This is a genomic window from Paenibacillus terricola (assembly GCF_014779765.1).
Classification (GTDB): domain Bacteria; phylum Bacillota; class Bacilli; order Paenibacillales; family Paenibacillaceae; genus Paenibacillus_T; species Paenibacillus_T terricola.
Genome location: NZ_JACXZA010000007.1, coordinates 114,964 through 172,223, shown reverse-complemented (window position 1 = coordinate 172,223; position 57,260 = coordinate 114,964). Strand labels below are relative to the sequence as shown.

Genomic DNA, 57,260 nt, shown 5'->3' with positions numbered 1-57,260 from the left:
GCGGTGCCGACATCGGAATAGGTGGGGCTCTTGTCTGCCTGCTGATCAGGGTATAGCTCGCGGACCAGGAAAGCGGCAGCTTGCGCTCGGGTTACGCGGCCTTCTGGTTTGAACTGTCCATTCCCGTAACCGGCGACCGTACCGCGGTTCGCCATATAAGTGATGCTGTCTTCAGCCCACTGTGCATGTTTCAGATCGGTGAAACGCTGCTCGGCTGAGGCTGGTCCAGCCCATAGGAGGGCAGCGCCGGCAATGGCGCCGGCGATAGCGAAAGATTTATATTGGATTGGTTTCAACTGGTTCACCTCGTTGATTATGCGTATGCGTGTAAGTATAAGGGTATAGACGCCGATAAGAGGTGATTTGTTTCTTGGATAAGTTTGGGCAAATCGTGGTGATCGCTAAACATCCATCGTTATCGAACGCAAATAAATAGCCAGTGATCGATAGATATTCGATGACTGGCTGTTCAATATGAAAGATGATTTGATTGCCGTCAGTATTAGAAGCTTGCGAGCGCGATGACCTCGTACTCAAATTGTGGAATGCTTCGCGGCTATTGCGCAGCGGCTCGGAAGTAGCGATAAATCCGGTCGAGCTTCTTCGTCTGCTTGCCTTCTCGTTTCTCCATGCCGCCAAACTCGAAGAACTTCACCTTCTTGATGCCAACATAGCTGAAGAGCGCTCTCCGCATGAGAGTTTTGTGGGCATTGTTAAGCCAGAGCAACGGATAGAAGGTCGGACCCTTCATCGTCGAGATGCAGATGACTGACTTGCCTTTGAGCAATCCTTCCGGAAGTAAACCGCCCTTCTCGCGATAGGCGAAATTCGAAGCGAACATGCGGTCAATGTAGCCAAGCAGCATCGCAGGAGGGCGGCCCCACCAGATCGGATAAATCAGGATAATCCGTTCCGCCCACAGCAGCTGATTCCGGTACTTCTCCAGTGAAGGCTCGACGTGCATATCTCTTCTTCGTTTCTGTTCGTTGAACACGAGAATCGGGTCGAAGCCTTCGCCATACAGGTCGAGCACTTGAATATCTTGCTCTTGTATATGCGGGTTTTCATGCAGGCCTTGGAGCGTCCGCTGCAGAAAGGCATGGCTTAGGCTGTGGTGATTCGGATGCGTGTAGATAATGAGGGTTTTCATAACACACCTTCTTTGTTATCATTTGATAATAAGTTATCATGCCGAAATTTTATTGTCAAATGATAATTATATTTTGATAACAAAATGAGTAACGTGACTCTGTGCGAGGAGATGTTTCATGATGGTGTCGAAGGAAGCTTTGTTCGAGCAGTTGGCATCGCTGATTGCGTCCGCTCATCAATTGCATTATGAGATGACGAAGGATTTGCCGATGGACGATATTACCCCTCTTCAATATGAAATTCTTGAGTTTCTGTCGGTGAAGCAGCCGATTACGCTGAGCCAGCTGAGCGAATGCAAAGGCATCTCGATGCCGAATACAAGCCGAGAGATTAAGAAGCTGACCGACAAAGGGCTGTGCGAGAAAATAGACGATGCAGGGGACCGGAGAAAACAGTACGTTCGATTGTCTGCGAGCGGCGAGGCGCGTATGGCCGAGAGTTTTACCCATATGAAGCAGTTGTTCCTGCAGCGGGTAGAAGGGGTGCAGGATGCGGAGCTCACCCAGATGTCGGAGGCAATTGGCGTGCTGAGGGCGACGGTGCTTCGAGATTAGTCGGGAACCGTTATGACGGATATGCGGATGTGGGATGTGCAATTGTACAATGCAAAGGACAGCAGCTCCGATCTGAGCAGCTGTCCTTTTGCATAGTGGGCGCTCGATTGTTGTTGACGGTTATATAGCATGTGCGGAGGACGTGCCTGAGCATTATTTCATAAACTACTAGTAATCTCGGTAGATTGGTAGTTAACTACGATCCATCGAATCAATGGCGGGCATAGGATAGGTGATTGAGCTGACATTTCCACTGTATATTGTTGCAGGTACAAGCGGCTCTGGTAAATCAACGACTTCGTCTGAAGTAGGAGTTATGTTAGGCACTGGCTACAACGTGTACGACATGGATATCATCGTAATTGGTCAGGACTTCCAATCAGCGTGCAATAACTGGATTCGAATTGCTTATTATAATGCGTTAAACGGGAATACGACGATTTTGTTTGGCGCAGTGCCTTACCCGTATAACATCTTCGTATGCGATTTCATCCACCACTTCGATCAACCACGCTTCTTACTCCTTCATTGCGACAGAGATACGCGCAGACAACGCTTAGAGAATCGTAAAAGCTGGTCGCCCAATGGTATCAATCAGACGATAGCCTATGCGGAGAAGCAGCACGCTGAGTTTGATAAGGCGAGGCTCCCGATTATCAATACCTCCAATATCCCTGTGACTCAAGTGGCGCAACAAATTAAAGAATGGGTCTTGGGGCAGCTTTGACCAGGTGTTTGCTGCTAATTCTTATTGGCTGCTGCGACATTATTTTCTAACTGGGCTGAAACCCATATGGCCATTTATTTCTTTTTATCAATCCCCTGTATCTCTCGATTCATGCTATCCGTTATGATAGTGAATAAGAGATTTAAGGGGATTGTTTCATTTTATCATTCATAAAAGTGGTGACATTCTATGATCGACGTTATTTTATGGGATTTGGATGGGACGATTCAGGATAGTGAATCGCTTGCGAAGGCTAGCACACGCTATGGTTTCGAGAAGGTGTTGGGCAGAGAGCCGACGGAGGATGAATATGAGCAGCTGCTCGGACGACCGTTACCAGTTGTCTATCGTGAATGGTTCAGTGAAGAACTGGTTGAACGGATTTTAATGATGATGTCCGAATATTACCTTGATCGCAAAGACCAGCTTGTTTGCTACAAGGGTGTTCCGGAACTGCTCGCTGCGCTGAAACTTCGGGGGTACCGCATGGGGATTGTAACCTCCAAACGAAGGGTTAATGCAATAGATGAACTAAAGGCTAAAGGTCTAGACAGCTGGTTCGAGGTCATTATCGCTCAGGAGGACACGGATCTGCACAAGCCTAGTCCAGATCCTTTGCTGGCAGCGGCATTGCAGTTAAATGCGGCCCCGGAGCGTTGTGTTTATATCGGCGATCAGCCGACGGATATTCGAGCCGCTCACGCGGCGCAAATGCTAAGTATTGCCGCACTCTGGGGAGAAGGAAGCTTGGACCGGGTGGAGTCCGTTTATCCGACAAGGCTGGTTTACAAGCCTAACGATATTTTGAATGCACTGGCCGAAATTTCAAGCAACCGCGATTCGTTTGATCACTCTTATCCGTCTATGAAGTAGATACGATGACTTAATAAGAGGGAGCCGTCTTAAGATGCAGGAGCAGGGGAATGGCTTGGAGCAACTGGAGCCGCTGACACGAGAGCTGCAGCGCAGATATAACGAGGTGATTGAACCTTATCGTTAAGAGCTGTGGCGATATTGTATGGCACTAACGAAATCGCCATGGGATGCAGAGGATCTCATGCAGGAGGCGGTAATGAAGGCTTATGCGATTCTGCCGCAGCTGCATCAACCACTTCAGCCCAAGGCCTACTTATTCCGGATAGCAAGCAACACCTGGATCGATCAGTGCAGGCGCAGCAAGCATGACCTGTTAGCCTTCCGCGTGTATGGGCGTGCGCAGATGGAGCGGTCGTGCTTGGCAGATTGGGAGAAGGTGCGCGAGCCGCTGCACGCAGAGCTTCGTTCCTTATGGGGGCGGACGGCAGTCGTCGTAACCAGTCTGGATGCCGAAGGAGCACCGTCTCTGAGCAGCGTAATCGAATTACAGATTGAGGACGGGACCATAGTAAAGTGGCGCGACTACTACTTTTCGCAGGAGTTTCTGGCGCAGGCGTCCGTCGAGTTGGGTTTTAGCGTAGACGTCGCGAAGGAGATGTATGGGAACTAATCATTCATTAATTAAGGGAGTCCATTGCTGAACTAGCGATGGACTTTTTAAATTTCTCGGTGGATTGGGACTTGGGGTGGCTCCGACCGGATGATAGTCGTCTAGGACAAGCATGCACGAATGCAGGGAGCGGAACATAGAATGTAGAAGGTCCATCCCTGCGATTTCACTCGTAGGATGATGAGAGGTCAGCCGAAATGCTGGCATGGGTGGTTTCTTCCTCGTATTATAGGCTTTGGTTCAACTGCGAAACTACAGTCGTTTGTGAAACTTTGAACGTTTCCGATACGCTGCGGATACAAGATTCAGGATGATGGGAGGCTGCCGCCCGACCTGCTACTAAGAGAGGTGGGGAGGAGCATGCATTGGATTACAATTGTGGTCATTGGAATTGCTGCGAATATTGATAATCTTGGGGTTGGCATTACGTTTGGTGCTCGTTCAACACGAGTACCTTTAGTATCCAATCTGTTCATTGCCGTATTATCCGCAGGTGCAGCGTTTGTGACGATGACGGTAGGGGCGTTGTTGTCACAGCTTTTTCCGGTTGTATGGGGAAATATCATAGGCGGTTTAATTCTTGTTGCCCTGGGAGGATGGGGAATTCGGACACAACTGGTCAATCAGACAGTTGGACAAGCCGAGACGCGGGAGCATGGGGCGGGGGCAGCCCCTGACAACAGCACCGGCACGGAGGCCGAACAGTCAGATCAAGAGGAACACATCGTATCACGCGCAGAATCGTTGTCGATCGGTCTTGCTTTATCGATCAACTCGATGGCGAGCAGCTTTGGTGCAGGCGTTAGCGGCGTTTCTCCGCTGCTCTGCTCCATATCGATTGGACTGTTCTCCCTTCTTACAGTTGAAGCCGGCGTCCGTATCGGGTTTAAATTCGCCCATTCGCCGCTTGGCAAATATGCAGGCATCATAGGGTGTGTGCTGCTCATTCTCATTGGCTGTTATGAGATCATATTCTAAAAACGTGTCATAATTTGGCTGGACAAGTCGATTGGATTCCAATATGATAGGAACAAAGCAAGCTTCTCGTTGATCGCGGCAGCGGACGACACGTAAAGAAGCTTCACGATAATGGCAAACCTGTCGATAAGGCAGGGACGCAAAACTACAGGGCCTAAGGGTGAGCATTCACTTATGGCAGCCAGTTGCCGAACGAAGCGTGTCTATAGTGACGCAGCGATCACTACACCACTCTTTTATTGTGTGAATCCAGCACAGTTCGGTAACCATCGGACTGTGCTTTTTATTTTCCACGATAGGCGAGGGGGGTAGCAGAATGAGAAGGTTCATCACGATTCTAACGTTGGCATTCATCTGCTGCACCATCTTCCCGGTCGCCGCTCAAGCGAAGCAGAAGATTACCTATCCGGATCAAACGAATATTACGACTTGGCTCTGGGACGCTGCCAAGATTGCGACGCAGCCGGAGAAGGTTATTCGTAACTTGACGGATCGCAAAGTAGATACGCTGCTGCTTCAAGTAGATGCAGCTGTTAATAAGCAAGCCTACCGCAAGTTCATTGGCCTGGCGCATGCCAGCGGCATTCAAGTACATGCACTCGACGGCGCTCCGCAGTGGGTGGACGCAGGGGGCGAAGCGCTTCAGGATGCATTCCTGAACTGGCTGACGGCCTACCAGTCGACTGCAATGGTTACCGAGAAATTCGACGGCATTCACTTGGATGTTGAACCTTATGAGCTGGGTAATTACGAGAGTGAGCAGAATCAGATTCTGACCGCGTATCAATCGATGATGGTGCTATTCGAGAATCAAAGTGCACAATTAGGCCTGATTTTGGGTATTGATATTCCGTTCTGGTTCTATGGCGTGACCTATGACAATCAATACGGCAAAGGCAATATGGCAGAGTGGCTGTGCCAGCACGTGAAGAACATAGCAATCATGGCTTACCGCGATACGGCGGAGGGAACCGACGGCATCATCAACATCGCAGCCAAAGAGATGAAGCTGTTCCAAACCTACGGCGTAAGAGGGACCATTGCGGTGGAGACGGGACGTCTCTCGCAGGCGAACGATTTTGTAACCTTCTATGAGGAAGGCAAAGCATACATGGACAGCCAACTGCAGACGGTGCATCAACAGTATCAGAGCCATCCGGCCTATGCTGGCATTGCGATTCACTATTACGATAGTTGGATTCAAATGAAATAGATTAGGTTGATAGTCTCGCAATTCAAACTTTGCCCAATGGGCAAAGTTTATTTGCATTATTTGGTATATTTTTTGCACTTTTAAACTACTGCCTAAAATGCAATCGGTTTACAGCGGCAACTTTCATTGACAGTAGGCCGATGTGCCTATAATATGAGGTCTTATTAGGAGGTTATCTCGGAATATGTCGAAGAGTAAAACGATTCTGCTTGTAATCTTGTCGGTTGTCGTCGTTGGCGGAGCCTGTTTCTTCGGTTTCAACCAGTTATTCCCGAACAAAGAAACGAATGAACAAGCAGACGCTCCCAAGTTGAACGGAGTCCAATATATTAGCAAAACAGATGCTCAGTCGTTCTATGTTATGGAAGGGAATGAATGGAAGCGGATGTTCGTGAAAGGCGTGAACATCGGAGCCGGCAAGCCAGGCGCTTTTCCAGGAGAAGTTGCGATTACATACGAAGAGTATTACAGATGGTTCGGTTATATCTCCGAGATGAACGCCAACACGATTCGGGTTTATACGACGCAGCGGCCGCAGTTCTATAACGCGCTGTACGACTTCAATCAGGCAGCAGAGAAAGCGGGCAAGCCGCCTATTTATGTTATCCACGGTGTATGGGTGAACGAAGAAGACATTCTCACCATCGACGATGCTTACGGCAGCGATGACAAGATTCTGAATGATGTCGTTAAGAGCGGCGAAGAAATCGTCGATATTATCCATGGCAATGCCTACTTACCTGTACATAAAGGTTATGCGGACGGTACATATACAACCGATATTTCGAAATACGTAACGGGTTGGATACTCGGCATCGAATGGGATCCTTCCTTCGTGATCGGTACGAACGAGAATAACCCCAAGCGCAATCACTATGAGGGACAATACTTATATACCGAGGGCGCTTCTCCATTCGAAACGTTTCTAGCGGAGCTCGGAGATCGGATTATCGAGTACGAGACGAAGAACTACAACATGCAGCGACCTGTCGCCTTTTCCAACTGGGTCACCACCGACCCGCTCACTCATCCTAATGAACCCTACAAGAACGAAGACATGGTAGAAGTGAACGTCGAGCACGTCAAGTCGCATGACGCATTCAAGCCAGGCATGTTCGCATCCTATCACGTTTATCCTTACTATCCAGACTCCTTCAGCTATCAGACCGATTATATTACGTATAAAGATGAAGAGGGTAAACCTAACCCATATCGGGCCTACCTAGAAGACATCAAGAAAGTGCACACGATGCCGATTGTCATCTCGGAGTTCGGGATTCCTTCATCCCGCGGCAAGACGCATGAAAACAAGGTTACAGGCTTTAACCAAGGCTATATCGACGAGAAAACGCAGGGCGACATGATCGTGCACATGATGAACGATATTCACGACGCCAACCTTGCTGGCGGTTTAGTGTTCACGTGGCAGGACGAATGGTTCAAGCGAACATGGAACAACAGCGATTTGGATTTGTCAGATTCAAGGCCCCTTTGGTCTAACACGCAAACGAGCGAGCAGCACTTTGGTCTGTTGGCGTTCGATCCAGGAACGGATAAGACAATACGCACCGTAGATGGCAACGTAGATGACTGGAAAGGCGATAAACCGATTTACTCGCAAGACGGACTCGATTTGTATGTCGCAAGCGATGAAGCTTACGTTTATCTGCGTGTCGATGCCGCGAATTTCGACTTTAATCAAGATACCTTGCTGATTCCATTCGATACGATTGACGGGCAAGGCAATAATGCTTTGAAGCAATATGGCACAACGTTCAGCAGACCGGCCGATTTTGTTCTGAAAGTGCACGGACAGACGGATTCTCATCTGCTGGTCGATGCGTATTACGACAACTATTATTTCCGATACGGCATTCTGACGAAGTTGATCGAGAAGAACGAGGCGTTCCAGCAGAAGAACTCGGGCATTTTCAATCCGATCCGACTCGCGCTGAATAAAAGTGCGATTCAAATCCCGGGCACAGACGAGCACATGCTGTTCGATGACTATGAGACAGGCTTGCTCACGTACGGCAATGCGAATCCGGACAGCAAAGACTATTATTCGCTGAGCGACTTTTACTATGATCAGGGCCACCTGGAGATTCGTCTTCCTTGGCAATTGTTCAACGTGATGGATCCTGCCAAGCGACTCGTTATCGACGATATGTATGCACGCGGCAAAATATCGGCCACGAAGGTGGATGCCTTCCATATCGGCGCCGAACTAGTGAAGAACGGGGAAGTACAAGGACAGCACAATGTATCGATGGAACCTTACAGCTGGGACGAATGGGAGATGCCAACCTTCCATGAACGTTTGAAACCGTCCTATTACATCGTGAAGCAGGGATTCCTGGGCGTAGAAGCTAGAAAATGAGGACGATATCATGCGTATACGTAAACTGAAAATTCGTTATGTAGTGGCCGCTCTGGTGCTCGCAGCCATAGCCGCCCCCTTCGTTATATGGAAGCTGGGGGTGGGGCGGGAGATGGACATCGTTATACTGAACAAGACGTTTCCTGCCGAGACGGACGCATCGGGCAATATTAAGAAGCTCGATTATGGCAAGCAAAGCGGACTTTTCTGGGTGATGAAGAATCTCGGACTCACCAATCCTACTACGAACAAAACGTACAATGAGCACACCGATTATTACGGCAATTTCTTATCGAACGGGAAATTGGTCAACAAGCCGCTCGGCAAGCTGACGACGGTGCCAGACGTTATTTTCTTATCGGATATGTACGGAACGGGCAATTCGAGAGCGCACGGCGTAGAAGATCCGGGCATCTCGGGCATGACGAAGGAAGAGGTTGGCGTTGTAACGACGAGCTACGAGCGCGGAACAACCGTCATCGGAGAGTACAACATTGCCGGGGATCCGACCAAGGCGAGCGTGGCGAAGGAACTGGAAGCGATCTTCGGCGTAAGCTTCACCGGGATGGCGGGCAAGTTTTTCTCCGACCTGACATCGACAGCTGATGTGCCGAATTGGATTCGGGCCACCTATGAGAAGCAGTACGGCAAGAAGTGGGGTCTGACGGGGGCAGGCATCGTCATTGCAGGCAATGATCGCATCGTTGTCCTGCAGCGAAACGTCGGTTATACCGGGTCGACGCTGCGCATCGAGATGGATGACGCGAACGCGAAGAATTATCATACGAAGCCGGTTGATTACTACAACTGGTTCGAGCTAGTAACGCCGACAGACGAGAAATCCGTCATCGCGTGGTACGATCTGGACTTAACGGACGAGGGCGCGAATCAGCTGAAGCCATTCGGTCTGGAGCATCGTTTCCCTGCCATTATCGCTAGCAATCAAGACGGCAAGCATTCCTATTACTTTGCGGGAGATTTTACGGACTACCGGGCTCCGAGCAAAATCAGTCAATTTGTCGGTGCCTCTACGCTTTATCGCTACTTCAGCGTGAAGAGTGAAGGAGATCTGTCGTACTTCTACTGGCATTTCTATGTGCCGTTCATGTCGAAAGTATTGAAAGACGTGGATGTGCCGGACAAACCAATTGCTTTTGAGGCGGAGACTTCTGCAGCAAGCGACGGTACGAAGCTGGTATCGAAGATTTCGGACAACCAATTCGCTATTTTCTATAATGATGCGTGGAACAAAACATATCTAAAAGGCGTCAATATAGGTGCAACGATTCCTGGCAGCTCGACAGCCGATCTGCCGGACGATCCGAGCTTCTACCGCGACTGGCTGGAGAAGATTGCGGCCATGAACGCGAATACGATTCGCGTGTACACGTTGATGCCATCGGCGTTCTACCGTGCACTCGACGGTTATAACAACAGCCACCCGGATAAGAAGCTGTATCTGCTTCAAAATATCGGGCTGCAGCAGGCACCGCCGGATGGCGACTACACGAATGCGGAGTACACAGCTTCCTTGCAAAAGTCGCTCGAAACGACCATCAACGCGGTTCACGGCAACGCCGTTGTCGCGAAGGAAGGAGCATCCGATTCTGACGCCTACATGAATGATGTCTCAGGCTTCGTCATTAGCTATCTGTTTGATTCAGATCTTACGCCTGCATCCGTTATGGCAACGAATGCAAGCAAGGGATCAATCAGCAAGGAAGGCAAGTACGTTCAGGCTAGCAGCGGTGCATCGCGCACGGAGGAGTGGCTGGCGGCGAATGCGGATCAGATCATTCGTTATGAGCAGACGAGCTATAACATGATTCATCCCGTTGGTATTGTGAGCGGTCCGCAGGTAGACAGTCGTTATTATGCGATGTTCGGTCCTGCAGGCTCGAAGGATGCGAAGGGTGTTATCCAGTACGAGCATATTGCAGGAGAGTCGGAAGCGGGCGGCGTGTTCGGCGCATTGAATCTATTCCCGAACGAAGAAGGCTTTACCGATCATAATCAGTATGATAAGACTTATGCAGATTTCCAGACTTACTTGAACGCTTATGTGCAGGAGCATAACAACTATCCGGTATTGATTACGGAATTCGGCCTTCCGACAGGTGCAAGCAGCACGGAGGCTGCGCAAGGGGAAGGCATCGTATCCATGCTGAATACGATCAAGGAAAGCGGCGCAATGGGCGGTTTGATCTATGAGTGGGCTGACGAGTGGGGACGCAGCAGCGCGCGTGCATCGATGATGATTCCTTACAGCAGGGGCACCGTGTGGCACGATATAACGGAACCTGCCCAGAACTATGGCATTCTTGCAATGGAGTCGAAACAGTCGTCGGACTACGCGATGACGCTGCGTGGCGCGAAGCCATTGGATACGTTAGCGCTTAATGCCGATGAGACTTACTTGTACATCAAGGCAGATTTCAGCAGCCTGCCGGATTTGAATAAGAAGAGTCTTCATATCTTCCTGGATACGTTCGATCGGAAGAACGGCGGATATAGGTTGTCGTCTGACGGAAGCGAGAACTGGTCGGGAGCGGAGTTCGATCTGAACGTTCAAGGCGCGGACAAGGCAGAGCTGCTCGTAATTCCAAGCTACAATGCAAGCAGAGGCTCTTATTATACCTCGCTCTACCTGACAGGAATTTATGAGCGCATGACAACGGAGATTGCTCCGGCCTTTAAGACCGAATTGGGTACAGCGATCGCTGCGCGATATGAGGATGCATCGACCCTGCGGTCTGGGCCGTTCACGAGCAGCACGAACAACTTTAACATTACGGGCAATACGGTCAATATTCGCATCCCTTGGACTAGATTGAACTTCACCGATCCTTCCAGCATGCTCGTGCTTAATGACGACCAGCACAAGGCTGTTGCACCGGATCAGAAGGACGCACTCACCGTGCGGATGACGGATGGAATCATCGCATCGCTCATTATTAAAGATAAGCAAACGGACACGGTCGAGTATCACTTTCCAGAGAACGCAACGTCCATCGGATACAAAACCTTTGCATGGAATACGTGGGATGTTCCTCAATATGAGCAGCGCGCTAAGTCGAGCTATGACTTGATCCAGGCAGCTTTTGCGGAATAACCAGTATAGGAGGGTAATCACACATGACGAATACAGCGATGCTATTGCTATGGATTTCGTTGGGACTGTCGGTTGTTTTCTTCCTCGCGATTGTCGGTACATGGATCTACTCGTACTACTTTAAGCGAACGACGGAGAAAACAAACGAAGCGCTGGAAGAGATGCTCGGCGCAGTCTTTGCCCTTGAAGGGCATGAACAAAATATTGTTATTTCGCGCAAGCTGCTTGGCTATGTACGGAACAGTTGGCTGAGAAGGGAACTTCTCATGAAGGCGCTGGTCGAATTCGCGGGAAGGCTGCCTGCAGAGAAGCAGGAGCGCGTCAATCAGATCGTTGAAGAAACGGAGATTAGCGCTTATTTGGCCCGCCTGTTGTCTTCGAACAGCTCATCCAATCATTCGATCGCCTGCCGGTATATCGGGGACCTGAGGGTCTCCTCGCTCCGGGAGGAGATGTTGAAGCTTAAGGACAGCCGCAACAACGATGTTCTGTACAACATGCTGCTGGCACTCGCGAAGCTTGGTGACGTGGAGGGACTGTCCGCGATTCTGAGCGCTAACTCCAGTCACATTAACTTATCCTTCCGAGCTGTCGTTGAGGTTGTGACAGCGTTCAAGGGCTCCATGGAAGAGTTGATTGGGCAGACCATCGATCACTGCGACGACTATATGAAGGGCATTCTGATCAAAGCGGCAGCTGATGAAGGTCATTCGGGTCTAACCCCAATCTATGTGAAATACTTGAGCAGCGATAACAAGAACCTGCGAATCGCTTGCATCAGAGCCATTGCAGAAACGAAGGACACCGGGAATGAATCGCATCTAATCGGCATGCTTGAGGATTCGGAGTGGGAAGTTCGAGCAGCCGCGGCGAAGGGCTTGGAGCAGATCGGTACGGATAAGAGCATTCCTTCTCTAGGGGAAGCCGTTAAGGATAAGGAATGGTGGGTCAGACAGAATGCAGCCAGCTCGCTAGTTGCATTGCCAGGAGGAAGAAAGTACGCGGAATCGATTATTAAAGGCGAAGATCGATTCGCGAGCGAAGCAATCGTTGGTGTCCTGGAGATGTCGTCCTAGTCGGCTTCACCACAACCTGGAGGGTAGGTAGCGGATATGTTTATATTTTGGAAATTCATCTTGTATTTCAGCGGTTTTTGCATGATATACACCATTGCGATTAATCTGTTCTATAACGGCCAAATGCTCGTATCGGTCTTCGACTTGTTCTCATACTTAAGAAAAATGAAATCTTCGGACTACAAACGATACATCGGCTCGAAGAACATGATACCGATCTCGATCATCGTCCCTGCTTATAACGAAGAGAAAACGATTGTCGATAATATTAAGTCACTGCTGGCGCTGGACTATTACGAATACGAGATTATTGTGGTCAATGACGGCTCCAAGGACAGCACGCGGGATCGGATTATCGAAGAGTTCGGGCTGACGCTGGTGAATCAGCCGGTGAAGAAGAGCTTGCAGACGAAAGACATTCGAGGCATTTATCGCAGTCCGCAGTTCGAACGGATCATCCTCGTCGACAAAGAGAACGGCGGCAAGGCGGATGCATTAAATGCAGGGATCAACGTTTCTTCGTACCCGATTTTCGCGAGTATTGACGCGGACTCCATTCTTGAGAATGAAGCGCTTATTAAGCTCACAATGATTTTCGTAGAGCACCCAGAGACGGTTGCGGTCGGCGGTATCGTAAGGCTTGCGAACGGTTCGATCATCAAGGACGGCAAGCTAGTCGATATGCGCATTCCGAAGAGCCGGATTGCCTCGTTCCAGATCGTTGAATATTTGCGGGCGTTCCTGACCGGTCGGACGAGCCTCAGCCGCTTGAACTCGATCCTTATTATCTCGGGCGCATTCGGGGCATTCAACAAGAGTGCCGTCATCGAGGTTGGCGGTTACAAGGCGAATACGATCGGCGAAGACATGGATATCATCATTAAGCTGCATGAGAAAATGAAGCGCGAGAAGCGTAAGTATAAAATCAAGTTCCTCGCCGATCCGATCTGCTGGACGCAGGCGCCAGAGTCGCTTAATGACCTGCGCGTGCAGCGTAGACGTTGGCAGATCGGCCTCTTCGACAACCTGCTCGCTTACCGCGGCATGTTGTTCCGGAAGAAGTATGGCGCTGTCGGCATGCTGACGCTGCCTTATTATTGGCTGTTTGAATTGATTGGTCCCGTGGTCGAGTTTCTGGGCTACATTTTCATCCCGATGGCGTATTTGTTCGGATTGCTGGATTTCCACAACTTCCTCATCTACTTCATCGTCGCCTTCCTGCTCGGTACGTCCTTGTCGATGGGCAGTATTCTGCTGGAGCAGATTTCGTTCCGCAAGTACACGTCGTTCAAGGATATTATGCGACTGGTGCTGTTCGCGCTGCTGGAGAACCTCGGCTACCGCCAGTTGACGATTCTGTTCCGTATTGAAGGCATTCTGAAGTTCAGAAAGGGCCGTCATTCGTGGGGCAGCATCAAACGGAAGCAGTTTGTGCCTACAGAATCAAAATAACGGTATACGCTTTATTCATATAAGCAGCGATCACTTCCCTCTGGTTAGGAGGGAGGTGATCGCTTTTTCTTTTACAGCTGCCGGGCTATTCATCGATCGATGATTGGGGGCATGCCGAACGGGAAGGCGTAGGCTTCATCCTGCAGCAGGCAGCTAAGCCTGAGCATGTGCGACCGAATGCGAAGCCTTCGCCGAAGCATGATCCAGCAGATTGGCCTGGGTCGCCGACTAGCTGGGACACATACGCCTACTCCGATTTCAATGGCGTACAATCGATGTGCGAGGAGTTCAAGGACAAAGGGGCCATCATTGCGTATGACCCCATCGTCGAGGATATGGGCAGCATGCAGTGGCGAGAGTTTGCTGTGCGGGATTTGGACGACTACGTTATTGTGTTCGGCGGCGGCAGCTAGCCGTATTGAAAAGCTGTTGTCTACCGTTTGCGCTCTAGAACGGAACGCGTAATGCGAGTGACGAAGCGGCGCGGGAACAGTCTAGGTGCTTGCGTCAGCAGCCAATTCTGCATGCCGGGAACGACAACCGCCTGACCGCGCATAAGCGCCTTGTAGCCGATTTGTGCAACCTTGTCAGGCGACATGAGTGCTTTCGGATCGGCGACCTTTTGCTCATCCATATTAGCGGATTGGAAGAATGAGGTTCCCGTCCCGCCGGGGCATAGCGCTGTGATGCTGACGCCTGTGCCTTGCAGCTCGCTAGCAACCGCCTCTGTAAGCGAGAGTACGAATGCCTTGGAGGCGGAATAATTCGCGCTCAACGGACAAGGATAGAAGGAGGTCGTGGAGCCGACATTCAGAATGCGTCCGCTGCCCCTTCGCACCATATCCGGCAGGACCAACATGAGCAGGTGAGACAGGGACATAACGTTCAACTGCAGCATCTGCTGCTCTGACCGGGCATCCAGCTCATGCAGGAAGCCGAACGAGCCGCAGCCCGCGTTGTTGATGAAGATGTCGATCTGCTCTTCATGTAGACGTTCATACAACAACAGCGCACCATCGGCTTGAGCTAAATCAACGGCTACTGTTAGGGTAGTCACACTATAACGCTGCTGAAGATCCGTCGCGAGATGGTTTAGTTTTCCTTCGTCCCGCGAGGCTAGAATGATCCGATACCGCAGCTTGGCGAACAACTCCGTGAATGCTGCGCCAATTCCGCTTGAAGCGCCAGTAATAAGGACAGTTGGCATGAGGAGGCCTCCTTCATAGTCCATCTTATTTATAATAACTAAATAACCAAACATCTAGTTATATAGTTATTTACGAGGGGCAAAAGGGGATTATTCATCCCCGGTTGGTGTTTTTATAGTTAGAATTTGTTCGGTTGTTGCAAGGAATGCTTTCAGCAATGCGACGGGGTGTTCAATGTCGAGGCTGTAGTAGATTTCGGTTGCCTTCTTGGTGGAAGTAAGCAGACTCGCTTGCTTGAGTATCTTCAAGTGATGTGAAATGGCGGAGCGAGACATAGGAGAGCGTTCGACGATCTGAGCGACATTAAGTGATTCATGCTTCGTGAGCATCATGATGATGTCCTGTCGGACCGGGTCAGCAAGAGCAAGAAAAATCGGGCTGCACGCTCGCAGTTGCTGATGCACGGTTGTTTCCAGTTGTGTGGTGTCGAGGTATTCCATCGGACTATCTTCTCCATAATCAACCAAATAATTAGTTACTTGGTTATATGGTATCCCGCCTGGATGTTGCTGTCAATAGCGGCAAGCCGAGACTCGTTAAATCCGCGCACGAGAAGGATAACGGCAAGCGTCATTTCGTTCGCAGCGACAGGCAGTGACAACAGTCCGCCCCATGTGGATACTTGCTCGAATACGCCGAACATTTCGAACAACGCTGCAGCGAGAACGAGTGCGCCGCCGGTCATCCCGAGAATGGACAGGAAGCGAGGCACTAGGCCGCTGCGGTAGAAAATATAGCTGTACATCATCGTGTTAATGCCAAGCATGAAGTTAGGGCCGAGCAGGAAGGTCCAGTCGTGGATTGCGATTAATAGCGTACCTGCTGCGTGGTAAGAGGTGGGGTCTGTAGGTGCTATCGCCGTAAATTCACGACTTAATGTCAAGAGGGATAAGACGCTAATAATACCGACTGTAATAATGGCCGCTTCAAGAAAACGAAAGCATAGATGCCCGAGCGCAATTCTTTCGCTGACACGACGCAATACAGGAAACATCGTAACGGCCGTTCCAACCGCCGATACGACAAGCACAAGCTCCATAAGCGCGCCCAAGATGATCTGATTATCATGCTTGGCACCCTCGATCAAATAATCGGTACCGTTCAGGATTGGATCGTATAGAACGAGTCCGATAATGGATGAAATAGCGGCAAGAATAAACAAAATCCCCGTAAGTTTAGCTGCTCTACGCGTAGTATGCATGGTTCTCCTCCTTCTCATTTCCGCAAGAAAATCTGTCGAAGTCAAGGATGTGCGCGGGTCTACTTCTTGTGATCTTCCTCGTAGTAAAAGATGCTCTCAATCGGTAAGTTGAACGCCCGAGCGATGCGGAATGCCAGCTCTAGCGACGGCGAGTAATTGCCTTTCTCGAGCGCCACGATTGTTTGTCTGGTTACGCCTACCTTGTCAGCCAGCTGTTGCTGGGTCATTTCGTCGTGGTCGAATCGTAGTTTGCGGATATGGTTGCCGACAAGATTGTTACCCATATTAGAAGCCTCTCCTATAGTGATAAAGTTTCGTAACGGAGCTGCTGACATCGGCCAGGAAGCCGGCAGCAATCAGAAAGTCGAACATGACATACAGCGGCTTCTCCATGACGAGCGATCCCATCGCGCACAGGAAGCCAACGATGAACAACAAGAATGAGATCCGGTGGGCTCTCAGCTCAATGATGCGATCCAGCTCATCCGTGAAACCAGGTTCCTTCTCGCCTGTCGTCATTCGGTAGACGATGTTGAACACAATGCTGATAATAATATGCGCAATGATGGATACCAGCATCAGAATGAGGACGAAGGCACCCCAATATCTTAGTACCTCCGTTAGTTCAGCGCCTTGCTCGGGATAGCGCGGGTACATGTACAAGCAATAGATCGCAAATATAAGGATCGTACTGATAAGCGTGACGATGCTTTTCTTCTCTTGGTAAGTCAAATCAAACACCTCCTTTGGGTTTGAATGAATGTAAACCACTGTATACATAATGTATGGTAAAGTATTCACCATGTCAAGTCTACTTTACATTATGAATTGAAATTGGGCTGGGCATTGAAACGAGGTTTGTCTAAAAGATGGGCCTCAAATAAACCAGATCGAATCGAAGGTTGTCTTTAGAGGAGGAAATATATTGTCGAAAAAGAATTTATTGCATGATGAATGTATTTCAGAACAACAACCCGTCTTTATTAATAGAGGAGGTGAATGGCTTCGTTGAGTCATCAATCGGAAGCGGAGCTGGTTAGAAGATCTCTGTATGGGGATCAGGATGCATTCACGGAGCTAGTCCGTCAATACTCCAATGCGGTGTATGGGGCAGCCTACAGCGCGGTGAATGATTTTCACTTGGCGCAGGATATTGCGCAGGAGGCTTTCGTCAAAGCATGGCGTAACCTCGGGCAGCTGCAGGATGGGGAGCGATTCGGTGGCTGGGTGATCCGCATAGCGAGCAACCTGTGCAAGGATTATTTTCGCAAGAAACAGCTCATTGTACGGTCACTCGAGGAGGCTGCGAATACGGCGGATACGGTATCGTTGGACGAACAAGTTGAGCGAAATTCCGATGGACAGGCCGTATGGAAAGCGCTGCATGGGTTAGAAGAGATTTATCGTACCTCCACCTTGATGTATTACATAGGGGGATACAATTCCAGGGAAATAAGCGAGCTGCTGGACGTTCCGCTTAGAACGACAGAGAGCCGGTTGCGGAGAGCAAAGACGATGTTGAAGAAGGAGTTGATCGAGTTGGTAGAAGATACGGCGCAAGAGAAGAAGCTTACCGAATCGTTCGTGGAGAAAGTTAGAGCGCGAATTACGGGTGCATCCGTTACGTTCCTAGTTGAGAACGTCGATGCGTCGGTTGCATTTTACGAAGGAATCGGATTCAATACTGAGAATATTGGTGGACACATCCACGTGAGCCACGGCGGTGCAACCTTTATTCTGCATCCGGCGAAGCGAAAGGCGGACATTCACCCGAATTCGGCTGCTGACGGCGGCATTTATTTCGATGTATTCTGCTATACCGATTCAGAAGGGCTGAGGCATCTGTATGCGGTATCCCAAGAGAAAGGCGTAGAAGTCGTCAACGGTCCGCACTGGTCTGAGGGTTGGAGCGAGTTCACGATTCGTGACTTGGACGGGTATCAGGTTGCCTTTGGAGGGTAATAGGAACTTATATAGATTGATCCGCCAATAAACAGAACACCGCTGCGGCCGCATGGGCTGGGCGGTGTTTTCTCGTATAATCCCGAATTTCGTGTCGGTTTGTTGACTTATTGCGACAGGAAATATGACAATTACATAATTTAACGAATAAATTACTTCATGTCATGTCGAATTAGTAGGACATTTATACTATAATCAGAGTGCTATTACTATTTTTTGTACGAGATGGTGCTGGTTATGTCCATATCCTTGGATGCTCAAACGGTGTTTGCAACGTTATTAATCGGCTATTTGATCGCATTGGTGCTCACGTTGGCCTACTGGAACGACAGTATGAGGCTTGTTACGGTTAGAGTCTATATCGGGGCCAAAAGCATGCAGGCTGTCGCTTTATTCCTGGTGTCCATGCGCGGCTATATGCCGGAAACTGTGTCCATACTGCTCGGCAACAGTATACTCTTCGTCGTGTACGCATTAGAGATCTGTGCGCTGCTTCATTTGCAGCGCGTTCTGACGAAGAGAATGAAGTGGCTGTACGCATTTATTACAGCAGGCAGCATTGCGGGCTTCTCCCTGATCTACCTGCTCCATAATCGAGAAGAATTCCGAATTGCGTTCGCCTCTGTGCTGCTTGCCGTTATATTCCTGCCATCCTATCGGCTGCTGCTTGCTCGCGGAGCAAGTCCGCTTGCCCGTGTGATGGGTGCGCTCTATTTTGGTGTAGCGATCTGGATGCTCGTTCGAGCGGGAGCTGCGGTGCTGGGGTACAAATGGGCGAGCTTCTATACGCCTAGCGAGTATCAGCTGCCGACGCTGCTGGTTCTATTCCTGATCATTGTGGTTGGGCATACCGGCGTTGTGCTGCTTATGAAGGAGCAGTCGCATCGTGAACTCGTTATACTTGCGAACCAAGATGACCTGACAGGCGCGCTTAACCGGCGAACATTCGCCATTCAAGCGGAGCGACAGCTTGTTCGATACGCGAAGTTGCACAAGCCGATGTCTTATTTACTTTTTGATGTGGATCGCTTCAAGACCATTAACGATACCTATGGGCACTATGTAGGCGATCAGGTGCTGCAGCATCTGGCATCGCGAGTTCGACACCACTTGGATAAGGATGATATGCTCGTACGCTATGGAGGCGACGAGTTCGGCATTCTGCTGCCTGGCCGTGACGAGGAGGCTTCTGCCCGGTTCGCGGAGCAAATGATCAGTGAATTCACGGCAGGGGACGAACAGCAGCCAGCTCCCTATTCCATCAGTGTAGGAATATTAACGGTCATCCCGGATGCTCAGACAAGGTTGGAAAATCTGTACATTACGTGCGACAAAGCACTATATGCCGCAAAGCGCGACGGAAGAAACCGAATCATTCGTGTTCGACAGGAGCGTAAGACAGCTGTGCCGGTGGAATAAGAGAGAGAACAATAAAGGGTTACTTGCTGCGAGTTAGACGATTCGCAGGCAAGTAACCCTTATTTTTGTGGCCGGTCCCTGATCCTTCTAGAACGCTAACCCTACTCTTCGCCTTCTTCAACCGTAATGATTAGAATGCTATCGTAACTTTCCCGAAGGCCGATCCTTGCGCCATGTATCGAAGGGCGTCCAGCGAATGAGTGAATGGGAATGAACGGTCAATGATAGGATGAAGTTCATGCTGTTCAATGGCAAGATTCATGCGTTCGAACATTTCCCTGCTGCCAACGTTGATGGCTTGCAATCGAGCTTTGCGAAGAATAGCAGGCACAATCGCGAAGTCATTAACGACTGCGCCTGACAGAAGGCCGACTATGCTGATCTGACCGCCAACCTTCAGCGCTGCCAAGGAACGGTTTAAGGTGGAACCGCCGCCTAGATCGACAATATGATCCGCACCGCGGCCTTCCGTGAAAGCAAGGACGTCCTGCTCCCAATCCGGCGAAGTCCGATAGTTGATCCCATAGTCGGCTCCAAGCGCCTTGGCGCGTTCCAGCTTCTCATCGCTGCTGGAAGTTGCGATAACGCGAGCGCCGAGCAGCTTAGCGAATTGCAGGGCGAAAATGGATACGCCGCCAGTTCCCTGCACAACGACGGTATCGCCAGCCTTCACTTGTCCTTCCTCCACAATCGCGTGCCACGCGGTGACTGCTGCACAGGGCAGTGTAGCGGCCTCCTCATCGGTCAAATGGTCGGGTACGCGCACCAAGCCCTCTTCCGGAAGGACGACATACTCTGCAAGCAGTCCGTCAAACGGGCTGCCAAGTGTGGATACCCAATTCGCTTGCGTAGGCTCACCCGTCGTCCAGCTTTGCGTGAATATAGGGCTCACTCTTTCGCCAATTTTGAATTTGGAAGCCTGATCGCCTAATGCAGCTATTTCACCAACGCCATCGGACACAGGAATGAGCGGCTGAGTTCGATTAGGCTCATAGAACCCGTTAATCACCCCGATATCACGGGCGTTCAGCGATGCAGCCTTCATGCGAATAAGCACTTCGCCAGGTCCAGGGGATGGAATGGGGCGATCCTCCTGCTTCACATTATCCAACCCAAATCCATTTCGCAGTACATATGCCTTCATCCTTACCAGCTCCCTTACTTGAGATAGACACAGTATAGGTCCGGTGCTAAAATTTAGTAAGTCGGCACTTTAAGGTGGGTTACGAACATTTAGGTTCGTACGAAAGGAGATGCAGCTATGGGAACGAAGCCGGACATTTCGCTGGAGGCATGCACCTACAGCCATGTGCTCGAGATTATTTCGAACAAGTGGACCGCACTTGCGATTTATGCGATGGAGACGGGCCCTATCCGGTATGGCGAGATGATGCGGCGCATTGAAGGCATTTCGCAGAAAATGCTGACCCAGACGCTGAAACAGCTCGAACGCAACGGCATCGTCAACCGCAAGCTGACCCCATCCGTACCGCCTACTACCGAATATTCGCTCACGCCGCTTGGAGAATCGCTCCTGCCGTTAATGACCGCGCTAAAGCTGTGGGCGGAAGACCATTTGGACAGTGTCAAACAAGCCAGAATGCATTACGACAACCTCAAACCTTAGTTAGTACCGCACACCTCGCATATGATTATTCAGGATTTGTCACACAAATTACTCCTCAATGACAGCAGCATTGTTATCTGTACACCGCTTACCCATCTTCATTTATTATCGGAAATCAATCCCGACGCGCCGGTCATGACAGGCGCAAGCTCATAGCGCACCGTTACCCGCAATCCATCAACAGACAGCACAGCATTTTCATAATTTTTCATCAATTATGCCCTTAGTGGAGGATGAAGCGATGGTCGTTAAAGAGCAGTCGATTGTAGATGCCTCAGGAGGAGATATCCTGAGGACGAGCGACAGGCAGATTCGGATTGTCGACAAGCTGGAAGAGCCGCTTATCTTGGTGTTAGAGGATGTGCTAAGCGCAGAAGAATGCGATGTCCTAATCGCGTTGGCAAGCGATAGGATGCAGCGATCTCGAATTGGAGGCGCCCACACGGTCAGTGACATACGGACGAGCAGCAGCATGTTCTTGGAGGAAGGCGAGAATGCTTGGGTTCGTTCGGTTGAGGAAAGGCTGTCAGAGCTTATGCAGGTGCCGCTGGCGCATGCCGAACCGCTGCAGGTGCTGCACTATAGGCCTGGTGAGCAGTATAAACTTCACTACGACTACTTCACTTCGGATACGGTTGCTAACAATCGGATCAGCACGCTTGTTATGTATTTGAATGATGTGGAAGAGGGCGGGGAGACCTGTTTCCCCCTGCTTCAGCTATCGGTTGCACCGAAGAAGGGAAGCGCGGTCTATTTTGAATATTTTTATACCGATCATCACTTGAATGAATTGACGCTGCATGCCGGCAACCCCGTTGTGACGGGGGAGAAGTGGGTCGCAACGCAGTGGATGAGAAGGCAGCGGTTTCGCGATTAATAAGTTATGTCAGAAGACATCATAGATAGGGCATTCGTGATAGAGCGGTCCTTAGGTCATCTTAGTGGATGATCTAAAGATCGCTTTTTTGCGTTGGTCTGAGCTTGTTCGACGTCCCGATAGACCCGTCGGAAGAGGAGGGCTGAGATGAATTGCATCGCTGCGGCCAAATAAAACGGAGGCACGTAATCCCCCTCGTCGACGAATTGCACGAATATGCCCGGCCATAGAACGGCCGTCAGCCGTATGGCGATCATGTTAAGGCGGGAAAGGAGAGTGTGCTTGTGGCGGTCTCGCTCCTCCATCATAAGCGCTGTGCGATTGCCGCGGGTGCCCAGATTGCAAGCGGTGCATCCGATCTCGATAAGGGCGGCCAGCCAGAAGGCGGTCACCCAAGGGAGGATGAGCAGCAGGGAGATGGCGGCGAACTGCAGGCTGATGATCGTCTTTAAGGTCACATCTCGTCCAGCCTTGCCGCTTGTCAGCTGTGCAAGGAGCGCGGCGCCCAAGAAGGAGATGCCCATGATGAGCCCGATGATGCCGGCAGAGGCGCCGAATCGTTCCGCCAACCAATAGGCGGTGACCGTACTGGTCAGCGCAGCGGTCACGCCGCTCAAGCTGCTTGCGAGCATGCGGAGCTGGTTGTTCCGCGTCGTTGCCAGCTGGACTGTCTTCGGCTTGCGGAGCAGCCGGAGGTTGGCAGCTGCGATGAGCAGAACGAACAAGGCGGCTGGGGCGATCCGTTTAAGCTCAACTGAGTTTGAGCGATAGGCTATTCCGACAAGAACGCTGATAAAGATAATAAGGGCTAGTCCGACCAGTCCGAATAATGATGCACGCGTACGAATAGCCGATGATCGCTCATCTGGTTCAGGGGCAGCTGCGGCCGCAATAGTCGTGGCAGCTGAATGGACGCCTAGAGTCTCAGAGATTGCGGCTTTGTTGTTAGCGGCTGAAGACGGTTTCCGCGCACCGCCGCGTATGCGCCAGATACATATGATGCAGCCGACGGTTACAATTGCAATGAGCATATAGAGAAGTCGAAAGCTGGCAGCATTCTCTGCTGTTCCATATAGCAGACTGGGGATGCAGGCCAGCAGTGCACCGGCTCCAAGTCCGGTATAGCTATAACGTGCGTTGCGGCCGAAGAGTGCCTTCGATTTGGCAGGATCCTTCGCATACGCGCCTAGCCAGGCGCTTTCAATCGGTGCGGTTGGACCGCCAGTGCCGGAATGTCCGCTGCCGAGCCCGGCCGCTGTAATAGCTGTGGTCAGCAGCCATGGCATAGTGGTTACTGCCATGACGGAAGCAGCACATAGCGTGATGACCTCGAAGAGAAGCAGAGCGCGCTTGGCACCGAGCCGCGAATTGAAATACACACTCGACAGGGTCAGAATAATGCGAACGAGGCTTGCAGCCGCAATGACAGCGCCAATTGCAGTGCCGCTCCAGCCTAGCTCGCGCAGATAGAGGCTTGTAATCGTAAGCGCGGCGCCTTGACCGATACTGCGAAGTAGGGTGATGGTTTGCAGCAGGCGGACAGCGCCTCGAGGGTCTGCGACTTGCATTTTATCGGCAGAAGACTTCACATGTATTCCTCCTTTCCTCTTAAGGTGGTTTGCATACTTCGTCATCGGGTTTAGTTGTGAGCTATAATAGCATGGACTCCCTGACATCTACTGTCAGGGAGTGAGGGCCGCCATACATGGAAGAGAGGATGTGGTGAAGATGCGAGCGGATCGGCTTCTGTCCATCATGATGTATTTGCAGCAGGCGGGAAGAATGACGGCGAATGAGCTGGCGCAGCTGCTGGAGGTGTCTGAGCGGACGATCTATCGGGATATGGATGCACTAAGCGGCATGGGCGTACCGGTGCAGTCGGAGGGCGGTCTTGGCGGCGGCTTCATGCTGCCGGCCAATTATCGGACGAAGCTCGATGGTTTGAACACGTCGGAGGTCCATGCCATATTCCTGCAGATAAACGAGCAGCCCTTTAAGCAGCTGGGCATTGAACAGGCGATGCGTTCAGCGCTGCTCAAACTGATGGGAAGCTTATCGAATCAGCATCGGGAGGATGCCGATTGGATTCGCAATCGGGTGTTCATCGATATGGGAAGCTGGCATGCCCAGCCGGAGCAGCAGCAGGGGGATGACAGACTGCGGCTTATCCGGAAGGCGGTATGGGAGCAGCGGCGCTTGCAGCTAACGTACAAGAACCGTCTGCATTCAACTGCGGAACTATCGCTGGATAGCTATGGCATCGTGCTGAAGGCCGGCATATGGTTCGTCATTGGCCGTTCGGATGAGAGCATTCGAGCACTTCGTGTGTCGAGCATTCAGTCGATTGAACCGACCGACACCGTATTCGAGCGTCCGACGGCGTTCCGTCTGGAGACGTTCTGGGAGCAGTGGTTGGCGTCCTATCAACATCGACAGTTCCCCTATATCGTGGCGGTTGTGCTGCATCATGAGGATTCTGCGGAACGGGTTGCCCGGTTGGGCGGGGTACTGTTTCAGATGCGAGAGGAAGCAGGAGTACGAAGGGCGGAGGTCGGTTTCGAGAGTGAGGAGTCGGCTGTCCGAGCTATGCTCGCGCTTGCCCATCTCGTAGAGGCAGCAGGCCCATCGACATTGATGACACGGTTGCGAGAGGAAATTCAGCATCTTGGGGGCATGTACAAATAAAAAAGGGCTGAGCAGATCGAATGGATTTGCTGCAGCCCTTTGTTGGTGCAAGGCAGCGCAATGCTATGCGCTTGTTGAAGTGGACTTGACGATCGTTGGTTTCGCGATGGCTGCCGATGCCGCCGACTGCTGCTGTTGTTGGGCACGCTTCTTCATCATATAACGGTACAATGCGCTCAGCCCGACTAGAATGACGGCCCCGGCTAAGACGGGCGCGAAGAGGAACGACCATCCGGCTCCTGCTAGAATAACGACGATGGGATCGGCGCCGGCGGGAGGATGAATGGTACCCGTTACTTGCATGAGGTAGACCGACAAGGCGACTGCAAGGGCTATCGACCAGATGTGGTTGCCGAATGCATGATAGACGATAAGACCTGTTAACGCGCTGATCATATGGCCGCCGATGACGTTGCGCGGTCTGGCGAGCGGGCTGTCCGGCAGAGCGAACACAATGACGCATGATGCGCCGAATGGAGCCATCAGCATCGTGAGGTCGGTTGTATGCTCGAATGCGAGCAAGACGAGTACAGCTATTAGTGCCCCAACGGCGGGGAGGAGCGGACGTAGGAAGCGGGTTAACATAGGTGTAATCTCTCCTTTACGATGAACTGTTCCTAATGTTAGCATGTGATTATCAATTTGAAAAATGAATGAACGCGATATCTGGTATTTCAAAATCGAATGCCAAGGAGGACACACGCCGTGTTCAACGAATGGGATGGCCGATCCATCCGGACGTTTCAGGCTGTCATGGAGGAACGAAGCTTCAGCCGGGCGGCTGATAGATTGGGTTATGTACAGTCGACTGTCACGACCCATATCGCCCAGCTCGAGAAGGCCAGCGGCAAGAGGCTGTTCGACCGGCTCCCGCGCGGCGTCGAGCCGACCGAGGCGGGTCTTGCGCTGGCGCGATTCGCGGAGCAGTTCGCTGTGCTCAGTCAGGCGCTTGAGGATGAGCTGAAGCGTTCCGAGCAGCCGAACGGCGTGCTGCGCGTGCGCGCGCTCGAATCGTACTGCGTGGCCAGACTGCCAAGGCTGCTCGCCGAATACGCCGAGCGATTCGAAGCGGTGGAGATGCAGCTCTCCACAGGCTTCATGCAGGACATATGCGAGCGGGTGCTCGATGGGCGGGATGAGCTCGGAATCGTGCCGCGGGACCCGATGCATGACGGGTTGATTTTTACACCGTTGCTGCAGGAGGAGATGGTGTGGGTCTCAGCGCCGCATGAACGTGGAGAACGGCATCGGAAGAGTGCTTATATCAGCTACGGCAACCAATGTTACTATCACGGAGTAGGCGAGCAGCTGCTTCGCGAAGCGGGGCATCCTGCGCTCGCGCAAATGCAATTGCGTTACCCGAGCATTGAACTAATTAAGCGGATGGTGCAAGCCGGATATGGGGTTTCTCTGCTGCCGCTGGTGAACGTAATGGATGAGCTGCATACGGGGCAGCTTGTCCAGCTGACGCTGCCTGTGCCTGAGCCGATTGAACACGGCATGATTCAGCTGCGCGGCAGACAGCTTCGTCCCGCGGCGGCGGCATTCGCGGCTTTGCTGCGCAGAGGGCTTGTAGACTAGCGTGATTCCGTTATAATAACCAGTAATTGGCGGATGCCATGTCTGGGAGGGATAACGTTGAAAACAGTCAAACGAATGTTCGAGCATCAATTGTGGGCGGATCGGCAGCTGCTGGATGCAGTAAGGAATAGCGGGGGCGGAAGCCCGGAGGCGCTGCGTCTATTTCGCCATCTTGCCATTGCCGAGCAAGTCTGGATTATACGGCTGAATGGCGAGTCATCGACACATCTTCAACTGTGGGCGGATGATGCGGATGTGGATGATATCGAAGCGCTCATCGCAAGCAATGAGCAGCAATATACGGCTTATCTGGCTGCGCTGACCGAAGAGCAGCTGGATGAGGATTTGACGTATGCGAGCCAGAACGGCACTGTATTCCGTACGCCGATTCGAGATATTTTGACACACGTTGCCCTCCATGGTCAGTATCATCGCGGCCAGATTAATCGGATATTACGAGAAACGGCAGGAGAGCCGCAAGCGCTCGACTTTATTTTATTCGCGCGGAATAACTGATCGTCTGATGGAATGGATGCCCCTTTCGCTTGTAGGCGAGAGGGGCTTTTTAATTTCGGATTCGCCCATTGACAGTTGGAATTGATACCCTTATATTTGTTGTACATACAAAATAGAAATTCGGAAAAGAGGACACGACCATGAGCGGACCGGACGAAAGCTTCCTGACTAACTGTTTGTTCTTTACGGCTAATCGGCTAGGCCGCACGATTACGAAGATTGCAGAGGATGCATTCGCCCCCACGGGATTGACGCCGATGTACGGGTATTTGATTCGGCTTGCTGTCGGAACGCCGGGCATCTCCCAGAAGGAGCTGGCAGAGAAGCTGTCGGTAACGCCATCCACGCTGACTCGATTCGTTGATAAGCTGGAGCTTAAGGGGCTGGTCGAACGGAAGGTGCAGGGCAAGACGGTGCTCGTCTACGCAACGGCCAAGGGCGAAGGCATGATCGAGACGATCAAGGCGGCATCACGGGAATTGCGCAGCCGTTATGAGGCGCTGCTCGGCAAAGAATTCGCGGATGAGATCTCGAAGCAGCTCATATTCTCGAGTGAACAGTTGGAGAAGCAATAGGCTTCTTCTTGCATTAATTTGATTGTATGTACAAACAAAATAGGATAGAGAGAGTGAGTGGTTACTGTGAATCTTGTGCCGCAAACAGAAGCAGGTCGGAAGGCGCCTCGCATGCACTACGGATGGGTGGTCGTTGCCGTCACATTCGTTACGCTGCTCGTTTCTGCGGGTGTCCGCTCGATGCCAAGCATCTTCATGCTGAGTTTCGAGAAGGATTTCGGCTGGAGCCGCGGGGGGATTTCGAGTGTAGTGTCAGTCGGCATATTCCTCTACGGACTTGTCGGTCCATTCTCGGCTTCGTTCTTGGAGCGGTTCGGCGTACGCCGTGTTATGCTGTTCGCCATCAGCTTATTGGCTGCAGGGCTTGCAGTTACGCCGCTAATGACGGCGTTGTGGCAATTCGAAATTTTATGGGGCGTCATAACAGGAATCGCGACGGGCTTCATGGCGAATGTGCTTGGCGTGACGGTATCGAACAAATGGTTTGCGAAGCGCAGGGGTCTTGTGGTCGGCATTCTAACGGCGAGCGCGGCGACGGGACAGCTGTTGTTCCTTCCGCTGCTTGCTCGCATTACAGTGGAGGCTGGATGGAAGTCGGCTGTTTACACGGCGGTTGCAGTGCTGGTCGTCCTGCTGCTGATCGTCGCAATCTTCATGCGGAATCATCCTTCGGATGTGGGGGCTGCGCCATATGGCTCGAGTGAGGTCGTTCAGCCAACCCCGTTCCGGGGCAATCTGTTCTTGGCGCCCCTCCTTGCTCTTCGTTCGGCGCTTGGCAGCAAATCGTTCTGGCTGCTGGCCGGCACGTTCTTCTTCTGCGGCTATTCGACGAATGGGCTGATCGGTACGCATCTCATTCCGGCCTGCGGCGATTTCGGCATTACCGAGGTAACGGCAGCGAGTCTGCTCGCATTGATGGGGTTGTTTGACCTGTTCGGCACAACGCTATCAGGCTGGTTGTCCGACCGGTTCGACAGCCGCTGGCTGCTCGTCTGGTATTATGGGCTGCGCGGACTGTCTCTGCTGTTCCTGCCTTACGCATTGAGCGCTGGACCAACAGAGCTGTTGGTCTTCAGCGTCTTCTACGGTCTGGACTGGATTGCAACGGTGCCGCCGACCGTGAAGCTGGCGACGCAGGAGTTCGGCAAGGAACGTTCGGGGATGATCTTCGGCTGGGTCGTCGTTGCGCATCAGCTTGGCGCTTCCACAGCGGCGTACGGTGCGGGTGCGATCCGCGATTGGCTCGGCACGTACTCGACGGCGTTCGTATCGGCCGGATTCGTCTGCCTGTTCGCGGCTGTGATATCGACACGTATTGGCCGGAAGAAAGTCGCTGTATCGGCGGAGTGAATTTGGTGCAGCGAGCAAAGGGTCAGCCTCGACGGCTGACCCTTTGTATTATATTTAGAAATTCGGATCGCCCATTTTGCCATCTTGGAAGTCATTATAGGCTTGGATCAGCTCTTCGCGGCTGTTCATGACGAACGGCCCGTGCTGAACGATTGGCTCGTCGATAGGTTCGCCGCTCAGTATGATGACGAGCGTATCGTCCGTATGACCCTCTACCGTAATCTCGCCTGCCACATTATCGAAGAGGACGAAGTCGCCTGCGCTCGCTTGGCGCGAGTCATTGATTTTGACGGCGCCTTTCAGGACGAGCATCGCGGTATTATGTGATGCGGGAAGCTCGAACTGCGCCCGGCCGCCCGTCTGGAAGGCGATGTCGAACAGATTGATCGGCGTGAATGTCTCAGCCGGTCCTTTCACACCGTTATATTCACCTGCGATGATGCGAACTTTACCGCCGTTATCCGGGAGCGTGACGTAGCCCATTTGGCTTTTGAGCAGCTCTTGGTAACGAGGGGCGTGCATTTTGTGCTCGCGAGGCAGGTTGACCCACAGCTGAATCATATGGAATAGCCCGCCGCGTCTCCCGAACTCACGCTCATGATATTCTTTGTGCAGCAGTCCGGATGCAGCGGTCATCCATTGTACGTCGCCAGGGCCAACGATGCCGTGGTTGCCGAAGCTGTCATGATGCTCGACATAACCGTCATAGGCGATCGTCACCGTCTCGAAGCCGCGGTGCGGATGCGCGCCGACCCCTCTCACATGCGGGCTTGGCGGGAATTCGAACGGTGCATTATAGTCGAGCAGGATGAATGGGCTAATACGCCATGCAAAGTTATTGCCGCTCGGGAAATAGTTCGAAACGCGGAATCCGTCGCCCACCATATGAAAGGGAGCGCCATGGTAAATGCCTTCAACTGTACGATAAGTAGTCATCTTCAATCGTCTCCTTTATGAGTAATCTCATGTCCTTGACATTTGATATCTTAAATTTAAGATAATTATCTTGAATTAAAGATAATACAAATCATCGATTCTGTCAAGCGGTTGAATCCGCGCGAAACAGAAAGCGCCGGAGCCGCCACATGGGCGTTCCGGCGCTTGCTTGCTTTAATGATGATTCGCTACTTTTGCCTTTGCCTTCACGCTGGTGTGCTGCTCCTGTGCGTTCAGTTCGGCGATAAGTTTATCGCCTTCAACGTCGAGGTTCGGCAGCAGACGATCCAGCCAGCGAGGCAGGCCCCATGCCCGATCGCTGAACACGGCCATGATGGCTGGAACAAGCGTCATACGGACGATGAAGGCGTCGATCAGAATGCCGATTGCGAGCGCGAAGCCGATCTGTTTGATCATAATGTCATGCGTCAGGACGAAGCCGGCGAATACGGACACCATGATGACCGCTGCGGCCAATACAACGCGGCTCGCTTGTTCATAACCGGATACGACGCTTGCCGTACCTTTGTGACCGTGAACATACGATTCGCGCATGGAGCTGACCAGGAACACTTGATAGTCCATCGCCAGGCCGTACAAGATCCCCGTAACCATTATCGGCATGAAGCTGAGCAGCGGACCGCCAGTATCGAAGCCGAGCAAGTCGTGAACCCATCCCCATTGGAAGACGGCTGTCGTAATGCCGAATGTCGCGAGAATGCTGAGCAGGAAGCCAACCGTCGCCTTGATCGGCACGATGATCGAACGGAAGACGAGCAGCAGAATGATGAGCGACAGAATAACGATAATGCCGACATACAGCGGGAACACCTCAGCGAGCTTCGCCGACATATCGATATTGATAGCGGTGAAGCCGGTAACGCCGATGTTTACATCGCTTGCTTGCGCGATAGCCGATTGAGGATCACGCAGGTCTGCAACGAGGTCCTTCGTCGTCTTATCGGTCGGGCCGGATTTCGGGATCAGGCTAATAATCGCCAAATCGCCATTCTGATTAATGCCCATCGGATTCACAATCATGACATCATCGTGCTGCTGCAGTCCTTGTACCAGCTTGCCCAACACTTCTTGTGTAACCTTGCCATCCGCTGCATTCGGTCTTGCGACGAGCAGCAATGGACCATTGAACCCTTCGCCGAATCCTTCGGAAATCGCATCATAGCTCTGTCTAGTTGTCGTATCGTAGTTTGCCGTTGCGCCGGAAGGAATGCCCATCTCCATCTTCGCTACCGGAATGGCGGCTACGCCAAGAATAACAACGGAAGCGACGATGATCAGCCAGCGATATTTCACTGTGCCTTTCGCCCAACGATAAGCAAACCCGTGGCGATCTGCAATTTTGTTCTTCGCCGCGGCGTTCTTGCGTGCTTTCTCCGAGCAGATGCGCTCACCGACGAGGCCGAGCAGTGCCGGAAGCAGCGTAAGAGCGATCAGTACGTTGACGAATACGCTTGCCGCCGCAACAAGCGCCATTGTCGACAGGAAGGCGATGCCGATTACGAGCATGCCGCACAGGGCAATAATAACGGTTAATCCTGCGAAAAATACTGCGCTGCCCGCCGTGCCGATCGCCCGGCTCGCCGCTTCGCGAGCGCTGAGGCCATTGTCGAGCATCATGCGGCGCTGACGATTGACGATGAACAGACAGTAGTCGATGCCGACCGCAAGGCCGACCATCAACGCAAGCGCAGGCGTTACATCGTTCATGCCGATGAATTTAGAGAATGCGTACGCGCCGCCGACGCTAATGCCGACGCCGAGCAGGGCGGTAAGCAGCGGCAAGCCAGCTGCAACGATCGATCCAAGCGTAATGAACAGAACAATGGCAGCGACGACAATGCCGATGCCTTCGGTCGCGCCAACGGCAGGCTTCGAAGACAACGTGTCGCTTGGAAGTGCCTTAATGCCCAAGCCGCCTTGTTCAACCGACGTTACCGTATTAATAACACTGTCGAGAACTTCTTGCGGCAGGTCCATTTGCTGAACGGTGAATTGGAATTGAAACATTGCGATGCTGCCGTCTGCAGACAACGTCACGCCTGTAACGGGAGCGCCATTGTCCATCAGCGGACCGAACGGTGCAGCGTTTGCTTGCTGTTGACCGCTATCCGCAGCCGTTTGCTGCTGGCTGCTATCTGCAGTTGCCTGTTGCTGGCCGCTGTCTGCAGCAGCGGCTTGCGTCTGATCTGCATTCGCTGCGGCTGCAGCGGCAGCTTCCGCTGCTAATTTGGCCGGATTGATTACGTACTCCAGGTTATAAACGTCATTGACTGCTTTGCTGAGCAGGGCTGCCCGCTCAGGCGTGTCTAACCGTTCGCCCTTCGGCGCTTCGAATACGACACTTGCTTGACCTCCCGACGCTTCCGGCAGCTCTTGTGCCAGCTGGTCGAGCACTTTCTGAGACTCGGTGCCTTCAATCTTCATCTCGGAGCCAACATGGATGCCGTTAATGCCGATGAGTGCGAGTACAACGCCAAGAATGACAATCCAGCTCGTAATGAAATACCATGGCTTGTTGTAAGCAGACTTGCCGATTCGGTACAAGAATGTAGACATGCGGTGGTGTTCCTCTCCTTTATCTATATCTTTCTTGTGCTAATTAAGGTGGCTAGAAGCCGTTGCTCAAGTGCTTAAACATTTCGTCCAGATACTGCTCGAACGTCATTGCCCCCGGCATATCTACATCGGGTTCCCCCTGGAAGAGAATGGGGAGATCGCTGTTGAGCAGCGGAAGCGCAGCCCCGTACATGGCACCTGCGAGCAGGTGCGTGTACATCTCGGAGTGGCGTCCGCGCGAACAACGGCTCAGAATATGCTGCGCTTTGCGCTGGAATTGATGGAAGATCGTCAGAATGTAAGGCTCAAGGGTCGGGAACTGCACGGAGAGTTTCACCAGCTTGCGCATCGTCTTTATTTGTTCGACGGTGAACTGCATCCGCATCAGTTGGTGCAGGATATCGACCATGGAAGCCGTCTCAGCTAGTTCATTAACAAGCTCTTCTTCGTCAGGGGCGTCTTTGAAAATAACCGCTGCCGCAGCAACAGCCTCCTCCTTGCAGGAGAAATGGTTCGCGAACGTCCGCCGCGAATAGCCGGCGCGCTGCACAATATCTTCGACGACGAAGCCATCCAGCCCCTTATCGAGCGCGAGCTCGAATGCTGCCTCGGCAAGCGCGTTAGCGGTTGCCTCTTTCTTGATGTCACGAAGGCTTAATTTGTTCATCGTAGTGAGTGGTTCACCTCCAGCATCCAACTCGTAATTATTCTCTATTAATATTATTGCCCAATGGGCAATATTGCACAATGGGAAATAATTGTCGGTTTTGTGACATTGATCACATCTCGTATCGCATAGAGCGATGAAAGACAGGGAACCTCTATGCGATGGGAAGTCCTGCTTATAAGGTTTGCATAAACGTATAGGATTAGCCGCAATTCGACGGAGTGGAGGTAAGAAGAGAGAGAATGGATGAATTAATGGAGGTATTTCCTGAAGCGCCAAGCGCTGAGGAGTACAACGCGCTGCGTATTGCGGCGGGATTAAGCCCGAAGGACTTAGCTGGCGCGAGAATCGGACTTGCGCACTCGGTCCATATTGTTACGCTGCGCAGCGACGACGGGCAGTTGGTGGGAATGGGGCGGATTATCGGAGACGGAGGATGCTTTTATCACATAGTAGACATTGCGGTTCACCCGTCTCGTCAAGGCCGCGGTTACGGTAAGCTGATCATGAAGGCGTTGATGGACTATTTGGATGCGACCGCGCACCCGGGGTCCTATGTAAGTCTGATCGCGGATGTGCCAGCTGACCAGTTGTACCGCAAGTTTGGGTTTGATTATACGCAGCCGAAATCGGTAGGGATGTACCGAAGATATTAAACTCTGGCCCTATACCTGCCTCTCCTGGAGTAATTACTTAATTCGTTCTATCGACATGCTGAGCTTATAGTTGCCGAAAGTCAGTATTTCCTCCAGCAGCTTGTTCAGTTCGGTCATATCGCTGACACGAACACGCATCCAATAGCAGCCTTCTCCGCTGACGCGATGCATCTCATGGACGGACTCGTTCGACTGCACAAGGTCCCGAAGCGCTTGATGCGCTTGGTTCGAATGCATGAACAGAATAAGAAAAGCATGAATGTGCAGGCCGATCCGTTCAGGATTCCAGCGCAGCGTGTAGCCGTCGATGACGCCGAGGTCCTGCAGCTTGCGAACGCGTGCGCCAACGGCCTGTCCTGTCAGGTGAACGGCCTCTCCGATTTCTTTATGGGTGAGCAGGGCGTTATTCAACAGCTCTTGGAGAATGCGAATATCAGTATCATCAATGGTCTGATTAGCCATCTAGCGTCGACTCCTTTCACAGCGAAAGCAAACTCGCCCGAATACGTTCACCAAGTTATGGTTCGATTGCGGCGTCAGATGCTATCATCGATATCGTAACAGAACTATATTCCGTCCGAAAAGAGGGATTTCGATGCGCATTCAACTCATTCGCCATGCCACGCTATGGCTGGAATATGCGGGGGCTAGCTTTCTTATCGATCCGATGTTCAGCCCGCAAGGCGCTAATCCGCCCATTATGAATTCAGATAATGATCGCCGCAATCCGCTTGTCCCGCTGCCGGGCCCATTGGATGCATGGCTCGCTCCTGATGCCGTGATCGTGACGCATCTTCATCAGGACCATTGGGATGCCGCCGCTATGCAAGCTTTGCCGAAGGCATCGCCGATTCTATGCCAGCCAAGCAATCAGGAAGCGATCCTTACAGCTGGCTTTACGAATGTGACGGAGGTTGCGGATACAACGACCTTCCAAGGTGTGACGATTCATCGGACGAACGGGCAGCATGGGACAGGTGAAATCGGGCAGCGAATGGGCAAGGTGTCCGGTTTTGTTTTCCAAGCGGATGGCGAACCTACCCTGTATATTGCGGGCGATACGATCTGGTGTGAAGATGTGAAGGCGGCGCTGGATGCATATCATCCGGATCAGACCATTGTGAACGCAGGCGGGGCGCAATTCTTAGTCGGTGATCCTATTACGATGGATGCGGACGATGTTATCCAAGTCGTTCCATATGCACCTTATACAAAGGTGATTGCCGTGCACATGGATTCGATAAACCACTGCCATGTTACACGGGATGTGCTTCGCACGAAGCTCGCAGAGCGGGAGCTAATAGAGCAGGTGGCTATTCCAGAGGACGGCGAGTGGCTGTAATTAATCTATTAATACACGTTTAGGGCGCCGCATAGCGGTGCCTTTTATTTTGTCAAAATATAGTCCTATTATCCTATAGGGTCATGATATAATGTCGAATAACAAATATATCCAACATGCGAGGGTGCGCCGATGAGAGAAGTCGATGAGTTCAAGGATGAAATAGAGCTCCTATTCGAAGAGGCATCACGAGAAATGATAGAGCTTCCTGATGAGCTGCGGGAGATGGGACAAGCATTGCTCGCGCGCTGTCATCCGCTGCGCAGCGGGGGAAAAGCGAAGTCGATCAGCTTCCTGCTGCCTTATTGGTTGCAGGAGGAGACGGGCGCACCGATAGAGCTTTGCCGGGATCTTTCGATAGGAAGCGTGTATGTCATGCTTCAGTATTTTATATTGGATGACGTTATGGACGGGGGAGACGATCGGATACAATCATCCGGTGTTCGCAAGTCATTAGCGTTAGCTCAAATGCTGGGTGTGATGTCCCGTCGACGGTATGCTCGATATTTTGATCCCAACTCCTCAATATGGTCGTATGAACGCCAGTATGTTGAGCAGTGGTCATCCGCTGTCACTCGCGAGGTGCTTGAATCGGTAAACCCATGGGACGCTCGGCAGCTCGCAGGCAAGGCAGCTCCGATTAAGCTGGGTGCAGCAGGCGTGCTGCTCTGGGCGGGTCAGACCGAACAGCGGATCACAGAGGTAGAAGAGGCTATCGATCTAGCACTTGCCGTTCTGCAATTATCAGATGACTGGGCGGATCGAATAGAAGATTTGCATGAATCGAACCGCAATTCCTTCCTGACGATTGTGAAGGACAAACTGGCGGACGTGGTGGGCGATCAACTAGACGAGCGAAGTGTGAATCGTGCTATTTATCACCGTGGAGCCTTAGTTCAATTGGCGGAGATCGCTGAACATTATCGAGAGCGGATGCACCAGATTCCGCAGGCATCTACAAGACTGTTAACCTATCAAGGGACGATCGTGCAGGATCTTCGGGAGACTGCCGAGCGGATCCAGAGGGCGGTTGATGAGCTTGCTTCTCATGGCGGGTTGTCACAGCTCGTATTGACTATGAAATAATTAAAGGGACCGATATGATTCGGTCCCTTTTTCATATGAATATGTTCTATAAGCACTAATTAAAGATATAAAAAATTCAAAAATAGTGTCGTATCTAGTAAAATAATGGAGAAATAAAGTTATATTTTATGGTAATATAGGTCTGTGAGACTACTAACATTGAAGGGTTGTGCAGCGCATGTCGATTTCTGTGGACGCATTGAAAGTTCAGATCATTAAGAAAGCTTGGGAAGATGAGCAATTTAAACAGGAACTCCTGGCAGATCCTAAGGCTGCTATCCTGAAAGCTTTCCAAGTCGAGATACCAGCAGCAATCAATCTCAAAGTAGTCGAAGAGGAAGCAGCGAGCTACTACCTGGTTCTGCCTCCTAAACCAGAAGCTGTTTTGACTAAAGCTGCAGAAGTGGGCGCACAGCCGTTCATTTGGGTTTAAAGCTCAGAATTAACAATAGGGAACCGAATCAATGCTTCGGTTCCTTTTCCTTTCTCGCTTCGGAACTCGAGCATACCATTCATGACTTCAATGATCCGGAATGTAACCATCAGTCCAAGGCCTGTACCCTTCGTCTTCGTCGAATAGTAAGGCTCTCCCAACTTCTCGATTTGCTCTTTCTCCATGCCTTCTCCGTTATCCGAGATGCGAATGACGGCCTTGCCCCTCTCTTCGCGCATACTAATTCGAACGATCCCATTCTCGCGCGCTTCTATAGCTTCGATGCTGTTCTTGACCATGTTCAAGATAGCCTGTTTAAACTTGGAAGGGTTTCCTTGCACATAGAACTTATCCGGTAAATCGACTTGCAGTGAGGCTCCACTTAAAGCAGCCATCGGGCTAATAATGGTTACAATAGCCATTAGCTCCTGCTGCATGTCCATTATAGTTACGTTGTTATCCAGTTCAGGTTTGGCGAACGTAAGGAAGTCCGTAATGATAGTGGCTGCACGGTCCAGCTCGTCTATTGCCATCGAGAAGTGGGGCTTCGATGCGTCTTCTGATTTATTCGAAATGAGCTGTAGGAATCCCCTTGTCACTTGCAGTGGGTTGCGCACCTCATGTGCAATCGAAGCAGCGAGTTCACTAATAAATTTGAGTTTCTCTTCACGTTGAAGTCGTCCGTTGAACATTTCCAATTCCTTTGAATACAGAACAAGCTTCCTATGATCCGCCGAAATACGACGTGCTAACACGATGATAAGTGAGATGACGAGGAGCACTACACCGAACTTCCACATGTAGGGTAGACGCAAGTTGTTGCTAATAAAAACTCGGAGTAGATCCATAACGAACATCATAGCAAAGGCGAGGAATCCCAACGCCAGAATGATGCTGTTTTTATTTCCTCGTATAGATTGAATGATTGCCTGGCTGATGACCAGTACAAAATGGATTAGCAGCATTGGCGCTAACAAGTAGAAGGTAAACAGTTTGTATAAGAAGTAAAATTGATCTCCAATATATTGGTTCAAAATTGAAACAAGCACACAGAATACAGAATAGCCTGTGAACCATTGTCCAAACTTTCGGTAGAAAGTCAGCTTGCCTTCAAATACTGTAGCAGCGAATGAATGCAGTGCAGGGAAAACGATAACCATAGAGATATCGAACAACAGCTGCCATAGGCTACCATATTCTTTGAAGAAAACGTGTGGAAATGTTGAAAACGTTATAATCATTACACTCGTTGCTAGAGCAATAAAACTTAGGGATACCCACGCCTTGCGCTGTTGGGCTTTGAGATAGCCTGAGATAAGCAGCATTACAAGTCCAACAAAGGCGATTGAGGAACCAAGCATGAGGCTAGGAAGCTCTTCGATAAAATATGTTTTGGATAACTTATTGTAATCGTTTACCAGAACCCCACTCAGGATCCCTGCACGGTCTAGTGATGAAATACGGATATAAATATTAGAAAATTCTGAGTTGGGCATTAGAGTCGTAAGGACCATGTTTCGGTCAAAGGAAGAGTCGCGCTTAAACTCATAAACCAACTGGTTACCCTGGTAGATTTCAATCTGGTTCCCGTACATTAGGCTAATGAGGAGCCCTGGCGTTTGCCAATTAGACGTAGGTGGGATGACGAAGTGCACCCATACACCATTATAGTCTTTTGGGGTATCTTTCAGAGGCTGATAAATACTCGCTTTCAACCACGGCTCAGTAGTAGACGGAGAATCGGATGACTGTACATTATCATTAAACCACTGAATCTCCCACTCCTTAATCGAGATACCTGAAGAAGACTGGGCGCTATCTGCAAACCCAGTTTGAGGACGTATGAATAGAATAGCGAGCACAGCACAAATTAGTATAAATAATATCGGTTTTACGCGCTTCACAATACTCCACCTCAAAAGCTGTCTGATACTTTCTTCCTAACTTTCGACAATTTTCTTCATAATCCTGTGCCTAACAAAACAATTTTTTTCAATTTTGTCTTCTTCGTACGCCATTTTGTTCTTATTTTATACATAATCATTTTCCATAATAGACTTAATAGCGAGCGAAGGGCTACTAACTTGCTATATGGGGCCGCATATGACCTAATAATTCGACGATTTATAACCCTTGAAATTACTGTTTTGTATGATAACCTTTCAGTAGAAGAGCAAATTTTTAGGGAATGGCAGTTTATTGAGTTTGTACGAATGTCAGGGAGGCCACATATGCGGTTTACGATTCGCAGCAAGCTGCTCATCGGATTTCTATCGGTATCTTTGCTCGTAACGGCGGTTAATATAAATGCTTATTACTATAATGATAAGCTTAACAAGTCGTTTGACAGCCTGATCGACCGAAGGGTTGAGATGCTTAATAAAGCAAACGAAATTCAATACTTTGCTATGCAACAGACTAACAATTTAAGAGGTTATCTGCTTACGCAAGAGGAGGTCTTCCTCGAGGAACTGAAAGCGAACAATAAGCAACTGACGGATTTGGTGGCTGAAGTAGAAGCAATGGATATTCAGCCCGAAATGGATCAACCGTTTGAGGATTTGGTGAATGCAGATCAGGCTTTCGTCGATGGTACAGAGAATCTACTGACTAAGCTAGAGAACAATAGCGATCATGCGCGGGCACTTGCCTATTTCAAATCGGATGTAATGCCGCTCGGGCAACAACTTGGACCTCTCGCTACGAAATTCGCAGAAGAGCAGCGAAATACATTAGATCAGGATCGTAAAGACAATTCGAAAATGGTCAAATTCGTCAATCGGATGACAGCCATTCTTACCATTATTACGTTTCTGTTAACGCTTCTTATTGGTCTTCTTCTCTCGCATCGCATTACAAGCAATTTACAGAAAATTACGAGAGTTATTACCGGCTTTACTCATGACTCCACCCGCCGGACCAAGCTGCCTCATATTGAAGTGCGAACGCAGGATGAAATCGGCGACATTGCACGTTCCTTCAATGAGATGGGCAAGACGTTGGAGCAATACGCGGTGCTTGAGCAAGAACAGCGATGGCTGGAGAACAATGTCGGCGAGATGGCCGTCAAATTCCAAGGGGTGCACAACCTTGAGTCGCTCGCGCAGTTGTTCATCACAACGATTACACCGCTGGTAGATGCGGTATATGGTGTTTTCTATATGAAGCAGGGCAGCACTCACCGCCCGCAGCTTAGCAAAATCGCTTCTTATGCCGATCAGCAGGAAAGCATCGGTGCGGACAGCTTTTTGTTCGGAGAAGGTCTAGTCGGACAAGCTGCGTTGGAAGGCCGAACAATTCTGCTGAATGATTTGCCGGATAACTATGTTCAAATCGCATCGGGTTTAGGCAAGGCCTCGCCTTCCAGCCTGCTCATAATGCCGATCCAGTTCGAAGGTCAGGTCATCGCCGTATTCGAATTAGCTTCATTCAGCGCTTTAACCTTCATTCAGCAGACCCTGCTGCAGCAGGTTGCGAACCAGCTTGGCAGCGTATTGAACAGCATTGCGGGACGCATGCAGATCGAACGTCTGTTGGTCGAGTCGCAGACACTGACGGAAGAGCTGCAGACCCAGTCGGAAGAGCTCCAGATGCAGCAGGAAGAGCTGCGCGGCATTAATGAGAAGCTGGAGGAGCAGTACAAGAACTCGGAGCACAAGACGAAAGAGCTGGAGAAGACGAAAAGCCAGCTTGAGGAGAAGGCGAGACAGCTTGCTCTCAGCTCGCAGTATAAGTCGGAGTTTCTTGCGAATATGTCACATGAGCTGCGTACGCCGCTGAACAGTTTGCTTATTCTCTCGAATATACTAGCCGAGAATGCAGGCGGAAATTTAACAGAAAATCAGATCAAGTATGCAAGCACCATCCATCAATCAGGCAATGATCTGCTTCATCTGATCACGGATATTCTTGATCTATCTAAGATCGAGTCGGGCAAGATCGATCTCGTATCGAAGCCGGTAAGCCTGCAATACATTTGCGAATTCGCAGAGCAGCAGTTTTTCCCGATTGCTCGTCAGAAGGGCATCACGTTTACAACCTTGCTCGATCCGGATTTGCCGACAGATCTCCTTACAGATGAGCAGAGGGTTATGCAAATTATTAAAAACCTACTCTCCAATGCGTTCAAGTTTACAGAGCGGGGCGAGGTTAAGCTGCATATTCACCGTTCGCTGCATAACCTGCCGTCGGAGGGCGAGAACAGCTATACGACGCAGGACGGCATTGCATTCTCTGTACATGATACCGGAATCGGTATTCCAAGAGACAAGCAAGGCCTGATTTTCCAAGCGTTCCAACAGGCAGACGGCACGACGAATCGCAAGTATGGCGGTACGGGGCTCGGTCTGTCCATTAGTCTCAACATTGCGCATTTGCTCGGCGGCGATATTTTCGTAACTAGCGTTGTTGGTCAAGGCAGTGTGTTCTCGCTCGTTCTTCCTAGCAGCGAGAAGAAGGCGGTTGATAGTCCAACTGCTGTGGTACACCAAGAAGTAGCTGCTGCAGCGGTTGTGCAACCGACGGAAGAGCCGCAACCGCAAGAAGCAGATGCTGAACTTGAAGATGCGCTGTGGGCTGGAAGGAAAGTTCTTATTGTGGACGATGATATGCGCAACGTCTATGCGACGACCATTGCATTGGAAAGCCGGAAGATGAATGTGCTGTTCGCGGAGAATGGGATCTCTTGTCTCAAGTTATTGAAGGAGCATCCAGATGTCGACCTCGTTCTCATGGACATTATGCTGCCGGAGATGGATGGCTATGAGACGATGCGCACCCTGCGCCAGACGCCAGGCTTTGAGTCGCTGCCGATCATCGCGTTAACGGCGAAGGCGATGAAAGATGACCGCGAGAAGTGCATCCGTGCCGGCGCGTCCGACTATATCAGCAAGCCAGTCAAGCTGGAGCAGTTATTCGCCCGCATGAAGATTTGGCTCGCGAAGCAGGTGGCAGATTGATAGAGGAAAACTCGACCATCAACGAATTAGAAAAGCTCGAGATCGAGCTGCTGTTAGAGGCGCTGTATCGGCATTACGGTGTCGACTTTCGCAATTACGCTTTTCCGGTCATACGGCGCCGCATCTGGCACCGTATTCGATTAGAGCGACTGAAGACGGTATCCGGGCTACAAGACCACGTGCTGCATGACCCTGAAGTTTTTAAAAGGTTAACTAGCGATTTCTCAATTAACGTTACAGAGATGTTCCGTGATCCAAGCTTTTTCAGAACCTTCCGCAGTAAAGTCATTCCACTGCTCAAGGCGTATCCGAGCATTCGGATCTGGCACGCTGGCTGCTCGACTGGCGAAGAAGTCTATTCGATGGCGATTGTGCTGCATGAGGAAGGGCTGCTGGAAAGGTCGAGAATATATGCCACGGACATGAATGAGGATGTTATCGAGCAGGCGAAGCTCGAGTCGTTCAATGCGGAGCATATGCAAAGATACGAAATAAATTATAGGCTTGCGGGCGGAACCAGGGCAATGAGCGACTATCTTATGATTAAGCATAACCAGGTCAAATTCCACCCCTTTCTTGCCGCTCGCATTACGTTCGCTCAACATAACCTTGCAGTCGATGAGTCATTCAACGAGTTTCACGTCATTATTTGCCGCAACGTATTGATATACTTCAATGCTGAACTTCAGCATCGTGTTCATACCTTGTTCTATCAGAGCTTGTCTCCTTCTGGATTTCTCGGTCTAGGTCACAAAGAGAGCATTACCTTTACGAGGTTCACAGACTGTTATAAGGAGATTGAACATAATGAAAAGCTTTATCGAAAAGTTAAATAGCACATTATCGACGGTCAACATTCTAATAGTCGACGACCGTCCTGAAAACCTTATTGCATTGGAGGCGATTCTGGACTCTCCGAATTATCGTTTGTTCCGTGCACAATCTGGAGAGGAGGCATTGCGTTACGTTTTAACAACGGATTTTGCAGTTATTCTACTGGATGTACAGATGCCGGGCATGAACGGCTTCGAGACAGCTGAATTGATCAAAATGCGCGAGCGCTCTAAATATGTCCCTATTATATTCATTACGGCGATCAGTCAGGCTGCAGAGCATGTGAAGCATGGTTATGCCGTCGGTGCAATCGATTACATATTCAAACCGTACCACCCTGAGACATTGAAGATGAAGATCACTGCTTTCGTCCAAATGTATCTGTATCAGGAGCAGATCAAGCTCCAGCATGAGGTCATGCGCGTGATCGGCGAAACGTCCAACGATACAATCGTCATGGTCAATGAACAGGGCCTCATTCAAACGGTCAATTCGACTGCTATATCGATGTTCGGCTTTCCGCAGGACAAGCTGCTGGGGGCGTCGATCGATCAACTAGTACCCTCGTTATCTGCGAAGCTGCAGGAGGTAGCAAACCGTAAATCAAGCGTAATCGAGACTTCGGCGCTGCGTTACGGTACCATTCCGTTCCCGGTCGATATTCAGACAGGCAGAGCCGTCATTATGGGGCAGTCGATCTATGTGTGTTCCATTCGGGATGTAACGGAACGCGAGACAGAGCGTGATGAGCGGTTCCGGCAAATGTTCGATGCGACGCCGTGCATTATTTCCCTTCGATCCATGGAGGACCATCGTTATGTGAATGTGAATGAAGGCTTCTTGGCCGCTGTCGGGCGGCCGCTTGAGGGAGTCATTAACCAGAATGTCGATTTGTTGCATTATTTTGTGGACTCGAATGAAAGAGAGGAGATGACTGCGCAGTCTGACCACTGGAGTCCGGTAAGCAATATACGAATTCGATATATGACTCATTCTGGAGAGCTGCGTGAAGGCGTTATGTCCAGTGTGGAAACGCAGATTCAAGGGGAACCCTGTCTGCTAACCGTTGTGACGGATATCTCGGAGCGCATTCTGCTGGAGCGGGAGATGGTACGGCTTGATCGGCTCAACCTGACAGGCGAGATGGCGGCGGGTATCGTACATGAGCTTCGCAACCCAATGACGACCATTCGTGGGTTCCTGCAGCTATCCAAGAGCAGGCCATCCAATGAATACAACGATATTATGATTGAAGAGCTCGATCGGGTGCATGATATCGTGACGGAATTTCTTGCAGTCGGGGCCTCTACGCCGGCTAGCCACCAGCAGAAGCAGATCAATACGGTCATTGAGACGTTATATCCTCTGATCCAATCGAAGGCGATAACAGGCAATCACGAGATTGTGCTGGAGCTTGGCGAATGCCCAACGTTCGACATGAATGAAAAGGAGCTGCGGCAGCTCATTCTGAATCTTGTGCTGAATGGGCTTGATGCGATGCGCTGCGGCGGAACGCTGACCATTCAGACCTATACCGATGCACAGCAGGTCGTATTGGCAGTGAAGGATCAGGGAACCGGCATTCCGGCAGAACTTCTAGATAAGCTGGGCACACCATTTTTCAGTACAAAGTCGAATGGAACCGGTCTTGGCCTGTCTGTCTGCTACGGCATTGCTGCCCGCCATAATGCGATCATTAAGGTGCATACAAGCGAGCAGGGAACGACATTCTTCGTGCATTTCAATTTAGAGCAGCAATAAGATAGCAGCATAGCAAAGCGTAAAGCCAGCGAGGGAAAAGGTAACGTTGGCTTCTTTGCTGTTCCGTTAAGACGATTGCAGATCTGTATTGACATGCAGCTGAATCAGGTATTTATAATGGTATAAATTGGATTGATTTTTTATGGGGGGATTCGCATAGATGGGAAAAGTATTTATTACGGGCGGCACAGGCTATGTCGGAAGTCGACTAATCGATGAAGTGATCAAGGAGGGCAGGCAGGCAGTCGTACTGACAAGGTCGGCAGACAAGGCAGAGCAATTGCGACAACGAGGCGTAGATGCCGTTGTCGGCGATCTTCTTTCAGATGGTCCGTGGCAGCAAGCGATTCAAACGTGCGAATCGATTATTCATCTAGCGTCTCCGCCGACTTGGGGGAAGAAGGTGACGAAGAAGGTCGCGAATACGTTCGGTCAAGGGCATTATAAAATGACTGTACGCCTGCTCGATCATGTGAACCCTCGCATGACCAAGAAGATCGTCTATATTGCAGGAACGAGCTACTACGGGGATACTGGCGCGGACACGCTCAGGGACAGCGATTATAAGAACGAGCCGAAGGGTTGGGGTCCCTATATCGAAGCCTCGGTAAATGTATTAGATCGGTACATGGAGAAAGGGCTGCCGATTGTGACAGCATTCCCTGCCCAAATCTATGGCCCGGATTCGTGGATGCCGCAGCTGTTCATTGGTCCGATTTATCACAAGAAACCGGTATATTCACTTAAGGGCTATGAACCATACTTCTCGCCGATCCATGTAGAGGATACCGCAAGAGCCTGCTTGTTTTTAACTGAGCATGGAGCGGCGAGCGAGCGATATATTCTTTGCGATAATGAGCCGATGACCACAACAGCATTCATGAAATTGATTGAGAAGGAGCTGCAAGTAGAAGGAAAGGTTCGCTCAATCCCGCGTTGGTTGTGCCAGCTACTGCTTGGACCCGTATTAACGGAATATGCAACAGCGCATACGTATTTTACAAACAAACGGCTGAAGGATATCGGATTCGAGTATCGCTACCCGACAGCCAAGGATGGGATACCGTCTGTCGTGAGGCAGTGGGTATCGCGGCAATCATAATATCGGCTGTATAGACCGAGCAGATAAGGAGCGACAGGTATGGAAATTCGGGTAGACGATTTAACGGGACAGCAAGTTCAAGCCTTGATTGCGGTCCATCTGCAGGGAATGTCGGCGGACTCGCCGCCGGAAAGCGTACACGCTCTTGATCTAGATGGATTGAGAAGCCCGGATGTAACCTTCTGGAGTCTATGGGAAGATGGCGAGTTGCTTGGAATCGGGGCACTTAAGGAACTGGACAGCGAGCACGGCGAGATCAAATCGATGCGTACATCTGCCGCTCATCTGCGCAAGGGTGCCGCAAGACGAATACTGGAGCACATTCTTGCCGTGGCGAAGGAGCGGGGTTATAAGCGGCTCAGCCTGGAAACCGGAACGCCGGAGTCGTTCTGGCCTGCAAGGAAACTGTATGAGAAGCTCGGTTTCCAGTACACGGGACCGTTTGCGGATTATGTTGAAGATCCTTTCAGCGTGTTCATGACGAAGGAACTGTCTTAATAGCCATGTGCGGAAACTGCCCTTACACAATCGAGGATAGATAAGCAAAGGACCTGAATGCCCGCAGATTGGCGGCATACAGGTCCTTCTTACATTGTCGCATAAGCAGCGTCAGTTTTACTAATATGGGGTGAGACTAAAATATGGGTTTATTCTCCATACTAACGCCTATGCAGCAGCACCTTAAAGCGGAAGTGGAGCTTATGTCGAAACGACAATTCGAGTGTTAGGGGGATGCGCAGGCATTTTCTAATGATCGTCCGCATATAGCTTGTACATAGAATGGAAAAGTTAACGAATTGAAAACGAATCACGACATCGGCCTTTACAGTTCGGCATTATAATGGCTTCGAGAGGAGCGGCAATGATGAAGGAGCTTACGTTTAAAGCTTTTGCCATAGCGAATGAAATTGACCTGAACAAAATAGCGACGCACTGCGGGATACCGAAGAAATTTACTTGGGAAGAACCGCTTATTCTGAGAGGCGACACGCTGAAGTCGATTTTGCACAAGGAAGTTGACAAGTCACAGCAGGTGCTCGTCTTCTCGTTCGGCAGCGTAGTATTCATTAACCAAGGCCATGCGGATGAGATTTCTGCGTTTCTGCGTTTTGTTCACACCTTCGAGCCTGGCATTGACCTTATAAACGCCCACCAGTACACCGATGATTACAGCTTGCATACCGACAAGAAAGCAGAGTTTCAGTTGACCGATGAATATGTAGTCGTATCCGAATACGAATCGTTCTATCCGGAGCTGATCTCGACCGTATTAGCGAAGTCGGTAGCGCTTGAAAAGATTGAAGAGCAATCGGGCAAAATCCATGATCGGCTCGAGCTTCTGATCGACCGTCTCGAATCGGGGCGAATGCGGATCGGCAACAAAGAGCTAGCGCGTCAGACAGCCAGCATCATGCGTCATGAGTCTAATACGATCTCTTATATCATGATTCTTGATAAACCTGACATTACATGGACAATCAGTAGCGCGGGCGAATTCTATGATCGGATGTCGGAGTTCTTCGAATTGAGTGACCGGTTTACGATTCTGAAGAGCAAGACGGAAGTGCTGTACCGGATCATGGAGGGTTTCTCGACGATCAGCCATTCCATTCGCGGGCTATTCGTAGAATGGATTATCGTGATCCTTATCGTGATTGAAGTGCTGCTGGCGATACTTCAGATTACGGGGTGGCTGCCTTAATGAACTAGTCTGGCGGTTGCTGCTTCTATCGAACTCTACGACGCTTCAATATGGCGCTCTAGCGGTCTATCACCATGTGTGGATCATCATGAAGACGTATGCTATAGTAACAAATATTGGGTGATTATGTCGTGACAAGGAGAGGAAGCGCAGCATGTGCCGAAATATCCGAACATTATTTAATTTCAGTCCGCCAGCTACCGATTACGAGGTTACCGCTGCCGCTGTGCAGTTCGTGCGTAAGCTATCGGGCTTCAATACGCCGTCCAAAGCGAATGAAGAAGTGTTCCAGCAAGCTGTCGAGGAGGTTGCAGCAGCCGCACAGAAGCTGCTCGATAACCTCGTTACGAATGCGCAGCCGCGCAACCGGGAAGTAGAGCAGGAGCGAGCTCGCGCCAGATCGCTTAAGCGGTTCGGAAGTCCAAACTCGCTGTCCCTTATTGACGAAGATGAGGAATAACCTTTAGCCTAAGGCATAACAAAGCACCATGCGACGAATGCGCCGCATGGTGTTTTCTGGTTGTCGGGGTATTACCCGTTAATGACCCGCTCAACCGGATAACGGATCTTGGGTTCTCTCTTATTGCCGCCCATAATGAGCAGAACCGAGGTTAACCCGATGCGGCCGACGAACATGAGCACCATGAGGTCGCATTTGGCGAACGCATTCAGGTTGGGTGTAATGCCCGTTGACATGCCGACTGTACCGAAAGCAGAGCACACCTCGAATATAATCGACATGAGCGGAATAGACCGATCGGACACGCTGATCGCGATAACAGATGCGGTACACATTAGAATGGCGAATACGGTGATCGCCAATGACTTCATAATGTCGTCCTGATGCAATTGGCGTTTGAACACCTTAATCTCCCGAATCCCCTTGGCAAAATTGAAAATGAACAGCATGTTCAGCGCGAACGTCGTTGTCCGAATCCCCCCGCCAACCGAATTCGGCGATCCGCCGATGAACATATACACGCTCATCAGCAGCAGCGTCGGCAGCGTGAAGTCGTTAATATCCATCGTCGTTAGCCCGGCGCTTCTTGTTGTGGTCGATTGGAACAAAGCGTAGAAGAAGCTTTTATGCCACGACATGTCCTTCATAAAATGATTCCTCTCCATCAGCCAGATCAGAATCGTCCCGATAATAAGCAGGATGAAGTAGGTGGCGGAGGTGATCTTCGCGAAGAGCGAGAAGCGGAAGCTGCGCTCCAGTTGGAGCTGCCTTCTCGACAAGAAAGCTTTCACTTCAATCAGGACCGGAAATCCGATTGCACCAAAAACAATTAGGATAACCGTAATGAATTGCACGAAATAGTCATTGGCGTAAGGAGCTAATGAAGTACCGGTAATGTCCATTCCAGCATTGGTTGTCGCGCTGACTGAAGCGAACAATCCTTGAAGGAACGCCTCCTCCCACGTCGGGTAATAGCGCAGGAAGCGAAAGCCGAAGATGAGCGCTCCAATTAGTTCCGTCAGCAGTACGATCTTGATTGTTTCTCTCATCAGCTTCACAATGCCGGATAAGGCGAGTTGATTGTTATCGACCATAATGAGGCGGCGTTCGCGCAGTCCGATTCGCCGTCTGAACAGAATCCAGATGAAGGTGCTCATCGCCATTATTCCGATACCTGCGAACTGCAGCATGAGCATGATCATGAAGTAGCCGAATACGCTGTACGTTTCCGCCATATTGAATACGGCAAGACCTGTGTCGCTGACGACGCTGACAGCCATGAAGACCGTATCGAAGAACGACACCTCGTGCCCAGGACGATGCACCGCTGGAATACTGAATACGAGTATCCCTATCAACACAGCTAACAAGTAGTAGCCGGCAATCACCTGGGCGGGCGACCGCTGCTCAATCCATCCTTGAACGTTCCGCCACATGGAGATCCCCGCCCTTCCTTTAGTTCCGCCAGCCGCGGATCGGAATAAATCCATCACCATTTTTTGCCCATTTAATGGCTGGAATATGCGTGGATGACATCAGCACAAATAAACCCACCCTATTGAAAAGGGTGGGTTTAGGTTAGGTTTGTAGCGTTAACTATTCAGTCAGCGCTGCTGTCATCTTTTTTTCATCAGGAACAGGACCGAACTTGATCTGTATGCTCTCAGCTCCGCCTAGTACTTCTAGAACAATATGATACGTATTCGACTCTATATTCTTCTTCCCGGACTCAATATTGGATAACATTGGCTGAGTAATGGGATACCCGCGTTGTCGACATCTTTCAACTAGCTGCTGCTGGGACCAGCCTAGCTGAATCCGGCGAGTAAATATCTGTTTCCCTATTTGAATTTCAAAGCTCTCCAAGTATTCCCTAACGCCTGGAACAGTCTTGAAACGGTTCATGATATCGTCGAAACGACTCATTACGGCCACCTCCTTGTTTATTTCTCATTATGTAATTTAAGTTTTCTTAGATTCTTTATTGGGTCTCGAGCGAATACATTGGCTCTGAGTGCAGTCTCTTGAATAGCTTCTTGTTGGATTGGCGGGTTCTTCTGATCTTTAATAAACGCACGTGTCATAATCTTGTATTGTCGGTTTACAGATTCATTATAAATGTAGAAGAAGGCGCGAAAGAAAAGCGGTGGGGCATCGATGCGAAATTCATACACAGTTCGTTGAGATACGGTTTGAAGAATGAGCTTAAAATGGACTTGTTTATCAGGGTCGCGTATATCACTTGTAGCCCATTCAATCGCCTGTTCTAAGCGTGTAGGAATAATAAGATCACGTAAATATTCCATACCCAACGGTACGTAATGGGCAAGTGCAACATAAGCAGGGTCAGGATTCTCTTGAAGAGATAAATCGATAATCTGATTGAGAAGTACTTCGACCTCGTTCTGATCAGAAAAAGAGTGTTCAAATAAGATATCACTCATCGTAAGTATATCTTATACGGCATAAAATGTCACACTATTTATATGCGATAAGATATATCGATCCTCCTTGTAGTATATGATTTTCTAGAATAGATTATACAGGCAATTGTCATTATTTGTGTTAATATTGTGGCCGGCTTGGCATGTATAGACTGATCAAGTCGTCGGGGGATCATATGACTTATTTTCGCACGAAACCGGCGCTTCTCGCGCAGCGGCTATATGAGGCTTCTAGAGACTAGAAAATATGGACGGAAGCGCTAGACAAGAGCACGACCCCGTTATTGCGGTCGCTCATACGATTACAGTGAAGGAGTGGAATCGTTATGGGCTATCGGAGTACATCGATCAAGAGCAAATGGGTTAAGACCAAATGGCTTCTCGCCAGCAACACCACCCGACGCTACGTTCCCAAGACCCGACTGTTCAACAGAAGCAATCTAAGCTCTATGATTTCGCAATATTCGACGGTCTACTTCAAGCCGACTGGCGGTACGGGTGGTCAAAACATTATCCGCATCCGTAGACAAGGCAGCGGCTATCAGGCGCATTATAACTATTCAAAGAGCAAGTTGTCATCGCTTGACTCGTTATACAAGCATTTGCGCAGACACTCGCGGGGACGCTCCTATCTGCTTCAGCGGGGCATTAAGCTGGCCACTTGTGAGGGCCGCTCGTTCGATATTCGCGTAGTGGTGCAGAAATCGAAGCGCGGCCCGTGGAAGAGCACAGCGCTGCTTATGAAGATCGGCAAACGTGGTAAAGTGACCACGAACTACCATCAAGGCGGGAAACTAGGCGGCTTCCGATCAACGCTGGCGAGCGCTGGTTACGGTAAGACGGTTATAAATCGGAAGGAAGCACAGTTGAAGCGATTGGGCCGCTCAGTGGGTAAGGTGTTCAGTAGGCGTGTCGGTGGCTTCCATGAGCTTGGTCTCGATGTAGCGCTGGACAATAAGCGGAGAATATGGATTATCGAAGTGAATACAAGGCCGCATTTTACGGCGATTAAGCACTCGAATCGAAGCATGCACCGCCGTGTCATGTACTATGCGAAGAAGTATGGCAGGAAGAAGTGATATGGAGGAGCAGGGGAAGCCATCTTGGGAGAGGTGGCTTTTCGCATTGTACAAACAAAATGCGGGACTAATTCAAAAATGATGAATCGTTTCTCCGCGATAGTCCGTAGACGTTGGTAGGTGTGGAAGTGGGGCTGATCCTCCCTTCGCATGGTTTACGGATAAGAAGCAGGAGGGATGCAGATGTCATTATTTAATCGAATTATGGCCAGCGTTGGGGTTGGTTCCGCGAAGGTGGATACGTTGTTGGAGAAGGCTTCGTACTACCCGGGAGAAGAGATTCGCGGTGTCATTCGCATATATGGCGGGACGGTTGAGCAGCGGATCGAAGGCATTGACCTAGCGGTTATGACTTACTACACGAGAGAAGTTAACGATACGAAGGTGCAGGAGAAGGCGCAGTTGGGTGTCATTCGCGCAACGCCGCCGATTCAATTGCAGGCCAATGAACAGAAGGATGTGGAGTTTGCTTTCCAGCTGCCTGTAAGCACACCGCTTACGATCGGAAGAACGCCGGTCTTCATTCAGACGACAGCTGATATCCGCTCGGCTGTGGACCCAACCGATCAGGATCGGATTGACGTCGTACCGACGCAACCGATGCGTGTGATTATGCAAGCCGTAGAAGCGCTTGGTTTCCGATTGCGTGAAGTGGAGACACTCTATGCTCCGCGTCTTGGTGGTGCACACTCACCGTTCGTGCAGGAGCTGGAATGGGTGCCGCAGTCCGGCGTTTACAGAGGCCGACTGGATGAGCTTGAACTTATCTTCCTCCGTCAGCAAAACGGCAACGTAGAGCTTCTGCTCCAGATTGACCGTAAGGCAGTCGGGCTGTTCGGACGATTCGCGGAAGCGATGGAGATGGACGAAAGCTTCGTTCGCGTGACCGTGTCGCAGCAGGATATTCAAGGCGGACCGAAGCGTGTTGCATCGGTGCTGAACCAAGTCATTTCGAGATTCTCGCATTAATAAGATCAGCCATCCCGCGGCAGTCGCAGGATGGCTGATTTTATTGCTGCACTGTTCCGAGATGGCTGAGTGTTGTTCGAATACGCCCATCGGTATTGGCTTCAGCGTCCTCACCGTAGAACCATAATACAAGGGCATTGTTTATTTCATACGTCGAATGAGCCGCGAAGTCGACTGGGCGATTATAGAAGTCCTCGCGTCCCTGCTTCCGATCCGCCTCCGACTTGAAAATAAACAAATATAGCGTATCGTTGTTGTTCAAAGAATAGAAGCTTGGTTGTACGCCGTTAATCCCTTGCTGAACGATATTCATTGGATTGGCATCGGCAGCTTGAAGCTGAAGCTTCTCATTCTCGAATGCCGTTATCACTTGCTCCAGTGTGAGAGGTTCCTTACTGCTTGGACTGCTGCATGCGGTTAAAGCGAATAGCATGAAAAGGATAATAGCATTTCGCATGTTGAATCCCTCCTGATCTATTGCTAATATGGACGCAGAAAGCAGCAGGTTTGTTCCGTATGCTGGCGCAAACGTTTTATAATGGAATGAGCTAGGAGGTGTTCATGATGTATGGTCCAATGCCTTTCTTACGGCAAGTGGAATTGGAACGGCAGCGTATTCCGTCATTTGAGGTGTATCCGTTTAACCTAGAGGTTGTGAAGCAACTTCGCTCGTTGTCATTTCATCCGAAAGTAACGTACCTGGTCGGTGACAATGGAATGGGAAAGTCGACCCTGATGGAGGCGATCGCGGTCGCATGGGGTTTCAATCCCGAGGGCGGATCGATTAACTTTACGTTCTCGACGGCGGCCTCGCATTCGGAGCTGCATGACTATATACGGCTCGTGCGTGGGACGCGCAGGCCGAAGGACGGATTCTTCTTCCGAGCGGAGAGCTACTATAACCTAGCAACGACGGTAGATGCACTTGATCGGGAACCGTCGTCCGGACCGCCGCTAATTGATTCCTATGGCGGTAAGTCGCTGCACGAGCAATCGCATGGAGAGTCGTTCTTCGCTACGTTCCTATACCGATTCGGGGGACGCGGCCTATACATATTGGACGAGCCCGAGGCAGCACTTTCGCCGCTTCGTCAGCTATCGATGCTCGCACGTATTCACGAGCTGGTGGAGCAGGGCTCTCAGTTTATTATCGCGACTCATTCACCGATTCTCATGGCCTACCCGGATGCATTGATCTACAATCTCACAACGGACGGGATAGAAGAGAAGGCGCTCGAGGAAACAGAGCATTTCATCATCATGAAACAGTTCATGAACAATCGGGAACGAATGCTCGCCGAACTGATGGGCGGGGACGAGGAGTAGCAAGCGTCCAATGGCGTGGATAACTGGCCGAATGGTGCAGCTTATCGAAGTCCCATCAATGGGCAGTGACAGGTGGACACGTACGAACAAAGTTTTGATGTGCGCATCCAAATGGTGCAGCTAATCGTAGTCCCATTAAGGGGTGGTGACAGGTGGACACGAAAGAACAAGTTTTGATGCGTAATATGTTTGGGCATCCAAATGGTGCAGCTTATCGAAGTCCCATCAATGGGCAGTGACAGGTGGACACGTACGAACAAAGTATGCAGACACTGAAACGTTATTAGGCACACGAAACAAGAAGCTTTGCCGCTCAGCGGCAAAAGCGGGCACACGCTCCCAAGTCATCAAAGTCGCGTCCTTGTGAGGAGTCCAGAGGTCACACGACCTTTGGGGCCCTCCCTTGCAGGGAGGGTTTGGGTGGGTAGAAATGTTGAAATGTTGAAATGTTGAAATGTTGAAATGTTGAAATGTTGAAATGTTGGTTTAAGTGGTTAAGGGGTTCAAGGGGCAAAGCCCCTGGCGTATTAGATGTTCGCAAACAGCTGCTTCTTCAGATCGCGGTTACGCTCCTCGAACAGCTCGTTGTGCGAGGACACCATGCCCCACGCCTCGGCCGTTGGCGTTATGTACTGCTTCGCTTTATTGACGGCGTTAGCCGCATCTTGGAAGGCGCCAGCAATCAAGTGCAGCTTTCCTTCATGGGCGAGGATGTCGCCTGCGGCGAAGATGCCCGGCACAGACGTTTCGCTCATGGATGTGCCGTCGATGCACCATTCGTTCTTCATCTCGATCGATACTTGGCTGTGCGCAAGCAGATCCTTGTCGCGCTCGTATCCGTGGCTGACAATGACATCGTCGACGGCTAGTTCCACTAGTGCGTTGTCATCCAGATTGCGCAGCGCGACGCGTTCGATGGCCGAATGGTCTTCTGTCGCAACGAGCCGTTCTATGTCCGTATTCAGCAGGCAGGTTACCGAGCTCTTGAATAGGCGAGTCACTTCAGCCTCATGCCCCTTCAGCTGTTCCTTACGGTAGGTCAGATACACTTTCTTCGCAAAAGGTTCCAGTTCGTTCGCCCAATCGATCGCGGAGTTGCCGCCGCCGGAGATGAGCACTGTTCTACCCTTGAAGCGGGACAGCGACTTAACCGTGTAATGCAGATTGGACACCTCGTACTTCTCGGCGCCATCGAGCTTTAGCTTCTGCGGCTTCAGAATGCCGCCGCCAACAGCGAGAATAACAGTGCGGGAGTAATGCTCCGCGCCTAAGGACGTGTGCAGGGTAAATACGCCATCCTCGCCCTTCGAGATGGACGTTACTTTCTCACCCAGCACGACGGTTGGGTCGAAGGTGAGTCCTTGCGCAATGAGCTGCTGAATCAGCTTCTCGCCGGTGACGGGGGTTAGGCCGCCGACATCCCATATCATTTTCTCCGGATACACATTGACCTTGCCGCCAAGGTAAGACTGGAACTCGATCAGCTTCGTCTTCAATTCCCGAAGTCCGCTATAGAAGGAAGAGTACAGCCCTGCAGGACCTCCTCCAATAACCGTCACGTCGTAAATGTCTCGTTCGCTCATACGCTCATCTCCCTAATCTCGTAGTTTGTAATGGTGCCAAGCTAAAGGATGTATTGTTTCGTGCGTTTATTTCGAAATCTATACCTTTGCAATTTCATCAGCAGTGTTCTCATGATATAATGATAATGATTATCATTATCTGAAAGTATAGAGTTAACTGCCCCGTCCGTCAAGGGAGCCATTCACATAATGGTGAATATGTTTGGTGAAATTCTCGGACAAGAGGACATTGCGGCTGACTACATCGCGAAGTACCAAGCGGATCAACAAGCAGGCAAAGAGAAGCTATCCGGTCTGAATGGTTTAGTCGCATTCGTTCAAGTGCGTGACGATGGGAGCAGCAACGGACGCTTGGAAAGACAGCGAAGTATGGAAACAGCTCAAGGCAGTTAAGAATGGTCATGTGTACGGTATCAATGGCGAGCTCGCGCTTGGTTATGGTCCGAGCGGTAACGCATACGGCGTACAAGCTGTAATTGATGAGCTTAGCAAGTAAGAAATGAGTAAGGGAGCCGCTCAGGGCTCCCTGTTTATAGCGTTGCAATGGCAGTTAAATGCTTCTGTACATCAGTCCAGTTAGTGGCACGGAACAGCAAATCATGTGATGGAACCGAGCGGTTATAGGGCTGCTCCATCAGAATAACAGGCTTGCGTGCGTTGACGAACTGCACCGCGTAATGCGGTCCATCGTCGATCAACACTTCGACCATGGACTCGGCGCATTGCTGCAGCTTGTCCTCGATGAAAGCAATGTCGTGATAAGCAATGTCATGATGCGCAAGCCATTCGAGCGTCACATCACGGAACTGCAGCGGGCGGGCGGTTATGATGGACAGTCGATGCTCGCGATACAGCTGCTGCAGCACCGAGACGGCGTCCGGCAGCGGGGCCGATTGCCAGTGGATGTCGCGCCCGTACTGGTAATAGACGGCGTCGCGCTCCTGTTGATTCCACCCGTACATTTTGTAAAGAAAGAAATTATCGACGTCATCGGCTGTTAGGTCTAGACCAGAAGCCAGATTGTAATAGTGAAGATGTGGGGTCGTCGCATCGAGAACAGTGTTATCAAGGTCGATTCCAATGTGCATGATGAGGCCGCCTTTCTATTTCAACGCTTTGGCGAAAATAAAAATAACCTCGCGAGCCGCGTGCTTCGCGCGAAGCTGCTCCTGCAGCTGTTTGCCTGCCTCGTAGTCACGGATGGACACGCGCTCGAGCTCGCGGTAGTCGGCGCTCTTGGCTACCAGTTCAATGGGGTGGAAGCCGTTCTTGAGATAAAAGCGCTCGACTTTCAGGTCATCCGCCGCACCCACACTGACGGAATTCGCACCAACTAGACGAGCGGCGTTCTCGAACGTCTGCATCAGCCGGGACCCGATGCCCTGCCGCGCCAAACCTAGTCTCGTATCGAGATTGACCGCTACTCCTTGCAGCATATAATCCTGCTCGGATTTACGAGAGGGATTTCCGTAAATAATGCCAGCCAGCTGCTGCCCTTGGTAAGCGGCGAAATATAGCGAGGACGGTCCTTCTACCCGCTGAGTGAAAGCCTCATAAGGCTCCGAGTCCAGATACTCCTGCTGAAAGGCATAAACGTCTGCATAGTCGTTGGCTTGAACGGCTCTAATCGTAACGGATAGCGACATGAGGGGGAGAACCTCCAATCGTTCAAATGTGGAAATGAATTACATAAATTATAATGAGTTTCGAGCAATTGTACACGACAATTTCCCTTAGAGGTTTTACGAACTCTTAACATGCAGTTGATGTGGTGTGAATACTAAACCCCTAATCTTGTGTACAAGCACTTATCCATTAGGGGGCACATTATTCATGTACAAGAAACTATCGACCGCAATTCTGGCTGCATCCATCCTGCTCGGCGCTGTGGCGCCAATGACGAGCTTTGCTGCTCCAGCTGCTTCGGCTGTACAAGCGAAGAAGCAGGGCGAATTCACGACAGCAAGTGTAGAGCGTAAGAGCGACGGCACACTCGTTGTTCGTTGGAAAGCAAGTGCAGATCTAGGCGCGGCCAAAATATACTGGAGCACGTCCCCAGACAACATTGAAAAAAGCGGCAAGCTGCTGGCGAAGACGTACACGGCTTTCAATGGCCATGTAACGGCAGATCCGAATCCGAATGCACGTATTTATTTCCTGATCAAAGGCGGCAACGGCGACACGATCGTAACATCCGAACGCAAAGTAAACCTG

Annotated in this window: 58 protein-coding genes and 1 riboswitch (2 of these 59 only partly in view); of the genes, 36 read left to right on the top strand and 22 right to left on the bottom strand. The window is 50.7% G+C overall.

Annotated elements, in window-relative coordinates:
* Positions 1–296, bottom strand: the beginning of a protein-coding gene (locus tag H8B09_RS24665; RefSeq protein WP_191206256.1) for a glycoside hydrolase family 3 N-terminal domain-containing protein. Its footprint begins 1,969 nt before the window's first position; the window shows 296 of its 2,265 coding nt (coding positions 1–296); the start codon lies at positions 294–296; its stop codon lies beyond the left edge, outside the window.
* A gap of 260 nt (positions 297–556) precedes the next feature.
* Complete coding sequence (locus H8B09_RS24660; protein WP_191206255.1) at positions 557–1,150, bottom strand: NAD(P)H-dependent oxidoreductase; 594 nt, start codon at positions 1,148–1,150, stop codon at positions 557–559.
* 118 nt (positions 1,151–1,268) lie between these two features.
* On the opposite strand from H8B09_RS24660, the gene H8B09_RS24655 reads away from it, so the two are divergent.
* The 11 genes from H8B09_RS24655 (at position 1,269) to H8B09_RS24605 (ending at position 14,543) form a co-directional block, all read left to right on the top strand.
* Positions 1,269–1,706: a MarR family winged helix-turn-helix transcriptional regulator gene (locus H8B09_RS24655; protein WP_224753962.1), complete on the top strand. Its 438-nt coding sequence runs from the start codon at positions 1,269–1,271 to the stop codon at positions 1,704–1,706.
* Between the two features lie 232 nt (positions 1,707–1,938).
* Positions 1,939–2,433, top strand: a complete 495-nt coding sequence (locus tag H8B09_RS24650; protein WP_191206254.1) for a hypothetical protein — start codon at positions 1,939–1,941, stop codon at positions 2,431–2,433.
* Positions 2,434–2,622: 189 nt separating this feature from the next.
* Entirely contained in the window at positions 2,623–3,306 is a 684-nt protein-coding gene (locus H8B09_RS24645; protein ID WP_191206253.1) for an HAD family hydrolase, read from the top strand.
* Between the two features lie 130 nt (positions 3,307–3,436).
* On the top strand, positions 3,437–3,919 hold the full coding sequence (locus H8B09_RS24640) for a sigma factor (RefSeq protein ID WP_263576156.1): 483 nt from the start codon (positions 3,437–3,439) through the stop codon (positions 3,917–3,919).
* Positions 3,920–4,279: 360 nt separating this feature from the next.
* Positions 4,280–4,897 carry a manganese efflux pump MntP gene (locus tag H8B09_RS24635; protein WP_191206251.1) on the top strand — a complete coding sequence of 206 codons (618 nt, stop codon included), beginning with the start codon at positions 4,280–4,282 and terminating at the stop codon, positions 4,895–4,897.
* Between the two features lie 103 nt (positions 4,898–5,000).
* Positions 5,001–5,090: riboswitch (cyclic di-GMP riboswitch) on the top strand.
* A gap of 123 nt (positions 5,091–5,213) precedes the next feature.
* Positions 5,214–6,110: a hypothetical protein gene (locus H8B09_RS24630; protein ID WP_191206250.1), complete on the top strand. Its 897-nt coding sequence runs from the start codon at positions 5,214–5,216 to the stop codon at positions 6,108–6,110.
* A 184-nt stretch (positions 6,111–6,294) separates the two neighbouring features.
* Complete coding sequence (locus tag H8B09_RS24625; protein ID WP_191206249.1) at positions 6,295–8,490, top strand: family 2 glycosyl transferase; 2,196 nt, start codon at positions 6,295–6,297, stop codon at positions 8,488–8,490.
* A gap of 10 nt (positions 8,491–8,500) precedes the next feature.
* Positions 8,501–11,602, top strand: coding sequence for a hypothetical protein (locus H8B09_RS24620; protein WP_191206248.1), 3,102 nt, complete (start codon positions 8,501–8,503; stop codon positions 11,600–11,602).
* Positions 11,603–11,625: 23 nt separating this feature from the next.
* Positions 11,626–12,678, top strand: coding sequence for a HEAT repeat domain-containing protein (locus tag H8B09_RS24615; RefSeq protein WP_191206247.1), 1,053 nt, complete (start codon positions 11,626–11,628; stop codon positions 12,676–12,678).
* 81 nt (positions 12,679–12,759) lie between these two features.
* Positions 12,760–14,130 carry a glycosyltransferase family 2 protein gene (locus H8B09_RS24610; RefSeq protein WP_224753961.1) on the top strand — a complete coding sequence of 457 codons (1,371 nt, stop codon included), beginning with the start codon at positions 12,760–12,762 and terminating at the stop codon, positions 14,128–14,130.
* Positions 14,131–14,297: 167 nt separating this feature from the next.
* Positions 14,298–14,543: a VOC family protein gene (locus tag H8B09_RS24605; RefSeq protein ID WP_191206245.1), complete on the top strand. Its 246-nt coding sequence runs from the start codon at positions 14,298–14,300 to the stop codon at positions 14,541–14,543.
* A gap of 20 nt (positions 14,544–14,563) precedes the next feature.
* Here the strand turns inward: H8B09_RS24605 and H8B09_RS24600 are convergent, their stop codons facing one another.
* From H8B09_RS24600 to H8B09_RS24580, 5 genes are all read right to left on the bottom strand, one after another.
* Positions 14,564–15,337 carry an SDR family NAD(P)-dependent oxidoreductase gene (locus tag H8B09_RS24600; protein WP_191206244.1) on the bottom strand — a complete coding sequence of 258 codons (774 nt, stop codon included), beginning with the start codon at positions 15,335–15,337 and terminating at the stop codon, positions 14,564–14,566.
* A 90-nt stretch (positions 15,338–15,427) separates the two neighbouring features.
* Complete coding sequence (locus H8B09_RS24595; RefSeq protein WP_191206243.1) at positions 15,428–15,778, bottom strand: ArsR/SmtB family transcription factor; 351 nt, start codon at positions 15,776–15,778, stop codon at positions 15,428–15,430.
* A gap of 35 nt (positions 15,779–15,813) precedes the next feature.
* Positions 15,814–16,539, bottom strand: a complete 726-nt coding sequence (locus H8B09_RS24590) for a DUF4386 domain-containing protein (RefSeq protein WP_191206242.1) — start codon at positions 16,537–16,539, stop codon at positions 15,814–15,816.
* Positions 16,540–16,598: 59 nt separating this feature from the next.
* Entirely contained in the window at positions 16,599–16,823 is a 225-nt protein-coding gene (locus H8B09_RS24585) for a helix-turn-helix transcriptional regulator (protein ID WP_191206241.1), read from the bottom strand.
* 1 nt (position 16,824) lies between these two features.
* On the bottom strand, positions 16,825–17,280 hold the full coding sequence (locus tag H8B09_RS24580; protein WP_318152766.1) for a hypothetical protein: 456 nt from the start codon (positions 17,278–17,280) through the stop codon (positions 16,825–16,827).
* A 267-nt stretch (positions 17,281–17,547) separates the two neighbouring features.
* Between H8B09_RS24580 and H8B09_RS24575 the strand changes: the two genes are divergently transcribed.
* Both H8B09_RS24575 and H8B09_RS24570 read left to right on the top strand, forming a co-directional pair.
* Entirely contained in the window at positions 17,548–18,501 is a 954-nt protein-coding gene (locus tag H8B09_RS24575; RefSeq protein WP_191206239.1) for a sigma-70 family RNA polymerase sigma factor, read from the top strand.
* A gap of 237 nt (positions 18,502–18,738) precedes the next feature.
* Complete coding sequence (locus H8B09_RS24570; protein ID WP_191206238.1) at positions 18,739–19,920, top strand: GGDEF domain-containing protein; 1,182 nt, start codon at positions 18,739–18,741, stop codon at positions 19,918–19,920.
* Positions 19,921–20,050: 130 nt separating this feature from the next.
* Here the strand turns inward: H8B09_RS24570 and H8B09_RS24565 are convergent, their stop codons facing one another.
* Positions 20,051–21,064 (bottom strand): zinc-dependent alcohol dehydrogenase family protein, encoded by a 1,014-nt coding sequence (locus H8B09_RS24565; protein WP_191206237.1) that lies wholly within the window; start codon positions 21,062–21,064, stop codon positions 20,051–20,053.
* A 117-nt stretch (positions 21,065–21,181) separates the two neighbouring features.
* Here H8B09_RS24565 and H8B09_RS24560 point away from each other — a divergent pair, with 117 nt between their 5' ends.
* Positions 21,182–21,547 (top strand): winged helix-turn-helix transcriptional regulator, encoded by a 366-nt coding sequence (locus tag H8B09_RS24560; protein WP_191206236.1) that lies wholly within the window; start codon positions 21,182–21,184, stop codon positions 21,545–21,547.
* 241 nt (positions 21,548–21,788) lie between these two features.
* Positions 21,789–22,424, top strand: coding sequence for a 2OG-Fe(II) oxygenase (locus tag H8B09_RS24555; RefSeq protein WP_191206417.1), 636 nt, complete (start codon positions 21,789–21,791; stop codon positions 22,422–22,424).
* Positions 22,425–22,480: 56 nt separating this feature from the next.
* On the opposite strand, the gene H8B09_RS24550 is transcribed toward H8B09_RS24555, so the two are convergent.
* Positions 22,481–24,013 (bottom strand): MFS transporter, encoded by a 1,533-nt coding sequence (locus H8B09_RS24550; RefSeq protein WP_191206235.1) that lies wholly within the window; start codon positions 24,011–24,013, stop codon positions 22,481–22,483.
* 139 nt (positions 24,014–24,152) lie between these two features.
* Here H8B09_RS24550 and H8B09_RS24545 point away from each other — a divergent pair, with 139 nt between their 5' ends.
* Positions 24,153–25,109, top strand: coding sequence for a helix-turn-helix transcriptional regulator (locus H8B09_RS24545; RefSeq protein ID WP_224753960.1), 957 nt, complete (start codon positions 24,153–24,155; stop codon positions 25,107–25,109).
* Between the two features lie 63 nt (positions 25,110–25,172).
* Here the strand turns inward: H8B09_RS24545 and H8B09_RS24540 are convergent, their stop codons facing one another.
* On the bottom strand, positions 25,173–25,694 hold the full coding sequence (locus H8B09_RS24540) for an HPP family protein (RefSeq protein WP_191206233.1): 522 nt from the start codon (positions 25,692–25,694) through the stop codon (positions 25,173–25,175).
* Positions 25,695–25,814: 120 nt separating this feature from the next.
* Here H8B09_RS24540 and H8B09_RS24535 point away from each other — a divergent pair, with 120 nt between their 5' ends.
* From H8B09_RS24535 to H8B09_RS24520, 4 genes are all read left to right on the top strand, one after another.
* A complete protein-coding gene (locus H8B09_RS24535; RefSeq protein ID WP_191206232.1) occupies positions 25,815–26,690 on the top strand; it encodes a LysR family transcriptional regulator in 876 nt (291 codons plus the stop codon).
* A gap of 57 nt (positions 26,691–26,747) precedes the next feature.
* A complete protein-coding gene (locus H8B09_RS24530) occupies positions 26,748–27,206 on the top strand; it encodes a DinB family protein (protein WP_191206231.1) in 459 nt (152 codons plus the stop codon).
* 140 nt (positions 27,207–27,346) lie between these two features.
* The gene (locus H8B09_RS24525; RefSeq protein WP_191206230.1) at positions 27,347–27,781 is read left to right on the top strand and encodes a MarR family winged helix-turn-helix transcriptional regulator; all 435 of its coding nucleotides are present in this window, start codon (positions 27,347–27,349) and stop codon (positions 27,779–27,781) included.
* Between the two features lie 111 nt (positions 27,782–27,892).
* On the top strand, positions 27,893–29,131 hold the full coding sequence (locus H8B09_RS24520) for an MFS transporter (RefSeq protein ID WP_191206416.1): 1,239 nt from the start codon (positions 27,893–27,895) through the stop codon (positions 29,129–29,131).
* 54 nt (positions 29,132–29,185) lie between these two features.
* Here H8B09_RS24520 and H8B09_RS24515 read toward each other — a convergent pair whose 3' ends face one another.
* From H8B09_RS24515 to H8B09_RS24505, 3 genes are all read right to left on the bottom strand, one after another.
* Entirely contained in the window at positions 29,186–30,067 is an 882-nt protein-coding gene (locus H8B09_RS24515; RefSeq protein ID WP_191206229.1) for a pirin family protein, read from the bottom strand.
* Positions 30,068–30,241: 174 nt separating this feature from the next.
* Positions 30,242–32,644: an MMPL family transporter gene (locus tag H8B09_RS24510; protein WP_191206228.1), complete on the bottom strand. Its 2,403-nt coding sequence runs from the start codon at positions 32,642–32,644 to the stop codon at positions 30,242–30,244.
* 52 nt (positions 32,645–32,696) lie between these two features.
* Entirely contained in the window at positions 32,697–33,311 is a 615-nt protein-coding gene (locus H8B09_RS24505) for a TetR/AcrR family transcriptional regulator (protein ID WP_191206227.1), read from the bottom strand.
* Between the two features lie 242 nt (positions 33,312–33,553).
* Here H8B09_RS24505 and H8B09_RS24500 point away from each other — a divergent pair, with 242 nt between their 5' ends.
* The gene (locus H8B09_RS24500; protein WP_191206226.1) at positions 33,554–33,967 is read left to right on the top strand and encodes a GNAT family N-acetyltransferase; all 414 of its coding nucleotides are present in this window, start codon (positions 33,554–33,556) and stop codon (positions 33,965–33,967) included.
* Between the two features lie 33 nt (positions 33,968–34,000).
* On the opposite strand, the gene H8B09_RS24495 is transcribed toward H8B09_RS24500, so the two are convergent.
* Positions 34,001–34,429, bottom strand: coding sequence for an Lrp/AsnC family transcriptional regulator (locus H8B09_RS24495; protein WP_191206225.1), 429 nt, complete (start codon positions 34,427–34,429; stop codon positions 34,001–34,003).
* A 133-nt stretch (positions 34,430–34,562) separates the two neighbouring features.
* Between H8B09_RS24495 and H8B09_RS24490 the strand changes: the two genes are divergently transcribed.
* From H8B09_RS24490 to H8B09_RS24480, 3 genes are all read left to right on the top strand, one after another.
* Positions 34,563–35,309: an MBL fold metallo-hydrolase gene (locus H8B09_RS24490; RefSeq protein ID WP_191206224.1), complete on the top strand. Its 747-nt coding sequence runs from the start codon at positions 34,563–34,565 to the stop codon at positions 35,307–35,309.
* A gap of 132 nt (positions 35,310–35,441) precedes the next feature.
* Positions 35,442–36,395, top strand: a complete 954-nt coding sequence (locus tag H8B09_RS24485; RefSeq protein WP_191206223.1) for a hypothetical protein — start codon at positions 35,442–35,444, stop codon at positions 36,393–36,395.
* Between the two features lie 178 nt (positions 36,396–36,573).
* Positions 36,574–36,828, top strand: a complete 255-nt coding sequence (locus H8B09_RS24480; protein WP_191206222.1) for an NHLP leader peptide family RiPP precursor — start codon at positions 36,574–36,576, stop codon at positions 36,826–36,828.
* Here H8B09_RS24480 and H8B09_RS31110 read toward each other — a convergent pair.
* Positions 36,825–38,732, bottom strand: coding sequence for an ATP-binding protein (locus H8B09_RS31110; protein WP_191206221.1), 1,908 nt, complete (start codon positions 38,730–38,732; stop codon positions 36,825–36,827). The two genes, H8B09_RS24480 and H8B09_RS31110, sit on opposite strands and share 4 nt — an antisense overlap.
* 327 nt (positions 38,733–39,059) lie before the next feature.
* Here H8B09_RS31110 and H8B09_RS24470 point away from each other — a divergent pair, with 327 nt between their 5' ends.
* The 7 genes from H8B09_RS24470 to H8B09_RS24440 all read left to right on the top strand — a co-directional run bounded on the left by H8B09_RS24470 (position 39,060) and on the right by H8B09_RS24440 (position 47,645).
* On the top strand, positions 39,060–41,786 hold the full coding sequence (locus tag H8B09_RS24470; protein ID WP_191206220.1) for a response regulator: 2,727 nt from the start codon (positions 39,060–39,062) through the stop codon (positions 41,784–41,786).
* Complete coding sequence (locus H8B09_RS24465) at positions 41,783–42,622, top strand: CheR family methyltransferase (protein WP_224753958.1); 840 nt, start codon at positions 41,783–41,785, stop codon at positions 42,620–42,622. The genes H8B09_RS24470 and H8B09_RS24465 overlap by 4 nt, the downstream gene beginning before the upstream one ends.
* A complete protein-coding gene (locus H8B09_RS24460; RefSeq protein WP_191206219.1) occupies positions 42,594–44,381 on the top strand; it encodes a response regulator in 1,788 nt (595 codons plus the stop codon). Before H8B09_RS24465 ends, H8B09_RS24460 begins: the two co-directional genes overlap by 29 nt.
* 160 nt (positions 44,382–44,541) lie before the next feature.
* On the top strand, positions 44,542–45,483 hold the full coding sequence (locus H8B09_RS24455) for an NAD-dependent epimerase/dehydratase family protein (protein ID WP_191206218.1): 942 nt from the start codon (positions 44,542–44,544) through the stop codon (positions 45,481–45,483).
* A gap of 39 nt (positions 45,484–45,522) precedes the next feature.
* Positions 45,523–45,981, top strand: a complete 459-nt coding sequence (locus tag H8B09_RS24450) for a GNAT family N-acetyltransferase (RefSeq protein WP_191206217.1) — start codon at positions 45,523–45,525, stop codon at positions 45,979–45,981.
* Positions 45,982–46,345: 364 nt separating this feature from the next.
* Entirely contained in the window at positions 46,346–47,185 is an 840-nt protein-coding gene (locus H8B09_RS24445; protein ID WP_224753957.1) for an RMD1 family protein, read from the top strand.
* Between the two features lie 154 nt (positions 47,186–47,339).
* Positions 47,340–47,645 carry a DUF2277 domain-containing protein gene (locus tag H8B09_RS24440; RefSeq protein ID WP_191206215.1) on the top strand — a complete coding sequence of 102 codons (306 nt, stop codon included), beginning with the start codon at positions 47,340–47,342 and terminating at the stop codon, positions 47,643–47,645.
* 71 nt (positions 47,646–47,716) lie between these two features.
* On the opposite strand, the gene H8B09_RS24435 is transcribed toward H8B09_RS24440, so the two are convergent.
* From H8B09_RS24435 to H8B09_RS24425, 3 genes are all read right to left on the bottom strand, one after another.
* On the bottom strand, positions 47,717–49,081 hold the full coding sequence (locus H8B09_RS24435; RefSeq protein WP_191206214.1) for a TrkH family potassium uptake protein: 1,365 nt from the start codon (positions 49,079–49,081) through the stop codon (positions 47,717–47,719).
* Between the two features lie 160 nt (positions 49,082–49,241).
* The gene (locus H8B09_RS24430; RefSeq protein WP_191206213.1) at positions 49,242–49,571 is read right to left on the bottom strand and encodes a helix-turn-helix domain-containing protein; all 330 of its coding nucleotides are present in this window, start codon (positions 49,569–49,571) and stop codon (positions 49,242–49,244) included.
* A gap of 17 nt (positions 49,572–49,588) precedes the next feature.
* A complete protein-coding gene (locus tag H8B09_RS24425; protein ID WP_191206212.1) occupies positions 49,589–50,089 on the bottom strand; it encodes a hypothetical protein in 501 nt (166 codons plus the stop codon).
* A gap of 326 nt (positions 50,090–50,415) precedes the next feature.
* Between H8B09_RS24425 and H8B09_RS24420 the strand changes: the two genes are divergently transcribed.
* A complete protein-coding gene (locus H8B09_RS24420; protein WP_191206211.1) occupies positions 50,416–51,168 on the top strand; it encodes a YheC/YheD family protein in 753 nt (250 codons plus the stop codon).
* Between the two features lie 183 nt (positions 51,169–51,351).
* A complete protein-coding gene (locus H8B09_RS24415) occupies positions 51,352–52,137 on the top strand; it encodes a sporulation protein (RefSeq protein ID WP_191206210.1) in 786 nt (261 codons plus the stop codon).
* A 40-nt stretch (positions 52,138–52,177) separates the two neighbouring features.
* On the opposite strand, the gene H8B09_RS24410 is transcribed toward H8B09_RS24415, so the two are convergent.
* Positions 52,178–52,594 carry a hypothetical protein gene (locus H8B09_RS24410; protein WP_191206209.1) on the bottom strand — a complete coding sequence of 139 codons (417 nt, stop codon included), beginning with the start codon at positions 52,592–52,594 and terminating at the stop codon, positions 52,178–52,180.
* A gap of 104 nt (positions 52,595–52,698) precedes the next feature.
* Here H8B09_RS24410 and H8B09_RS24405 point away from each other — a divergent pair, with 104 nt between their 5' ends.
* Positions 52,699–53,463 carry an AAA family ATPase gene (locus H8B09_RS24405; protein WP_191206208.1) on the top strand — a complete coding sequence of 255 codons (765 nt, stop codon included), beginning with the start codon at positions 52,699–52,701 and terminating at the stop codon, positions 53,461–53,463.
* A 527-nt stretch (positions 53,464–53,990) separates the two neighbouring features.
* Here H8B09_RS24405 and H8B09_RS24400 read toward each other — a convergent pair.
* Positions 53,991–55,046, bottom strand: coding sequence for an NAD(P)/FAD-dependent oxidoreductase (locus H8B09_RS24400; RefSeq protein WP_191206207.1), 1,056 nt, complete (start codon positions 55,044–55,046; stop codon positions 53,991–53,993).
* A gap of 189 nt (positions 55,047–55,235) precedes the next feature.
* On the opposite strand from H8B09_RS24400, the gene H8B09_RS24395 reads away from it, so the two are divergent.
* Entirely contained in the window at positions 55,236–55,439 is a 204-nt protein-coding gene (locus H8B09_RS24395; RefSeq protein WP_191206206.1) for a hypothetical protein, read from the top strand.
* 137 nt (positions 55,440–55,576) lie between these two features.
* On the opposite strand, the gene H8B09_RS24390 is transcribed toward H8B09_RS24395, so the two are convergent.
* Positions 55,577–56,134 (bottom strand): 5' nucleotidase, NT5C type, encoded by a 558-nt coding sequence (locus H8B09_RS24390; protein ID WP_191206205.1) that lies wholly within the window; start codon positions 56,132–56,134, stop codon positions 55,577–55,579.
* A 15-nt stretch (positions 56,135–56,149) separates the two neighbouring features.
* A complete protein-coding gene (locus H8B09_RS24385) occupies positions 56,150–56,692 on the bottom strand; it encodes a GNAT family N-acetyltransferase (protein WP_191206204.1) in 543 nt (180 codons plus the stop codon).
* 187 nt (positions 56,693–56,879) lie between these two features.
* On the opposite strand from H8B09_RS24385, the gene H8B09_RS24380 reads away from it, so the two are divergent.
* On the top strand, positions 56,880–57,260 hold the 5' end (the start) of the coding sequence (locus H8B09_RS24380; RefSeq protein ID WP_191206203.1) for a tyrosine-protein phosphatase. Its footprint extends 744 nt past the window's final position; only the first 381 of its 1,125 coding nucleotides appear in the window; its start codon is at positions 56,880–56,882; its stop codon lies off the right edge, out of view.

Coding starts and splice junctions, on each gene's coding strand:
- H8B09_RS24415 (WP_191206210.1), top strand. CDS start 51,352: ATGTCATTATTTAATCGAATTATGGCCAGCGTTGGGGTTGGTTCCGCG.
- H8B09_RS24500 (WP_191206226.1), top strand. CDS start 33,554: ATGGATGAATTAATGGAGGTATTTCCTGAAGCGCCAAGCGCTGAGGAG.
- H8B09_RS24430 (WP_191206213.1), bottom strand. CDS start 49,571: ATGAGTCGTTTCGACGATATCATGAACCGTTTCAAGACTGTTCCAGGC.
- H8B09_RS24565 (WP_191206237.1), bottom strand. CDS start 21,064: ATGAAGGCATATGTACTGCGAAATGGATTTGGGTTGGATAATGTGAAG.
- H8B09_RS24620 (WP_191206248.1), top strand. CDS start 8,501: ATGCGTATACGTAAACTGAAAATTCGTTATGTAGTGGCCGCTCTGGTG.
- H8B09_RS24480 (WP_191206222.1), top strand. CDS start 36,574: ATGTCGATTTCTGTGGACGCATTGAAAGTTCAGATCATTAAGAAAGCT.
- H8B09_RS24485 (WP_191206223.1), top strand. CDS start 35,442: ATGAGAGAAGTCGATGAGTTCAAGGATGAAATAGAGCTCCTATTCGAA.
- H8B09_RS24560 (WP_191206236.1), top strand. CDS start 21,182: ATGGGAACGAAGCCGGACATTTCGCTGGAGGCATGCACCTACAGCCAT.
- H8B09_RS24625 (WP_191206249.1), top strand. CDS start 6,295: ATGTCGAAGAGTAAAACGATTCTGCTTGTAATCTTGTCGGTTGTCGTC.
- H8B09_RS24515 (WP_191206229.1), bottom strand. CDS start 30,067: ATGACTACTTATCGTACAGTTGAAGGCATTTACCATGGCGCTCCCTTT.
- H8B09_RS24590 (WP_191206242.1), bottom strand. CDS start 16,539: ATGCATACTACGCGTAGAGCAGCTAAACTTACGGGGATTTTGTTTATT.
- H8B09_RS24450 (WP_191206217.1), top strand. CDS start 45,523: ATGGAAATTCGGGTAGACGATTTAACGGGACAGCAAGTTCAAGCCTTG.
- H8B09_RS24610 (WP_224753961.1), top strand. CDS start 12,760: ATGATATACACCATTGCGATTAATCTGTTCTATAACGGCCAAATGCTC.
- H8B09_RS24660 (WP_191206255.1), bottom strand. CDS start 1,150: ATGAAAACCCTCATTATCTACACGCATCCGAATCACCACAGCCTAAGC.
- H8B09_RS24400 (WP_191206207.1), bottom strand. CDS start 55,046: ATGAGCGAACGAGACATTTACGACGTGACGGTTATTGGAGGAGGTCCT.
- H8B09_RS24490 (WP_191206224.1), top strand. CDS start 34,563: ATGCGCATTCAACTCATTCGCCATGCCACGCTATGGCTGGAATATGCG.
- H8B09_RS24585 (WP_191206241.1), bottom strand. CDS start 16,823: ATGGGTAACAATCTTGTCGGCAACCATATCCGCAAACTACGATTCGAC.
- H8B09_RS24655 (WP_224753962.1), top strand. CDS start 1,269: ATGATGGTGTCGAAGGAAGCTTTGTTCGAGCAGTTGGCATCGCTGATT.
- H8B09_RS24525 (WP_191206230.1), top strand. CDS start 27,347: ATGAGCGGACCGGACGAAAGCTTCCTGACTAACTGTTTGTTCTTTACG.
- H8B09_RS24495 (WP_191206225.1), bottom strand. CDS start 34,429: ATGGCTAATCAGACCATTGATGATACTGATATTCGCATTCTCCAAGAG.
- H8B09_RS24420 (WP_191206211.1), top strand. CDS start 50,416: ATGGGCTATCGGAGTACATCGATCAAGAGCAAATGGGTTAAGACCAAA.
- H8B09_RS24520 (WP_191206416.1), top strand. CDS start 27,893: ATGCACTACGGATGGGTGGTCGTTGCCGTCACATTCGTTACGCTGCTC.
- H8B09_RS24405 (WP_191206208.1), top strand. CDS start 52,699: ATGATGTATGGTCCAATGCCTTTCTTACGGCAAGTGGAATTGGAACGG.
- H8B09_RS24390 (WP_191206205.1), bottom strand. CDS start 56,134: ATGCACATTGGAATCGACCTTGATAACACTGTTCTCGATGCGACGACC.
- H8B09_RS24630 (WP_191206250.1), top strand. CDS start 5,214: ATGAGAAGGTTCATCACGATTCTAACGTTGGCATTCATCTGCTGCACC.
- H8B09_RS24555 (WP_191206417.1), top strand. CDS start 21,789: ATGGTCGTTAAAGAGCAGTCGATTGTAGATGCCTCAGGAGGAGATATC.
- H8B09_RS24395 (WP_191206206.1), top strand. CDS start 55,236: ATGGTGAATATGTTTGGTGAAATTCTCGGACAAGAGGACATTGCGGCT.
- H8B09_RS24615 (WP_191206247.1), top strand. CDS start 11,626: ATGACGAATACAGCGATGCTATTGCTATGGATTTCGTTGGGACTGTCG.
- H8B09_RS24425 (WP_191206212.1), bottom strand. CDS start 50,089: ATGAGTGATATCTTATTTGAACACTCTTTTTCTGATCAGAACGAGGTC.
- H8B09_RS24570 (WP_191206238.1), top strand. CDS start 18,739: ATGTCCATATCCTTGGATGCTCAAACGGTGTTTGCAACGTTATTAATC.
- H8B09_RS24445 (WP_224753957.1), top strand. CDS start 46,346: ATGATGAAGGAGCTTACGTTTAAAGCTTTTGCCATAGCGAATGAAATT.
- H8B09_RS24410 (WP_191206209.1), bottom strand. CDS start 52,594: ATGCGAAATGCTATTATCCTTTTCATGCTATTCGCTTTAACCGCATGC.
- H8B09_RS24595 (WP_191206243.1), bottom strand. CDS start 15,778: ATGGAATACCTCGACACCACACAACTGGAAACAACCGTGCATCAGCAA.
- H8B09_RS24545 (WP_224753960.1), top strand. CDS start 24,153: ATGCGAGCGGATCGGCTTCTGTCCATCATGATGTATTTGCAGCAGGCG.
- H8B09_RS24510 (WP_191206228.1), bottom strand. CDS start 32,644: ATGTCTACATTCTTGTACCGAATCGGCAAGTCTGCTTACAACAAGCCA.
- H8B09_RS24635 (WP_191206251.1), top strand. CDS start 4,280: ATGCATTGGATTACAATTGTGGTCATTGGAATTGCTGCGAATATTGAT.
- H8B09_RS24455 (WP_191206218.1), top strand. CDS start 44,542: ATGGGAAAAGTATTTATTACGGGCGGCACAGGCTATGTCGGAAGTCGA.
- H8B09_RS24505 (WP_191206227.1), bottom strand. CDS start 33,311: ATGAACAAATTAAGCCTTCGTGACATCAAGAAAGAGGCAACCGCTAAC.
- H8B09_RS24600 (WP_191206244.1), bottom strand. CDS start 15,337: ATGCCAACTGTCCTTATTACTGGCGCTTCAAGCGGAATTGGCGCAGCA.
- H8B09_RS24470 (WP_191206220.1), top strand. CDS start 39,060: ATGCGGTTTACGATTCGCAGCAAGCTGCTCATCGGATTTCTATCGGTA.
- H8B09_RS24435 (WP_191206214.1), bottom strand. CDS start 49,081: ATGTGGCGGAACGTTCAAGGATGGATTGAGCAGCGGTCGCCCGCCCAG.
- H8B09_RS24385 (WP_191206204.1), bottom strand. CDS start 56,692: ATGTCGCTATCCGTTACGATTAGAGCCGTTCAAGCCAACGACTATGCA.
- H8B09_RS24460 (WP_191206219.1), top strand. CDS start 42,594: ATGAAAAGCTTTATCGAAAAGTTAAATAGCACATTATCGACGGTCAAC.
- H8B09_RS24540 (WP_191206233.1), bottom strand. CDS start 25,694: ATGTTAACCCGCTTCCTACGTCCGCTCCTCCCCGCCGTTGGGGCACTA.
- H8B09_RS24440 (WP_191206215.1), top strand. CDS start 47,340: ATGTGCCGAAATATCCGAACATTATTTAATTTCAGTCCGCCAGCTACC.
- H8B09_RS24645 (WP_191206253.1), top strand. CDS start 2,623: ATGATCGACGTTATTTTATGGGATTTGGATGGGACGATTCAGGATAGT.